Source organism: Spirosoma sp. SC4-14 (assembly GCF_037201965.1).
GTDB lineage: Bacteria > Bacteroidota > Bacteroidia > Cytophagales > Spirosomataceae > Spirosoma.
The window spans coordinates 2,960,343-3,018,013 of record NZ_CP147518.1 but is presented as its reverse complement, the minus strand read 5'-3'; the positions used below and the strand labels follow the sequence as shown (position 1 = coordinate 3,018,013).

Below are 57,671 nucleotides of genomic sequence, written 5' to 3'. Positions count from 1 at the left end.
CGGGGTTATCGACATCTAAAAAAAGGACCAGTTCACCACTCACGCCATGCGTCTTAGTAATATGGCCTACCTGATAACAGTCGTCTTTTGTCATATATAACGCGGCTGGCAAACCGCCCTTTCCCTATCAATGCGGCTTTATTACCGCGTTATTTACAAAAAGAGCCTGTTCATTGCTGAGCAGGCTCTTTAGTAACAGATTTCCTTAAAAAACTATTCCGCAGCCGGCGTTTCTTCGGCCGATGCTTCTGCTGCGGGAGCTTCTTCCACAGGTGCTTCAGCAACCTCCGTTGCGGCAACCTCCGTTGCGGCAACATCCGTTGCGGGCTCTTCTACTTTGTTTTTCTTGGAGATCGCTTCGGCACGTGCTTCGTTTACTTTCTTCTCAGCTTCTAACCGAGCCGCACGAAGCTGCTCTTTAGTCTGAGTTTTTGTATCGGTAGCCGATGCTTTACGATTTTCTTTATCTTCTTTCCAGGTTGCGTATTTCTCGTCAGCCTGTTCCTGCGTGATCGCGCCTTTATTAACGCCAACCTGCAGATGTTTGCGGTACATGATGCCTTCGTGCGACAACACCGAACGAGCGGTATCGGTTGGCTGAGCACCTACCAGGAGCCAATGTACGGCCCGTTCCGACTTTAATACGACCGTCGAAGGGTCAGTGTTTGGGTTATACGAACCGATTTTTTCGATGAATCGGCCATCACGGGGCGATGTAGATTCGGCCACGACGATGTCGTATATCGCCATTTTTTTGCGTCCACGACGCGATAAACGGATTTTAACAGCCATTTGTGCTTGTTGGTTTTGATGAGGGACACGTCCCTCGCGTAAAACGTGGCCGCAAAGGTACAAAAAACTGTTTATTTTTTCTAGTCTACGTATTAAATATTATTCTCAACAGAGCAATTAGGTCTACGGCTTTACCAAAGCCTCAAATCCGGCCAGCACATCGAATAACTCTTCGTCGATATTAGTCTGGCGTAAGCGATGATAGGTCTGGTTGAGTTGTTCCAACGATTCATTCAATTTTTTTTCGGCTCGCTCCATAGCCGCCAGCCGACTGGCATTCTCACTTGCCAGCGATTCGGCGCAGGCTTTGAAAATTGAAACAAACAGAAATTCGCCGATGAGCGCTTTTAACGTTGTAGTCTGATCGCCTAACACGCCGGGTAATTGTCGGGTCGGCCACTGATTTGTTTTTATTGACTGCCACCAGGCATTATCCAGCGGCAAAAGTTGCTGATGCACAGGCTCATAGGAAGCACCCGCGGTTGGCTGGTTATGAAACAGATAGAATCGCATGGGGTCCGTTTGCTCCCGATCGAGTTGGCTTTTAAAGAGAAGTTGCCCAACCAGGGGCGTGATCGCTCCTACCGAAAGCGGAACAGCAAACGAGGTTTCCGGTAACTTTCCTCGTGCCTGCAACTGCCGATAAAGCATTTCACCAACGGTCCAGATACGGACTTTTCCGGAGAAATCACCTATTGTCTCCAATACATGGTCGGCAATCGTTTCATTAAAACGACCTACTAAGCCCTGATCAGACCCAAACACAACCACCTCATTGACAATGGCTTTCATATGCATCGGGTTAGGCAGTTGCGGAGGATTGGCCTGCCGAAGACAGGCTGTCAGCCCCAAGGTTATGGCCCGATAATAGTCTGCTAATGCAGCCACAGATCGTTCATATTGACCGATATTGGACGCTGCCAGCGATTTCATGGCATGAACCACCGACGCCAGTGAACTGGCACCGTCGATCCGACGACGCAATCCTTCAATTGTTTCGCTCATGGCATCTGGGCATTTTCGGGTGTCGAATAAAACGTTGTCAGCGTGGTTTGGGCGAGCGTAAGCAACGTTTTCCGATCATTGACAGACAAAGGCTCAGCCCCAAGCAGGCGTTGTTGCAGTCCATCCGGTAGCTGCTCCGCAGCTTGCCGAAGGTGCTGTTCGGCCTGACGCATGGCAGACAAAGGCACCTGATCGAACAGTTTTTCTGACAAACTAAGCAGAATCAGAATTTGGGCCGGAACCGAAACAGGCTCAAACTCGGCCTGATTGAAACAGGATCGTATTCGTTTGCCATGGTCGATAATCCGGCGGGTTGGCTCGTCGAGTCGGGTACCAAATCGCGAAAACGACTCCAGTTCCTCAAACTGTGCATAAGCCAGTTTGAGCGATCCGGCAACGGCTCGATAGGATACTCGCTGCGCCTTTCCGCCCACCCGCGACACCGACATTCCGACATCGACTGCGGGCAAAACCCCCATTTCAAAGCGTTTTGGTGACAGATAAATCTGACCATCGGTAATGGAAATCAGGTTTGTTGGAATGTAAGCGGCCAGATTCTGCGCTTCCGTTTCGATGATAGGCAGGGCCGTAAGCGATCCTCCGCCCCGTTCTGCACATAAATGCGTAGAGCGTTCCAGCAGTCGGGCGTGTAGGTAAAAAATATCGCCCGGAAAAGCCTCCCGGCCCGGCGGCCGACGCAATAACAGTGATATTTCGCGGTAGGCGCGGGCGTGGTGCGTCAGATCGTCATACACGATCAGTACATCGTGCCCCTGTTCCATAAAATACTCAGCAATGCTGGTGGCGGCATAAGGAGCAATGTAGGTCAGTCCGGGCGAGTCGTTGCCTTCGCTGATCACCACGGTCGTATAATCCATTGCTCCTTTCTCGCGGAGGCTGGCCAGGGTTTTGGCTACAGACGATGTCCGCTGGCCAATGGCACAATATACACAACGAACGCCCTGCCCCCGCTGATTCAGAATGGCATCGAGGGCAATAGCCGTTTTTCCCGTTTGCCGATCGCCGAGAATTAACTCGCGCTGGCCCCGCCCAACCGGAATCAACGAATCAATCACTTTAATGCCCGTTTGCAGCGGCTGGGTAACCGGTGCCCGATCCATTATGGGTGCCGATGGCCGTTCGACAGGCAGCCGCTCGGTTGTTGCAACCGGTCCCAGATTATCGAGCGGTTTACCCAGCGGATCAATAACGCGCCCCAGCAAAGCTTCGCCTACCGGAACATCTACGACACGCCCCGTACGCTGAACGGCATCACCAACCTGCAACTCCCAATAATTACCCAACAACACAACGCCAAGTTCGTCCGGATCGATATTGAACGCGATGCCATACAAGCCGGTCGAAAAGACCAGTAATTCATCAGCTCCTGCGCCAGGTAGCCCTTCTACAGTAGCAATTCCGGTTGTTACCATTGTAACCCGACCCACCTCTTGTGCGGTCAGTTCAGGCCTAAACTGACTACAGATTAGCTGAAGTCCGGCAAGCGCCTGGTCAATAGCCTCAGAAACGGGTGACTCAGTGGCTACTGGGCGCTGAGCCGGAACGACGTACGGATGCAGATTCATGAGTTGTTGGAATTTGTTCGGCCACCTGTTTTTCCATCGTTGTCAGGTAATCGTCGATGCTCCAGGCCACCTCTATACCGCTTGTGCGTAACGCAATGCCACTAATTAGTGTCGAATCGGTTTTGAACTGAACCGGCGCCGATAGTGATAGTCTCTCCTGAATGGCCTCCCGAATAGCCTTTTGCTGAACAATTGGCAGTTCGAAGGCACTTAAGACGCTTAGGGTTTCCGATGCTGCGTTTAGCTTCGCAACCGTTTTGTCGGGTAATGCCCGCATTCGTCGGATAAATTCGGTTGCCATTTGCGCGTCAAGATCGGCCGATGCCAGATCTGTCAGGGCTTTGCGGGCAATGGAAAATACTTCCTCCTGAACACGGCGACTTAGCTGCTGGCCAAGTTGCTGCTGATCGGCCCGAAGCGCCCGATACCATCCTACACGGGCCGAATCGAGTTCCTTACGGGCATCGACCAGCATCTGCTGACGTTGGGCAGCTACTTCGGCCGTTACCCTCGCCCGTTCGGCATCCGACTCCCGGTCGAAAGCGGCTATCTTCTCCTTAAATTCGTTCTCTTCCTGCTGCGCCCTGGTTTCTTTCGCCATGGACTCCTGAATTCTGGTTTTAATCTGCTGTTCACGTTTATCGACAGCCTGTAGAATCGGGCCATACAGAAAACGTTTCAGCAACCAGACCAGAATGAAAAAATTGACCGCTTGCGCCAGCACGGTAAACCAGTCGATTGGCATAACTTATTTCCTCCCAATTAGCTCGATAAAGTGATTCCAGAATGGGTTGGCAAATAGAAGAATCATGGAAACGACAAACGAATAAATAGCCGTCGATTCAATCATCGCCAAGCCAACAAACAGCGTGCGCGTAATTGTTGACGACGCATCGGGCTGTTGCGCCAATGAACTCAATGCATTCGTAACCGATCGACCTTCGGCCAAAGCGGGAGCAATACAACCAATGCTTGTTGTGAAACCGGCCATCACAATGGAGGCAAGGGCAATGAGTGTTATAGAATCCATATAATTAATCGTTACTTGTCTTATCAGATAGGTTTTCGTCAGTATCTTTTGTAGCCGCAGCAATGTATACGGTCGCCAGCACGGCAAAAATGTACGCCTGCACTACCCCCGTCAGTAATCCCAGCGCCGTCATGATTATCGGAAAAAAAAGGGGTGTAATAGCCAGTAAAATACCCAGAATCATTCCGCCACTCATGATGTTGCCGAACAGACGCACGGCCAGGGCCAGGGTTCGGGAAAGTTCACCCAGCATATTGAACGGCAGCATCAGGGGTGTGGGCTCCAGATAGGTTTTCAGGTAGCCCGGTATGCCCTGACGGGCAATACCGAAAACAGGAACCGCCACAAAGACCGCCAGTGCCAGTGCTACTGTTGTCGACAACGAGCCAGTTGGCGGATCGTAGGCCGGAAAAATGGTACAGAGATTGGATACGGCAATAAACAGAAACAAAGTACCCAGAAAAGGCAGGTAGCGTTTGGGGTTGCTTAAGCCCACATCTCCAATCTGATCGCGAATACCAAGCACCACGATTTCGAGCATGGCCTGCCAGCGCGAAATCCGTTGCCCAACCTTCAATCGACGGGTAATCAGCGCCGAGCCCGCCACCATAACCAGCATCAATAGCCAGGTAGTAACAATGGTTTCGTTAAGCTTAACAAAGCCGTATTGCCAGAATACGGTAAAGTCGGGGCTAAGGCTCATGGAGCCACCTCACTTTCCCGAATCAGGTTCCGATTATCCCATCGGCGGGTAAGCTGAGTTACCAGCAACCGAGCCAGCATAAATCCGCCCAGGCAACTCAGCACATTCTCCCAATGTCCGGCAGCAAGCCAGTAGAACCCGGCAGCCGTCACACCAAGGCGAACGAGTAAACTGAGCGGAAACCAAAGCACAGGCTGGGTCGATGAAAGTCCTTTCCGTACGGTGAACCAAAGGCCTCCGTAAAAAACAAGTCCCAGCGCAACGCCACCCACCCCAACCAGCAGTAAGGTCAGAATCTCATTCATCTTTATGATTGTTTAGCCGATTTATTTCATCATTTTCTTTCGAAACCCAGTACCAGGCATTCAGGCACCCCATCAGTAATCCAGCCACCAAAAACGTTAGTGTCCAGGCATATTTTGCCGGGTAATGAACATCCAGCCACCGGCCAACAATAGCCCCAAGCAACGTAGGCACAACCACCGACCAGCCAATGATGCCAAATAAACCCAGCCCCGCCCAGATCCGATTGGCCGACTGCCCTTTAGCCCTGGCTTTCCGTTGCGCTTTCCCGTCGACTTCCTGCGCAAACGACGACTGCTTATCCGCGTTTTTCATAGCGTTCGATCAGGTACGACGAAACGTTTCAAACTGTCGAATAAAGCCGCTTTCCAGTTTCGACAAAACTTCATGAACACGTCTTTCCTGGTCGTTTCGCTGTAAAAGTTCGGTCTCTATAGCCCGACGCAACTGGCTCAGACTGGTACTCGCAATTGCCTGACGCACTGAGACCAGAACGGTCTGGCCGGTTTTCACCAGTATTCCTTCACCAATGGCCATATAGCATTCCTCTTCCGATTTCGTTTCATACGTCAGAATACCGGGTACTAAAGCCGCCACGCAATCCAATCGTGAAGGCCATAGGCCGTAGGCTCCCTGTGCCGTTTCAACAACCAGCCGTGTCGCATCCTGAATGTCGGCAAACGTCGTACCGGGCAACAGCACTTTCAGGTGTATCAGAGAAGTTGTCATGATGGCAACCGGCTGGTTTTAGAGGCTGCTATTTTTTCGGTAGCGTCATCGATTCTACCGATCATGTACAGCGCACTTTCGGGATAATCTTTCACTTCGTCACGCAAAATTCGCTCGCAGCCATCCAGCGCATCCGACAAGGATACTACCTTTCCGACCATGCCGCTAAACGATTCGGTGGTACAGAAAGGCTGTGTCAGGAAGCGCTGTAGCTGCCGGGCGCGTACTACTACGTTCCGATCTTCGGGCGAGAGTTGCTCCAGGCCCAGCATGGCAATAATATCTTCCAGTTCTTCATATTGGGCGAGCGTGTGGCGAATTTCCTGCGCCAGTTGATAGTGCCGCTCTCCAACAATACCGGGGGTAAGCATTTTGGAACTGGACCGTAAGGGGTCTACCGCCGGATAAAGCCCCGCACTGGCCTGTTTACGCGACAACACGATGGAAGCCGACAGGTGCGAGAACGTATGTACGGCCGCCGGATCGGTCAGGTCGTCGGCGGGAACATAAACCGCCTGAATGGAGGTAATGGCTCCAGTGTCGGTGTTGGCGATACGTTCCTGCAAACGCGACAACTCGGTCCCCAGCGTAGGCTGATAGCCCAGCCGGGATGGCATCTGCCCCATCAGCCCCGACACCTCCATACCGGCCTGAATAAACCGAAAGATGTTGTCGATCAATAACAATACATCCCGATGCTGATCGTCCCGAAAATATTCGGCCATCGTCAGGGCGGTGTGTCCAACCCGGTAGCGATTGCCGGGCGGTTCGTTCATTTGGCCGAGTATCATCGCCATATTCGGCAAAACTCCAGCCTCACTCATATCGCGATAGAGCTCCTCACCTTCACGGCAGCGCTCGCCAATACCACAAAAAATACTGATTCCCTGATGACGACCGACCATGTTATGGATCATTTCCGTCAGCAGGACGGTTTTTCCCACACCAGCCCCTCCAAATAGTCCCGCTTTTCCGCCCCGTTCCAGCGGAACCAATACGTCAATTACCTTGATCCCGGTCTCGAAAAGTTCCGTTTTTGTTGAGCGACGGTTCAAGGGCGGAGGCAGTTGATGAATCGATCGCCATTCGACTCCCGAAAGAGCCGGTAACCGATCAATAGGATGGCCAAATACATCGAACATACGACCTAAAACGCTGCTCCCAACGGGGGCCTGCAAAGGTGCCTTCGTCGATTTCACGGTTGCTCCACGAGCCAGTCCCGGAGTTGGGGTTAAGGCAATGCCACGCACCCGGTTTGCATCAAGCTGCGACTGAACTTCTATCAGGATTTCGTTTGTAGTTCCAGCCTGCAACAGGGTATAAACCGGTGGCAGTTGCCGGTCAAATTCAACATCTACCACGCTCCCCCGTACGGCAACTACTTTCCCTAAGTCCATTGTGTCGATACCGTTTTGATCTGCCATAACGTAGTCTGGTTTATGGGTTTACGTCGGTGTATCTCCATATTATTTCCTGGCCACCAGCCTGATACATGCTGGCTTTGGCCGATTGGCCCTTAGCAGGACCCTTATAAACGGCGAAAACCCGTTTATCGTAATTTGATTAGTAGGCAATTCAGGATGTAGCCAGTGTGGCGTTCAGTCCAGATTGCAGTAGGCTGGAATTGATGACGGAATTGAGTTGAACAAAAGTAGGCGTAACCTGAACGGTTCATCCTGACCAGCGTCATATGAATTCATGAGATATGTCTTTCGCCTTTTTCCGAGTAGTGATTAAGCAGGTTATACCGGGCAAACTACAGTAGTCATGAAATATCTGCTGAGCGTTTCAACAAACCAACTTTGAGCGTTTCAACAAAGCCGACCGGCTTTATAGCCACGACCTTTGTCAAAACAAAAATTCATAGAAATGGCAAAAGTTTGGTTTATTACCGGAAGTTCCCGTGGGTTAGGGCGAAGCCTAACCGAAGCAGTCCTGAGCAAAGGCGATCAGGTTGCCGCAACGGCCCGCAAACCCGAACAGTTAACCGATCTGGTCGAAAAATACCCCGATCAGATCCTTCCCCTTCAACTCGACGTAACCGACAATGGGCAGATACGGGCGGCCGTTGAGCAGACAATTCAACACTTTGGAAAAATCGATGTGCTGGTCAACAATGCAGGTTTTGGCATTACGGGAGCAGCCGAAGCGTTTACCGACGAACAAGTTCGGACTCAATTGGAGACAAATCTGTTCGCCCCTATCGAACTAACCCGTGCGGTTTTGCCCTACATGCGTAAACAACGGTCAGGGCGTATTTTGCAGATCAGTTCGGTCGGTGGCCGGGTCGGCAATGCCGGACTCACCATGTATCAGGCGGCCAAATTTGGGCTGGGTGGTTTTACGGAAGCGCTGGCAAAAGAAGTGGCTCCGTTGGGAATTTTTGTTACTTCTGTAGAACCCGGTGGTTTCCGAACCGACTGGGCGGGCGACTCCATGAGCTATGCCCCCGCTTTAGAAGGCTACGAAACGACCGTCGACCAGCGTGCCGAATTTTTCAAGGGAGGCAACTTTGTACCGGTAGGTGATCCGGCAAAAGCAGCGAAGGTGATGGTCGATCTGGCCTACCACCCCGAACCACCCGTTCATCTGGTTCTGGGTAGCGAAGCCGTTGGTTTTCTGCAACATGCCGATGCGCTCCGGAAAGCGGAACTGGAAAAATGGCTCCCTGTAAGCCTCTCCACCGACCACGACGAAGCTACCAGTTTCTTTGAAACCGAGCTGGGCAAATCGTTTCTAAAAGCATAAGCAAATTTTATCTCTGGCAGCCGTTCGTTAGGCAAACCTGATTGGTTTGCCTAACGAACGGTTATACAGTTATTTCGTCTGACTTTTGTCTGTGACCCAAAGCCAGTTTGTTACAATACCTTTATATTTGGAATGTTATGGTTGTTCGGGAAGAAAAAAAACTACCGCAAATTGCCTACTCCTGCTATTACACCCGCAGCCGGGAAGGCGAACAGTTTGTACCGGAACATATTTTCAGCTACCAGATTTCGGGAACACTTCTCATAAACGATGGGCATAAAGCCTATACGCTTCGAGAGGGTGACTTCCGGTTCAGCCGCCGAAACCAGTTAATTAAATTCGTGAAGATCCCCCCCCAACATGGGGAGTTCAAGTCGTTGTCGGTATATCTTGACCAGGATACGCTCCGGTCAATCAGCCTGGAATACGGCTATAAATCAGCGCAACACGTCGATGGCGATTCGATACTCACTCTCACGCCAAACGCGCTTTATCAAAACTACATTACTTCACTGCAACCCTACCAGCAACTGGAGCAGGCTGGCAACGAGCCGTTGCTGGCGCTAAAACGTCGGGAAGCCGTTTTACTTCTGCTTCAGTGTAACCCTGAACTGAGCGATATTCTTTTCGATTTCACCGATCCAGGAAAACTAGATCTGGAAGCTTTTATGAATAAGAACTTTCATTTCAATGTCGAACTGAAACGCTTTGCCTATCTGACGGGCCGAAGTCTGGCAACATTCAAACGTGATTTTGAGAAGATTTTTCACAGCTCGCCAAGTCGCTGGCTTTTGCATCGGCGGCTCCAGGAAGCTTATTACCTGATTAAGGAAAAAGGTCGTTCGCCCTCCGATGTTTACCTCGAATTAGGCTTCGAAGACCTGTCGCATTTCTCGTTTGCCTTCAAAAAAGAATATGGCGTTGCCCCATCGCGTATTTAACAATCTGAAAAACCCCTATTCAACCCAGACCTATAAGCCGGGTTCTGTCCTCTCGTCGGCGACGAAATGGCTTATCATTTATCTGGGATGCCGATCACCCGACACCTCGTTCGACCTACCCGCATCGGTGTTGGCCCTTGCGGGCCGCTGGCGACGAGCAGCCGCACGTCCGATGCTTATTTGGTCTTTCAGCCCCTAAGGGTTACCGTGCCCCACTGGTCGCCCACTGGGCGGTAGGCTCTTACCCCACCGGTTCGCCCTTACCGTGGTTAGTGTAGAGTGAAAAATGAAGAATAAATTACGGACTAGTTATTCTTTATTTTTCACTCTACACTAACCACGGCGGTATGTTTTCTGTTGCCCTGTCTGTCAAACGGCCGTTCCCAGCCGGTTGCCTTCCCGTTAGGAAGTAGGGTGCTCTATGCTGCCCGGACTTTCCTCGCCTAATTGCTCAGACGCGATAAGCCAGCCTGGGTTGTCTAGGGAGTACAAAGATAGGGCATACGGTGGGTTTCTCAAGAATATTGTCACTCTTCGTAATAGAAAAAGCCCGGTCATCAAGCAGATGGCTACGACCGGGCTTTTTACCTACTAACCTAGCTAATTTGTTTTCGGATTGGTAGTTGGTGCGCTACCGCTAAGAGGAGGGTTATATGCAATCTCGTTGTCGGGAACATCCCAATAGTCGAGATACCCATAGGTGATGGTAGCATTGGTACTGACCACACCCGTACGGCTAAGGGCAACGGCATTCTTACGGCCCGTTTCGAGCAAACCCCAGCGACGCATATCGTAGAACGATAAAGCACGGAACAATAACCCAACGCGACGCTCGCTGCGAAGTTCTTCTTTTGCCTGAGCAAGCGTTAGATTGGTTCCGGCAACTGCCGCCAGACCAGCGCCCTGAGCCTTACGAACTTCGTCGATTAAGGCCAGCCCCTCTTCAATTTTACCGGTATTGATCAATGCTTCGGCTTTCATCAACTGGTTTTCTTCATACGAACTGGCCATGTAGAGTTCGTAGCCACCCGCATTCGTATTCGAATAGGTGATAACTGATGCCAATCCTTCCGACCCGGCAGCACCCCGGTTTATTAAAGTCCAGCGCGTAAAGAAGGCATTGCCCCGCGATGTTTCACCAATGTAGGGCGAGCTTCGTTTCGCGAAATTGTTCGACAGCCGCAAATCGCCCGGTTTGAAGTCCTGAATCAACCGTTCAGAAATTTTATAGGTATTGCTGGCGCCCGTTGTTTTCCCCGAAACCGTACCCGTTGTTGGCGACAGGAAATCGCCGGTAGTATTCGAACGGCCCGTAAAAACGAGATCTGAAGCCTGCACACCATTGGTAGTCAGGGTCAGAATATCGGCCCATTGTGCAGCCGTCATATCGCTGGTACGTGTATTGACCAGGATATTGCGGGCTTTCATGGTGTTGATGCTACGCTGCCACATGGCTGGCGACAACACACCACCTTTACCAACCCGGTTAAAGCTCGGAATCAGCCCCTGCATGGTTGCCGTATAATCGGCATTTACCGTTAAACCGCTCAGAATCTGTGCTGCTGCATCAAGGTTTTTGTTTGCTTCGGTAATCATAGTTTCTTTCGAGACATAATTACCGTTTGTGCCGTTCAGGGTTTCGCCATTAGCCTTATCATTGATGATACCGGCATAATACATGGAACCAATCCGCGAATAGGCATAGCCTTTCCACCAGTAAGACCAGGCTTTCAGAACACCTTTTTTCGTTTCGGCATCGCCCGTAAACGTCACTCCATCAACGTTGGTCAGAATGGTGTTGGCAGCATTGTTCAGGTTATACATATACGCCCATTCGTAGTAGGTCGAGTTCTGATAACCTGTCGAGTTCACATTGGCCGTAATACGCAGAAAATCAATCTGTTTACTTGGCGAATTCGGATTGGCCACTACGGTACCATCATCGAGCGTCACCTGATTTGGGCAACCGATCTGGTTGATGAAAACGTTGGCAATGTCGGTCCCAATTACGTCGCCCATCAGTTCGTGGTTGCCAATGGCCCCCGACCAGAAATAGCCCGGAACGCCATCGTAGTACTTCACATCTTTGAAGCCCGTGACGTAAAAACCTTCGCCAAAGGAAATCAATCCAGATTCGGTTTTCAGGGCTGGCGACGAAGGCTGGTTAGGGTTCTGAACATCCAACTGATCTTTGCAGGATGCCATAAACCCGGAAAAAGCCAGTGCTAAGGCAAGTATTTTTAACTTATTCATGAGTCAGTTTTTTTGAAGATGGGCTACTTAAAATCCAATGTTCAGCGTAGCCTGATACGACTTAAAGTTTGGCATCGTGCTGTGGTCGGTTCCTCTATCCCAGGCCGAGTTGGACGTGCCAGAACTAATTTCCGGATCGAAGCCCGTATACTTGGTTAGTGTCCAGATATTCCGTCCAGAAAGCACAAGCTGGAGTTTTTTGGTAGCCGGAATTTTGAACAGTCGCGCAAAATCAACACCCAGCGAAATGTTTCTCAGGCGCAGAAACGACGCATCTTCGTAGAAATAATCTTTGGTACCATTGGCTGTGCGCTGTGCATATACTCCACGGTAGAAAGCGGTCCAGGCACCGGTTTGGCCATCAATTGTGAATGGATTGGCGTAGTCGCTGTGGATACCATCGCGGTACATCCACTCTTTGGTCTGGTTGTAGAGGTGGTTTCCCTCAACCCAGTCGAACTGAAAGCCAAAGGTCAGGAAGTTCTTGTAGGTAAAGTCGTTGATGAACGACATGTTGAATTTCGGGTTTGGATCACCGAAACTATACTTGTCGGCCGTGAAGTACGGCTGTTTCGTTGCCTTGTTCACAACAAAGCCATTGCTGGCCAGCGTATAGTTTTCCTGGTCGGCCTGAGCGATAAAGTAGTTGCCATTGGGGTCTTTCGCATCAACGGCATGAATGGTTTTGTAGCCATACAACTGACCGATTTTTTCACCGGCCTTCAAGACATAGTTGGTGCTACCAGCATTCGATGTTACCACGATGGGCGCATCGCCCCGAACCGAAATAATTTTGGAGCTTTGTTTACCGAAGTTCACCGTAGTGTTCCATTTCAGGTCTGAACCATTGTAAACGGTCGAATTCAACGACATCTGAAGCCCATTAGAACCCAGGGTAAAGGCGTTGTCTGTTAGTTTACCCAGACCAACCGAAGGAGCTACATCGACCTGATAGATAGCATCTTTGGTTTTCCGATCCCAGTAGGTAGCCGACAGGGCAATTCCGTTCAACCAGTTCGTACCTTTCAGCAGACTGAACACCATATCGGTCCCGATTTCGAGTTCTTCCGATACTTCTACCCCCAGGGCTGGGTTGCTCTGCTGATTTGCGTAGTAGAAAGCGGTGGTGTTCCCAACGGTGGTTGGTGTAATGGTTACGTAGCGATCAAACGGCTGCGGCTGAATACCCGCCTGACCATAAGCCGCCCGTAATTTCAGTTCAGGCAGAATGTCGTTGATTGGGCTTTTTTGCCAGAAGTTCAGCCCCGACAACCGGACATAGGCATCGCCACGGGGAAACGTAAATGGTTTCGAACCCTGCCCAAACGCCGACGAAAAATCGCTTCGGAAACCTCCCGAAATACCAACCCAATCGCCGTATTCTAAACGCTGGTTAATCAAATAACCATAGGTAACAAATGGCTCTTTGTAGTCCCGATAAACCCGCCACGAAGAGCCGTTTGTCGCATTGTAGGGCGAAAAAGCCGATGGCAAGCCCAGGGCAACCGACGTATACTCTTTAACCGTAGTATTCCGATAATCGAAAGAAGCCTGTGTAACCGTTTTGATGGGCAGTTTGGAACCGAAATCTTCTTTAAAATCGAACGTTGCCGTTGCCGTTGCCAGGAAGTTCTGAAACATTTTACTGTTCGCATACTTATCCAGTTCGCCCTGGTTGTTGGTATTATAGTTCGAAATGTACGTGGCCGTCCCTAAACTCTGCCAGTATTTGATATTCTGATTGTTAGACTGGTTCAGGTACTCCAGATCACGGTTTTGGGTCTGAAAGTTCAGCCCATATTTCGCATCCAGATCAACGAACTTCGGAAACTTGTAATTGAGGTTAACATTCTGAATAATATCGACCTTGTTGTCATTATTGTTGGTATACGCCTGCCGATACGATGGGTTCGATGCATTGATCCCAATCGTTTGGTTCATGTTGTACGGAATAGAACCATCGGTTGTTGTCAGCGAGAAATCGGCCAGCGGATACGCATTCAACATGCTGAACAGAATAGTCCGGTCGCTGGTTTTCAGGGTGCTTTTGGTATAAGCTAACTGTGTGATCGAACGCAGCGTAAGTCCTTTGGCCAGTTGTGTACCAATGTTGGCTGTGAGGTTGCTACGGTCCCAATATCCGTTGTTGATGATGTTACTTTCCTGGTGGCTGTTCGAGACCGACAGGCTAAAGTCGGATTTCTGGCTACCGCCCGAAATGGCAATGCTATTATTGAACGTGTTGGCTGGTTTGAAAAAATAAGCGAAGTGATCGTGATACTGCAGGTTGGCGTCGTAGGCCTTGCTGTTGGTAGCCGTCGGATCTGTCGAGTTATACTGTACGTTCTCCGAATAAATTCCGGAGTCGGTCAGATACGTAATGGGCTTCCCCGATGAACCAATGATATTATTGCTGGCATCGGTAGCAAACGCGTGGTATTTAGCTTTGCTCAATCCGCCAACGTTCAGGTATGTGTTATTGGAAAGGCTGGACGAAATGTCGATGTTCAACTGCCCGTTTTTACCTTTCTTGGTAAATAACTGAATAACGCCATTGGCACCCTGCGCCCCGTAAATGGTAGCGGCAGCCGCCCCCTGCACAACCTCGATCCGCTCAATAGAATTCAAATCGATGGTTTGCAGGCTGGTAGCCCCCATCTGAATTCCATCGATCAGAATCATCGGCTGCGTTCCGCGATTGATGGTGTTGATACCGCGCAGCAGAATGTTTACGTCAGCACCGGGCGTTCCGCTCCGGCTGGTAATCTGCGCGCCCGGAATTTTCCCGATCAATGCCTGATCGACGGATGCCGAGGGGGTTTGTGGCAAATCTTTCGAACTAACCGATTCTACTGAAATAGCGATCTTCCGCTTATCGGTAGCGACCCCAACCCCCGTTACAACTACTTCAGACAATTGCTTCGTATCTGTCGACATTGTGACATTAACGACAGAATTAGCGCCGATTTCTACCTCTTTCGTCAGCATCCCGATAAAAGAAAATACGAGTGTTCCTTTTGCCGGAACAGCCAGCGAATAGCCACCATCACCATTGGTGACCGACCCAGTTGTTGTTCCCTTCACAACAACCGATACGCCCGGTATTGAAGTGCCATCTTCAGCAGATGTCACTTTACCGGTAATTGTTCGTCCCTGAGCCCAGGTGTAAGCCCAGGTTGAGCACACCAACAGGAGGCTCAACAGTAAATTTTTCCTCATAAAACTGATTTAGCAGATTAGGTTATAATACTTAAGGCAGTATCCTACAAATGTATGTTCGCACTTTTTTAATTCAAAGCACCTTATTAAAAAAATTATAATTTTATTACTTTTTAATTTCGAAGTGCAATACAAAATATAATCTCTAAATATTATCTATTTTTAGGTTTTTATAGATTATAATAGTTTTTTATTGAAATTATATATCATATTCTCTGCCATTAAACTTGTATACTAAAATACATATTATTCATACTAAATTAAAAATTCTATACAAAAAGTACAATTAATGCAATTTTAATGATTGAGAAATGTTTCATTAAAAAATAAGTATATATACTCAAATAATACCCAAAACACATGATAAATAAAAGAATAAATGTTATTTTATTTATTTACCAAAACTTAAAAGCATCCTCTACTGCATAAACCAAAATTAAATTCTACTTTCTTGCTTATTCAAGATAGTTCCTTCTATGTCTTTCAGCAATTTATAGCCAAACAAAACAACCCTGATGAGTCAATGGGCAAAAGCTGGCATGAACAATCCACACCTGGCCGAAAACCCTATCAGCATTATCCTAAATAGCCGGAGACAAAAACAAAAGCCCCTCCTCAATAGCATAGCCTTGAGGAGGGGCAGAAGTAAGCGTCAGATGCCTGCTCTTAGTGCAAACCGTCGACTTTGATGTCGACACGGCCACGCGCATTGACAACGGCCAGCAAAGCAGTTGGAGTCAGGTAAACCTGATCGGGTTTGATTTCGTCGATGTGGCCATTGACAACGACGCCTTTAGCCAGTTGATTGTTTTTAAGCTTATCCTGAAGCAGTTTGTGCATATCGGCAATTTGCGAGCCAACCGGAATTGTCAGTTGCTTCTCCAGCGTACGGGCAAATGTACCTTTCAGCAACCAACTGGCCGACCGTTGGAGAATGTTTTTTGTATCCAGATCATAGACCAGATCTTTCAGCGAAACGGTTTGGCTCTGTGCGTCATAATATGGGCGTCCACGCAAATAAATATCGCCATTGATGGTTCCTTTCAAGCCAGCCTTAATAATAAGGGTTTCATTCTGACCATACATTTCCATGCTGGTGATGGTGATGTTATACCGGTCATTACTAAACGAAAAACTCTTGCCCACAAACTCTTCGCTGGCAATTCGGGCGGCTTCCTGATAGCTCGCTTCACTTAGCAAGCCAATCTGAAAATCATCCTTCACCTGCGACACGACCGTCAGATCGGGTAGTGAAACAACAGGACGAACATCGGGCTTCACCCCCGTTGTGGTGAGTGTATAGCCTTCAATACCAATTGTTGCCCGAATAAAACGCCCTTCGAAACGAAGCGGAGTAATTAGAACCCGTTTGGGAACAACCTGTAAATAGGTGCGGTATTTTTCAGAAATCAGATATGGCTCCCGCAGTGTATTCCAGGCTTTCAGCACGGGGGTTCGCAGATCGACGTTCCGGCGTATCTGCTGATCCAGGGCTTTGGTGATAGTACCCAGATTTTTGTCGATCAACCGCCCAACAATATTCGTGATGGGAATATTGACCCCAATCACACTAACCGTTGGCCGCCGAACCCAGCCATAGCCATCGGCCTGGGTTTGCGTATGCGCCGACCAGTCGGTATCGAGGTCGAATTTTGTTTTGAAACGCAGGTCGATTTCAAATTCGGTTTCTTTATACTGCGTAAAACCCAGTACCGATACGCCCGCTTTAGCCCAGATTCGGAGCGGAACCGTAAAATGAAACAGGCTGTCCTGTGCATTGACAAGAATAGTGCCCCGCTTCCAGACTTTGGTCATGAATTGATCCCGATTGTTGTCGTCGAGACTAGTATCTTCATAGATCAGGCCATTAACCTGCGTGTTAATCTGCCGTTCGACATCGGCCAGCGCTATCGAGACAGGAACATGTACGGTGGAGAGAAAACGTTCGTTACGAACTTCCATTTCGGTGGTAGAATAAGCGGCTTTAGGTGCTTTGGGGTTAAGTTGATTGTGGGGTGACTGACAACTCAGATTGCCAGCCAGGAGCCAGACAACAGCCAGACAAACCACGACAAGACGGCGCATAACAGGTAGTTGATTGAACAGCTAAGTTACATCAATTGGTTGCTTTTTATAGCGCTCCGTGAGTAGATTGCCCCAAAAACTACTGTTTTACATCGTTGCTCCTAAACCCGGCCCCACCGGCCATCGTTAGAAATTATGACACAGTTCAAGAAGATCAATTTGCCCGAATCGGCTATTCCTGAGCAATGGTACAACATTGTGGCCGACATGCCCAACAAGCCACTTCCACCGCTTCATCCGGGCACGCACGAACCCATCGGCCCCGACATGCTGGCTCCACTGTTTCCGATGGAGTTGATCAAGCAGGAAGTGACCACCGACACCTGGGTCGATATTCCAGACGAAGTACGGGAGATTTACAAAATCTGGCGGCCAACTCCCCTCATCCGGGCATCGCGTCTGGAAAAACTGCTCGACACACCCGCCAAAATCTACTATAAATACGAAGGCGTTAGTCCGGCGGGTTCGCATAAACCGAATACGGCCGTGCCACAGGCTTTTTATAACAAACAGGCGGGTGTGAAACGGATTACGACCGAAACCGGGGCCGGTCAATGGGGAAGCGCGCTTAGCTTTGCCTGCCAGTTGTTCGGTATCGACTGTGAGGTTTATATGGTTCGTGCCAGTTATGACGGCAAGCCTTATCGAAAAATCATGATGAATACCTGGGGGGCCAGCGTATATCCATCGCCATCGGAACGTACGGCCGCCGGTCGGCAGATTCTGGCCCAGGACCCCAACTCGCCCGGTAGTCTCGGCATTGCCATTTCGGAAGCGGTAGAGCTGGCCATGCAGGATGAGCACACGAAATATGCGCTTGGCTCGGTACTCAATCATGTGCTGATGCATCAGACGGTGATTGGACTGGAAGCCATCAAGCAACTAGAACTGGCCGACGACTTCCCGGATATTGTGGTGGCACCGTTTGGAGGAGGCTCCAACTTTGCAGGCATCTCGTTTCCGTTTCTACGCTATAACCTGACTGAAGGCAAGCAGATTCGCTGCATTGCAGCCGAACCAGCCTCGTGTCCGAAACTCACGCGCGGGGTGTTCCGCTACGACCTGGGCGATACGGTTGGGATGACGCCCTTGATTCCGATGTATACGCTCGGCCATAATTTCATTCCGGCACCGATTCATGCCGGAGGGTTGCGGTATCATGGAGCTGGCGCTATTGTGAGTCAATTGCTAAACGATGGACTCATTGAAGCCCAGGCATTTAAACAACTCGAATGTTTCGATGCGGGTATTCAGTTTGCCCGGACCGAAGGCATTATTCCGGCCCCCGAAGCCACTCATGCCATTGCAACGGTTATCCGCGAAGCCAAACAGGCCAAAGAAGAAGGCAAAGCCAAAACCATTTTGTTTAACCTGTGCGGCCACGGCCACTTCGACATGAGCGCCTACGAACAGTATCTGAGCGGCAAACTGGTAGAGCACGAGGTCACCTCCGAAGAAATTCAGGCATCGCTCGCCGAACTCGACACGCCGTTGATTGCCTAGAAAAGCTGCTTCAATGGTCAGGTTTGATAACGTTATCAAACCTGACCATTCCTGTTACTATCACCCATCAACAGCATAGTCTGTAGTTAGAAACGGGCTCAGTCGTATGTTTAAGAAAGCTGATTTGTTTACCAGTTAATAGATTAACTACCTAAATCATCCCCTCTCCCTATACCCAAGGTTTGGTTAGATCAGCAATGTACCCGTATATTCGACGGCTGATACTAGTTGACCAATGAAAGTAAAAAAAGCTGTTATTACCGCAGCCGCTCGCGGAGAACGTTTGTACCCGGTAGCCGATACGATCCAGAAAGGCATGCTTCCGGTTATTGATATAGACGGATTATACAAGCCTGTAATTCAGGCCATTGCCGAAGAAGCTTTTCTGAGCGGCATCGAGGAAATTTGCGTTGTTTGTGCCCCCGGCGATGGCGAACGCTATACGAGCGCCTTCACCTCCCTGCGCGACAATCTTGTCAAATCCTTTAAAAGCGTCGACTGGGCCCGCGAGGAAGCCGACAAAATAGACCATCTTATCAGCCGGATTCACTTTACGGAGCAACAGGAACCCCTGGGCTATGGTCATGCGGTTTATTGTGCCAAAGATTTTGTCAACAACGAACCATTTCTGCTGCTGCTGGGCGATTATTTATATGTTTCGAATATTACCAGCAAACGTTGTGCTGCTCAACTGATCGAACTGGCAACCCAGGAAGAGTGTTCGGTATCGGCCGTAAACCCAACTATCGAACACCAGATCGGGCGATACGGAACCCTCACCGGCAAACACGTCCCGAACATGACGGGGGTTTATCAGATCGACAAAATTATCGAAAAACCATCACTTAGCATTGCCGAACTCGAACTGCAAACCCCTGGTCTGCGGGTTGGCTATTACCTCTGCTTCTTTGGTATGCATGTGTTTACACCTACGGTTTTCGAGATACTGGAGAAACAGATTGCCCAGGGAAACAGCAATATTCTGTTAACGCCTACGCTACAGGAACTAGCCGAAAACGAGAAATATCTGGCACTGGAGGTAAAAGGAAATCGCTACGATCTGAGTGCGCGTAATGGGCTACTTCGGGCTCAAATAGCACTAGGACTGGCGGGCGTAGCCCACGACGAAACGCTAACATCAATGGTAGAGCTTCTGGCCGAAGCCAACACAAGAAAAACAGTGAAATAATAAATGATTGACTTGTTGACTTACGAATCATAATTCAGTCATTCAATCATTCAACAATTCAATCATTACCTTCCATCTAAGAAGCGAATATGAATGTTTTCGTAGAAACAATTACTTCTGCTGATCCTGCTGTCCGTAACCGATCCTTTTTTGAATTAAGCAGAAAGCTCTCTGCCACTAACCTGCTGAAATCGCTCCGCGAACTGGACGAATTCAGAAAGTCTACCACTAATTTATACGATAAAGTACGAGCCATTCTTTTCTTATATGCCGGTTTTCGGTTTTTTCTGATGGATGCCAGAGAAACACCGGCAATTGGCAAAATTCCCTATACCGGTTTCGAAGATTTGCTATCCCGCCGATTTGAACAGGCCATTGCTACATTCCTGCACGAACTCGACAAACAGGGACCGAATGCTATGCTGTTTAGCGCTCTGGCCGACAGTTACCATCATCTGTCGTTTCAGATTCTGGCCGACCAGGTTCGCAAAAGCGTTCGGTCGAGTAAAGGCAATCAGTGGATGTTTCGCGTTGGCCATCAGGACGAACACCCGATTCGGATTCACCCAAAACTCCTCCAACGCGCCGATAGTTCGCTCTTTTACCCGATTCTTCACGAGCAGACATCTGTGCGTATGGATCTGACCCACAGCGGCTGGTCGGATATTTTCTTTCTCGGCATGGATTATCCCGAAGGGGCCCGCGTAATCAATATCTCGATAGATCTGGGAGTTTTTGGGCGCGACAAAGATATCCGCCCACCCCTGCATTGTTATGTGCGGGTTATTTCGGAGCCGGTTCTTCGGCTGACCAGCGTTGATTTAAATACCACAAAAGACGTTCATGATCTGGCCGATCTGTTCAATTTCGGAAACGATTACCTGAGCCTGATTAAAGCCGGGGTTATTGCATCGGGACTGATTCCGCCATCGTTTGAGGGAACAAACCAGTCGCTGGCCGATATTCTGAGTCGTGTGGTTGCACCAGGTATGGGTATCGAACTCGTTACGAAAGTAAATGATATTCCGAAAGGTTCCCGCTTTGCCGTGTCGACCAACCTGCTGGGCTCGATCATCAGCCTGCTGATGCGGGCTACGGGCCAAACGCGCAATCTGGAAGGTGGCCTTGAAGAGAGCGAACGACGGCTGGTAGCTTCACGGGCTATTCTGGGCGAATGGATTGGTGGTTCGGGCGGTGGCTGGCAGGACTCGGGCGGTGTCTGGCCAGGCATCAAAGCCATTCAGGGTACATTTGCGCAGGAAGGCGACCCGGAATATGGCATCAGCCGGGGCACACTGCTACCGCGTCACCGCGTATTGCAGGGCGAGGCCGTACACCCCGACATTCAGGAGAAAATCATGAACTCGCTGGTGCTGATGCACGGTGGCATGGCGTCCAATGTGGGCCCAATTCTGGAAATGGTATCCGAAAAATACCTGCTCCGGGGCGAAAAAGAATGGGCCGCCCGGCAACAGACAAACCAGATTTTTGATAACATTCTGGCCGCTATCAAAGAAGGTGATATTAAGAAATTAGGCGCCAATACTGCCCGAAACTGGGAAGGGCCTATCAAAACTATCATCCCCTGGGCCTCTACCTATTTCACCGAGCAGATCATTGCCAAAGCCAAAAAACAGTTTGGCGACGACTACTATGGCTTTCTGATGCTGGGCGGCATGTCGGGTGGCGGTATGGGCATGTTTGTGAATCCGGCTCAATACGAAGATTACAAAATGCAGGTGCTGGACATTCTGCGAAAAACCAAGAATGAACTGTCCGACTCGCTGCCCTTTGCCATGGAGCCGGTCGTATACAACTGGAGCATCAACCCAAAAGGTACCTGGGCTAGTCTGCACAAAGGAAATGAAGCCCTGATGCCCGAGCAATATTATGGCATTCATGTATCGGAGCTGGTACGGAAAGAGCCGGGGTCAATTCCATACATCCGCCGGGCCGAAATCGACTATTTCACAACCTACTGCGAACAGAACAATCTGGCGTATCCGCTCCTGCGCACCATTGTCAGCAATCTGTTTAAAGTGTCGGACCCAACGTCGCAGAGCAACCGAAGCGTTGAGAACGAAAAAGCGGACCGGATCAAGAAGGAAAACGGATTCGACTATATTCAGCACGAAGAAATTCGGGAAGAATTGCAAAAAGGCCGAATTGGTCTGGCACGTAACCGCCTGCTGGCCGAAACAACCATCGAAGATGTAAAGCCAGAAGACATTGCTCAGCTAGAGGCCCTATCGTCTTATGCGCAGGTTGGTGAAGAAGCCATCCGGGCGGGCAAAGTTGGCGTACTGAGTCTGGGAGCCGGAGTGGGTAGCCGCTGGACCAAAGGGGCCGGGGTTATTAAAACCATCAACCCTTTCGTGGAGATAGACGGTGTTCATCGGAGTTTTCTGGAGATTCACATGGCCAAAACCCGGAAACTGTCTCAGACGTATAACGTGCTGATTCCGCACCTGGTGGCAACGAGTTACCTGACGCACGGACCTATTCAGAAAAAACTGGAGCAGACAGGGAATTTCGGTTATCAGGGCTCAACCTATCTGTCGCCGGGGCGGTCTATTGGGCAACGTTTTGTGCCGATGGAGCGCGATTTGCGGTTCATGTGGGAAGAAATGCCGCAGGAAACTCTCGATGAAAATAAGCAGAAAGTTCGGGATGCAGTTCGTCAGTCGATGATTGGCTGGGCCAAATCGAAAGGCGAAGGCACCGATTACGTCGATAACATTGCGGCCCAACGGTTTTCTCCACTTGGACACTGGTACGAAGTATCGAACATGCTGCGCAACGGCACACTGGCAAAACTGCTGGCCAAGCACCCTGAGGTTGAAACACTCATGCTGCACAACATCGATACGCTCGGTGCCGACGTTGATCCGGCTGCTCTGGGCTATCATCTGACATCGGGTAACATGCTTACCTTTGAGGTTGTGCCCCGTCGGATTGAGGACCGTGGGGGTGGGCTGGCGCGTGTCAACGGCCATATCCGCCTGCTGGAAGGCTTAGCGCAACCCCGCGAAGAAGATGAGTTGAACCTGAGCTATTACAACACCAATACCACCTGGATTCAGGTCGATTCGCTGCTCCAGCTTTTTGGCCTCACCCGCAACGATCTGCAAAAAGGAGATGAAGCGCAATTGGCCAAAGCCGTACGAAGCGTTGCGCATCGGATTCCTACTTACGTAACCATCAAGGATGTTAAATATCGTTGGGGTCACGGCCAGGAAGACATTTACCCGGTTGCGCAGATTGAAAAGCTATGGAGCGATATGTCGGCCCTGGCCGACGTGCAATGTGGGTATATTGACGTACCTCGATTCCGGGGGCAGCAAATGAAAGACCCCGCTCAGCTCGATTCGTGGGTAACCGATGGTAGCAAAGATCATATAATATCGCTGTGCAGTTTCGTCGGTTAATTGAATGTTGGATGTTATTTACCTTCGGCCTTATTCGTTAATAGAGATGTAAGCTACTGGGCTTAACCGGGGTTTTATTGTCCACAGAGGCCCAGAGTCCACAGAGAATACCTGCAACTGACTAAAACTCCGTGGACTCTGTGCCTCTGTAGACAATGACTAATGACGCCGAATGACTATCGACCACTATCAATCGTCGTGAATGGGCAATTGTATTGTTACGGTTGTTCCTTTCCCCATTGTCGACTGAATGGTCAACTCACCCCGATGATGTTCAATAATCCGTTTGGCCAGCGTTAGTCCCAGGCCAAACCCGCGAGCGCTCCCCACGTTTCCGGCTCGCATCATTGGAATAAATACATTGTCCAGATCGTCGGCCGGTATACCAATTCCCCAGTCTTTTACCTGAATTTCGATTCTTCCCGGCACATAATCCAGTTTCAGATCAATGGGTTTACCATTCGCATACTTACAGGCATTATCGGCCACATTACCAACTGCTGTTTGCAACAGATTCGGGATACCCCGCACCTGCCCTTCGGTACTGTTGGCAATAAAGGCATCGGAAAACTGAACGTGAATCACCTGTCCGGGATAAGCCTGCTCCAGCATTTGCACAGTGTCCATCACCAGATCGGCCACATTAACCTCTTCCCAGAGAGCCCCCGAATCGATTCCTTCAATTTCGGCCAGTTTGAGTAAGGCATTAGCCAGATCGATAGCCGTGTTGAGTCTCGTCAGAGCAATACCTACGCTGATCCGAACGCCCGGCAGCATGTTTTCATAGGCCATCGCTGTTTCCAGATGCCCTTTCACCACAGCCAGTGGGGTTCGGAGTTCGTGCGATGCATAGTTAACAAACTGGTGCTGACTTTTGGCCAGTTCCTGCAACCTGCCTAATAGTGAATTAAACGAGCCCGCAATCCGATTTGCTTCATTAGGCCGTTTGCCCATTCGAAGTCGAAAGGCGAAATCATCAATGGGAGCCTGGTCAATTTGCGTAATCAGCCGGTCGAATGGTCGCATGGCCCGATCGGAAAGCCACAGCCCGCTTAGCGCAATTACCAGCAACGCCAGCACATTACCCACAACCAGACTGAGTACCAGCGACCGCCCAGCCTGATGACCATGTAAATCATAGGCTGTTACGATAGCAACATAGGTTTTACTATCCTGAACAAACGCCAGAGCAACACCTTCTTTCTGGCTCGTCCAGGACGGAGTTCGATACCTGAATTTGATCAGGTGTTCCTGCCTGACTTTTTCCAGAAATTTCGGAGTAGGAACATAATCGTTTTCTTCAGCCGACGAATAAATAATAGTGTCGTCCTGATCGAACAGAGCCTCATACTGCTCAGTCAGCGTAATGATGATAGTGCCCCGAAAGGTTGGCCGGTCGGTCAGAAACGTTTTCGTTGCTTCGGCCCGCCGTTCGAGCCGACTCATAAACAGCGTGTATCGGTAACTACTGTAGGTCGTATAGATAAACAGCGAAAACAACGCAAACAACGTGACCACAACAACCGTAAAGGCAATGGTTATCCGCTGGCGAATGGTCATGATTCGTACCGAAGTTGATAGCCCATACCAATCACTGTATGCAACAATTTCGGCTCAAAATCCTTGTCGATTTTTCGACGCAGGTAGTTAATGTAAACGTCTACAATATTGGTATTGGTGTCGAAGTTCAACTCCCAAACTTGCTGAAGGATGTCGATCCGGTTAACGATCCGTCCGGCATTCCGCATCAGGTATTCGAGCAGCGCATACTCACGAGCAGTTAGCGCGATCAGCTTTCCGGCCCGAGTAACCAACCGGGCATCGACATCCAGTTCCAGATCGGCCATTTTAAGTTTTGTTGAGCGCACATCAACCGATATGGGCCGTCGGGCAAGGGCTTTCAGACGAAGCACCAGTTCCTGAAATTCAAACGGTTTGGCCAGATAATCGTCGGCACCCGCACCAAAACCAACTACTTTGTGCGATAAGCTCCCCAAAGCCGTCAGCAATAGAACCGGCACCCCAGGCCGCGTTTTTTTGATGTGTTCGCATAATTCATACCCATTGATGCTGGGCAGATTCACATCAAGCACTACCACATCAAATGCTCGTTCGTCGATGGTAAGTTTACCGATAAAGCCATCGTAAACTACCGTCACCTGCATACCTTCAGCTTGTAGTCCTTTTTGAATAAAGTCAGTTAGATTAGCGTCATCCTCAACTAATAAAACAGTCATAATGTAAGTCGATAGTCCTTCTTACAACAAGTCGAAAGCGGCCATAGGTGCGACCAGATACGAATTATAATCAACTATTAATCTGGTAATAGCCCTCATAAAACTCCACCAAAAAAGCAGACTATACCTTTTTTCGAGTCTAACGCAGCCTTTGATTTTGTCTTACGCTCGTTATATTTGTTTAACCATAACGAAGTTAGACCTTTCTGGGCTATCTCGTTTCTGATTTCCATTGCGAGTTCATGAAAAAACTGGTTCTTTTCTTTTTACTTTGGCCTGTTGGCCTTCGGGCCCAAACAATCCGGGTGGCGGTTGCCGCCAATGCCCAGTTTGTTATGGAAAAACTTCGAATGGAGTTCCAGAAAAAAACGGGTATCACCGTAGAGTCGATTGTCAGCTCATCGGGCAAACTCACTACGCAGATTCAGCAGGGTGCTCCTTACGATGTGTTTTTATCGGCCGATATGAATTACCCGGAAACGCTTTTCAGGCAAAAGCTGACTCAACAGGCTCCCCTTGTTTATGCTTACGGCACGCTTGTTCTCTGGACAATGGGCAACCTGCCTCTGTCGGCAGATCTGAAAATGCTGCAAAATCCGGCCGTACGGCATATTGCCATAGCCAATCCAGCCAAAGCGCCTTATGGCGAAGCGGCTGAGAGTGTACTCAAACAAGCCCGATTGCCCCAATCCATCCGTACCAAAATCGTCTATGGCGAAAGCATTGCTCAGGTCAATCAGTATATTTTATCAAGATCGGCAGAAGTCGGCTTTACGGCAAAATCGGTTGTGCTGGATTCGAGTCTGAAAGAGCGCGGCCACTGGCTTGAGTTACCATCTAAAAGCTACTCGCCCATTGCCCAGGGTGTTGTTGTACTAAAACGAACCAGCGAAAGCAAGGCGGCTCAGGAATTTGTTCAGTTTTTGCGCGGCCCGAATGCCCGCCGTATTTTGCAACAGTTCGGCTATCGTGTACCCTAAGGGTTTACGGTTTATGCTTGCTCCGCTTATCAGCATACACCCTTCTTAGGCAGCGCAACCGTAAACCGTAAACCATAAACCGCCCCCTCTCCTATGCCCATTGACTGGGAACCGATCTGGCTTACGTTGCGACTGGCCAGTATTACTACAGGAATTTTATTGCTGCTCGGCATACCGCTGGCTGGCTGGCTGGCCCTTAGCCAGTTCCAGCTTAAACCGGTGGTCGAAACGCTGATTAGCCTTCCGCTCGTACTCCCGCCATCGGTAGTTGGTTTTTATTTATTGCTCGCCTTCAGCCCAACAAGCTGGCTGGGAGCCTGGCTGTTGCACACAATTAATGTTCAGTTGGTTTTTTCGTTCGAAGGCCTGGTAATTGCTTCGCTGCTCTATAGCCTGCCTTTTATGGTTCATCCGATTCAGGCCGGACTCGAAAACTTACCCGCTTCCTGGCGCGAAGTGGCGTACACCCTCGGCCAATCGCCAACCCGCACGCTCTGGCGTGTTTTGCTTCCGAACTGTAAACCGGCTCTGCTGACCGGAATTGTGCTGTCGTTTGCGCATACCATCGGCGAATTTGGCCTGGTGCTCATGATTGGCGGAAACCTGCCCGGTCAAACCCGCGTTGCCTCTATTGCTATTTACGATGAAGTGGAGTTATTACATTTTGAGTCGGCACATACCTACGCGGCCCTGTTGCTGGGAATCTCCTTCCTGGTTCTGCTTTTGGTTTATGGCATTAACAAACGCGTTACCGTATGATTCGACTGGATGTGACTATGCCACGATTATTTTCGGAAGGCGTAACAGAGCTTCAGGTTCAGTTTACCCTCCCAACCGGAAGCCTGACTGCGCTGGTAGGGCCGTCGGGCTCGGGAAAGACAACGCTGCTGCGGTTGCTGGCCGGGCTCGAAACGCCCAAACGTGGTCAGATTGAGGTTAATGACAGCCTATGGCTCGACACCGACAGGCGCATTAATCTTGCTCCGCAACAACGGTCAATCGGGTATGTTTTTCAGGATACGGCCCTCTTCCCAAATATGACCGTACTGGAAAATATTCAGTTTGTAACCCCTCCGCATAGTGAACGACTGCTCGATCAACTTATTCAGGAAACCGGGCTTGAACCCTTCATCCGGCAGAAACCAGCCGCCTTGTCGGGAGGCCAGCGCCAGCGCGTTGCGTTGGCCCGCGCCCTGATCCGACGCCCGGCACTGCTGCTACTCGACGAACCCTTTGCTGCCCTCGACCCAGTAGCCAGTCAGCAGCTTCGGCAGTTAGTATTAAAGCTTCATAACCATTGGGGAACAACAACTTTGTTGGTGAGCCATTACGAAACGGATGTGCGGGTACTGGCCGATCGGGTTATTCGGCTTACCCAGGGTCGAATTCAAAGCGACCAGCCCGTGCTGAAAACCCTCACCGGCAGCCCTCAATCGGAACAGATCCGGTCCATTTCTTTCGATAATACTCAACAGGAATGGGTCGTTGAAACCGATACGCTGTCGTTACGCTCAACAAACCCGGCCTGGAGCCAGCTTAAGGTGAACGACTTTATCCAGCTCACATTTTAACTTACGACCGGTTCAGGATTAACGCTACTCCCGCGACATGGCGATCACGATTGCGCCGATAGCCATCAGGGCAGCTCCGGCCAGTACTTGCCAGTTCACTTTTTCTTTTAGAAATACAACAGCCAATAGAATAGAAAATACCAGCGACACCTTATCGAGCGAGGCAACCCGAGCGGCATCGCCTAACTTGAGTGCCCGAAACGATAGTAGCGACGACAGGCAGGTAACAATGCCCGCCACGATCAGATAGATCCAGACTCGTCGCTCGATGCGGGCTACCTCCGGCAAATTCCCCTGGCCGATCACCACCCCCCAGGACACGATTAGAATCAACACCGACTGGATGGCAAACGCCAGACTCGAATCGACATTTTTGATACCCGCTTTAGAGAGCGTAACCACAATGGCCGTTGCCACTGCGGCAAGTATTGAAAATAGTATCCACATAGGTTAATGCAAACGAAGTGTCGTTATGCATCAACCGAATGTGATACCAGAAGGTTATGAAGATCGACATCCCAACCTTTGACAATTTTTATAACCAGCCTGTTGACTAAACCTGATTCATAGCCTGTAACAAAATAAAGTGCCACCAAACTGGTCAGTTTGGCGGCACTTTATTGAAGAAAGTCTGATTTGCGGCCCTTTACTGTCCTGGCCCCTTCAGGTATTTGTCCAGAAATTCCCGGATGGCTTTATAGGCTGTTATTTCATTCTCTTTTTTCACAAAACCGTGCCCCTCATCCGGAAACGTTACGTATTCGACCGGCACACCGTTCTTCTTTACATTCGCCACAATTTCGTCCGACTCCACCTTCAGAACCCGCGGATCATTGGCTCCCTGAATAACAATAAGTGGCTTTTTGATTCGGTCGGTATGAAACAACGGCGACTTGTTGTAGAGCGCAACAGAATCTGTTTTCGGATGACCGATTTCTTTATAAAGAGCTTCGCGCTGGGGGCCCCACCATTCGGGCATACTGTTCAGCGTACGAATCCAGTTGGCCACGCCAAAAATGTCGACCCCAACGGCAAAGGCGTCGGGCGTAAAAGCCAATGCAGCCAGTGTCATGTAGCCGCCATATGAACCACCCATTATCCCGATCCTGGCGGGATCAACATAGCCGGTTCCGGTCAGAAATTTCTTCGATTCCACACAGTCTTTCAGGTCGGCATCGCCATGTTTACGGTCATCGGCGGCATAAAACGTTTTGCCATATCCCGAGCTTCCCCGGTTATTTACGGCCAGCACCACATAGCCATTATTGACCAGATATTGCACCAACGGCGAATAGGTCAGGCGTGTTTGGCCGCCCGGCCCACCGTGAATTTGTAGTATGGCGGGTAGTTTATCGCCTGCTTTTACCGTGGTCGGTTTATAGAGCAACGCCGGAATTTCCATTCCATCGAACGACCTGAACCGGATCACTTCGCCCGCCACCAGATCGTCGGGGTTGATTTCAGGATTCAGGCCCCGAACCAAGGGAGTTGCCTTAGCCGTTTTTAACTCATACGAATACAGTGTAGCCGGTGAGTTGGAGCTATTCACAAAGAAAATCATACGATCTTCTTTATCTGCAATGGTGACCCCTGTTACATCGCCACCGGGCAAAGCAGGAAGCGTAAGAGGCTGACCAGTACGGGTATCGATAATTTTCAACTCGGTTCGGGCATCGTTGTTGACCGACAACACCCGATAGCGCCCTCGATACGATGGATAATCGCCCGAAATATCCCAGTTCGCTTTGTCGAGCAACTCCCATTGGCCTGTGGCCAGATCATAGGTTTTTATATAGGTAAACTCATTGCCTTCGTTGGTAGAGATCAGCAGCTTTTTGCCATCAGGAGTAAAGCTTTCCGGCCCATTTTTCACGTCGCCTTCGTGCCTGGTCAGCAGTTTGGCTTCTTTTGTTTGGGTATCGTACAGATAAACGTCGCTATTTGTAGTTGTTGAGGGTTTCGACAGGGCAATGTAGCGTTTATTAGGCGACACATCACCGGGGAAAAAGCCACCCGGATTTTCAAAAACCAGTCTGGGTTTTAGTGTAGCAAGCTCCATCTCATATAAATCGAATGCGGCCCGGTTGCGCTGATTCGACTGATAGAAAAAGCTTTTTCGATCGTGGCTCAACCCAGAAAACTGAAATTTTGCCTTTTCGGCGGGTGTCAGATCAGAAACGGCACCGTCTTTTTCCCGCAGATAGATGTGATTCAGCTCATTACCTCCCTGATCGCTACTGTACAGAATGCGTCCATCGGGTAAGTAACCAATGGTAAAAATGGCATCGGTTTTCGAAAAAGTGAGTTGCTTAGGTTTCCCATTTCCGTCGAACGGCATTTCGTAGAGGTTGAAAACGCCATCCTGGTTGCTACTAAAGAGCACGGTCTGCTCGTTGGGCGAAATGTCGGCCCCACCGAACCGAACGGTTTTCATAAATTGCTCGATGGTGTATTTGCGGTCGGCCGTTTTGCGAGGCCCCGGACCAGCCAGTAGACTAGTGGCAAGCAGCGATAAACTAATTGCCAGCATCAGTAGCCGGGTTTGTTGTTGTTTCATCGTCAGGAGAGTTTGCTGGTAAAATGTATCATACAAAAAGCTACTTTATTGATTAACAGTCAGGTAAAGCTAGCATTAAACAGCAAAATTCGAAATAACTGTCTATCTTTTGCCTCAATGGCAGCAATCCAGCAAAAACGGTATTCATCATTGTTCATAAAAATGGATCGAACGAAAAATTACCATCACAACCCGATTAATCTTGTCATTGGTTTATTAGCCATTACAATGTATTTGCCAATGTTCAATGACTGATAACTACTGGCTTTTAATTGGTATTTTCTGGATTTATTCGGGAGTTTATTCGGCCTAGCAGGCAATACACAAAATCTTCAATAAATTGAAGGTGCGAATCCCCAAACGCATCAACTAACTATCTTTCTGCTTTCTTAACTACAACTTTCTCATGAAACATTGTTGTACGGTACTGTTTTGTTTAAGTATCAGCACCGGAGTTTTTGCCCAACGGTCCTATTATGGCACCGAAGAAAAATGGCCTGAGCAAGACACAGCCAGTAAATTTTATACCGTAAAAGGCGAGCGACACGGCATCAGCTATTTTAAAAAGCACAAGTTTAAAGACGTCCAGTACACGCCCGGCGCAACGCTTAAATTCGATACCTATCATACCCCCGAGGTGATGTATTACTGGTGCCGCAAATGGGCCGAGCAATACCCCAATCTGGTCGATTTATATGAAGTAGCCAGGAGTTACGAAGGGCGCCCGATTCTGCAAATGACCCTGACCAATAAAAAAACGGGAAAACACACCGACAAGCCTGCTGCTTACTTCGAAGGCGGTCGACACAGCGGTGAAGTGACCAGTAGCGAAGCCGTTCTGTGGCTGGCCAAACACCTGCTCGACAACTACGGCAAAGATGCAGCCATAACCCAACTGCTCGATAGCAAAACGATTTACCTACGGCCCGAAAACAACCCCGACGGTGCCACCATGTATCTCTTTACGGCCCAACGAAACCGTAGTTCTATCCGTCCGACCGACAACGACCGCGATGGTTTATTCGATGAAGATTCAGAAGACGATCTCGACGGCGACGGTGTTATTTACCAGATTCGGAAGAAAGCGGTTACCAAAGAAGAACTGGAAAAAGCAGATTATGTCGTCGATCCAAAAGATAAGTCAGGCCGCTTGATGAAGCGGGTTCATGCCGGGCAGGGAACGCATCTGGTTTATACCGAAGGTATTGATAATGACGGTGATGGCAAATTCAATGAAGACGGTATCGGTGGTCTGGACAATCACCGGAACTATCCCGAAAACTGGCGGCCCGATCAGGGTGGCGATTTTACGGGTCGCGGTTATACGCAAAATGGAGCCAGCCAGTTTCCGCTCAGCGAACCCGAAACCCGCGCTACCTTTGTGTGGCTGATGGGTCATCCGAACATCACGGTCGTTAATTCGATGGATACCAGTGTGCCGATGCACCTGCGCCCACCCTCCACATCGGCCAGTGCCGAAAGTATGTTTCCGGCCGACGAAGCCATCTATAAGCATATGGATAGCCTGGGGCTTTCCATTACGGGTTATCCGTGGGCGGGTGATGTGTATGAAGTCTATAATACCCGGCGCAAAACCAACCGTTTGACAGGCGACCCGTCGAAACCAGAACCCCTGTTTGGGCATGGTCCTGATTTTGGCTATTTCCAATACGGCGCGGTCTGGTATGGCGATGAACTCTGGAACAACGGAGCCATGAAAGATTATGATGGCGATGGCGACCGCGACGAATACGATGCGCTGATGTGGGACGATGAAGCCAATGGAAAACGTGGTTTCAAACCCTGGACCAAAATGACACATCCGCAGTTAGGCGAGGTAGAGATTGGGGGCTTCAATCCTAAGTTTTTCTCGCAAAACGGACCCGCCTGGATTTTAGATAACTGGATTTCGAAACAGTCGCAGTTTAATCTGGCGATGGCTAAAGAATTACCCCAGATCGAACTGACCGATGTGACGGTAACACCGCTGGCGAATAATGAATATGAGATAAAAGCAACCTGGACCAATTCGGGCCAGCTACCGGTAGCGCTCGAACAGGCCAAACGCGTTAAAATGGTTCAGGAAGATCGACTCGTGTTAGACATTGACAAAGCATTACTGAAAGGCGATAAGGATGCCAAAGTAGTGATTACCCAGCCTGCCTTATTCGACAAAACTATCTATACAGGCTATACGAACATCGGTGAGAAAAAAGAGGCTGCCTTCCACGTAAAACTCAATCAGCCGGGCAGTGTTAAAGCCAAACTGAAGTTACTGTCGACCCGTGGTGGTTATAAAGAAAAGGAGATTACGATCGGTAAGTAGTTGATTCATACTATTTTTTTCAATTCAATAGGGAGGCCGTAGAGTCTCCCTATTGAATTTCTGTTTCCATTCTTACTGGCTTATTGTCTGTTTTATCAGAAGTTATAATGCTGCTGGCCTGAATGGCAGAAAGGAATTCCAGCCTCCATGCAACCGAACACAGGCGTTGTTCATCTAGTGGTTAACCGAATCCATTTAAACAACCATTGCTATGAACCGCTTCGTCGTAGTTGCCTGTATGGTATACGTTTTCAGTTCCTGTTCTTTTACCAAAGAATGGCAGGGAACCTCAACAGCACACGTCACAAAAGCCGACTTTAAAGATATGACCGGAAAGCAGGTATTTACGCTTCACGTCCCCAACAACGATACCTATCTGGCCTATGCGTTTAAAGAGCTCAGCGGTGATCTGGAAGCCACCATCAAATCGCCCTCCGATTATGTGTATTACAAAAAAATTGACCGATCAGACGCCAGCACCATTCATTTAGTCAATCAGAAAGGGGCACACTATGAAGTGTCGATTAAGGGCAAACATGCTTCTGGAACGTTCGATGTACGATTTACCTCCATTGCTCGGTAAGTTCATCGTTTTCGGGCAATAGCTGGCTAGTTATCCAGCAGGAATCTCTCCCGGAGGCTATAGCTACCGGGAGAGATTCCTGTCATAACGCCCTCATCCAGTAGACCATCGCCTTGGATGTTGCAATCGTTTCGCCAATATCCGGCCAGTCGAGTGTACTGCGTAGCGACTCCTGTTTAGTATACCCCCGCTTTTGCCAGAACACATCGTTTGGTCGATAGTTGGAGGGTTGAGCCGGATGGTTCGGCCCACGGTCGACAGCACAAAAGCAGGTTGTGGCGAATGTTCCGAAACTACGGGCGTGAGCTTCCCGCTCATCGAAGAAACGATGACCCAGCCCTTGCCCACGAAAGGCAGGCAACAAAATACTTTCACCAAAATAAAAGATGCGGCTAACGTCATACTGAGCCTGTTCGAATGGTCGGCGAATGTCGGCGGTTTCATCGCTTAGAGGAATAGCAGTGGTAGCACCTACCATCCTATTTCCATCGTAAACGGCAAACAGGAACGACCGTTCCGACAGCATGTAGGTCTGAAGATATTCTTTCTCGTAGTCGACTGATCCCTCATAGAGGTAAGGAAAATCGCGAAATACGGCAATTCGCAACTGAGCCAGCCCGTCGAATACCGACTCTAGCTCGGGTCCTTTTCGGGTAATAAACGACAACGATCGCATTCGGCTACTCAGAAACCAGTTTAATCCAGAGAGGCAGGTTATAGTAAGTAGTTACCCGCGTAATTTTTCCGGCTTTCACGTCCAGAAATGCCGCTGCCGGTAACCGATACGGCTGATTGTGCGCTTCGGGCAAACCCGGTTCGCTCTGTTTATAAATTCCGTTGACCATAAACTCAACCGCCACCCGCGAGTCGGTTGGCTCGGTCAGGAATACCATATCGGTCAGGGTTTCTTCGTAGGCCGTATCCATTATTTTCATAAACTCGGCAAATTTTTCCAGCCCGATCCGCACCTCACCCTGGTTTGGTTCATGACGGATGGTAGCGTCCAGCAACGCCATCATACCATTCCAGTTTTTCTGATTGAAACAAGCGTAGTATTCTTTAACAATATCCAGAGCAGTCATGTAACAAAAAGTAAAAGGATTGAAAGCGGCAAAGATACAGAGCGATTCCCATGCGGATTTGCCTATTGCAGCAATAGAATTGTATTTTCGTAGCTAAAAGCTGGCTACTTACTCGTTTATAGCACTTGAGCAGAAGAAAAAATATACCAGTTTTTGGATTAACGCCATCCGCCAAAGCTGGTTTACACGTCCGGTCTATTACCCATCAGTCGGTGAACGAACCACCCGAACATGCTATTGATATTGCTCATCGCGATAACTCCTACATGCTCTTTGTTCTGAAAAATGGTAGCGGACGGGTGCTCATTGACTTTGAGGAATATCAATTTTCGGGGCCTGCTTTCTGCCTCATTCGTCCCGAACAGGTCCATAGCGTACTGGATTATCTGTATCCCGAAGGCTGGCTGGTTTCGTTCGATCCGGGTTTACTGGCACCTGAACTGGTTCCGCTCATTCAGGTTGTGAATCTTATCTCGGTGCCGGCTTTCAGAGCCGAAGAGTTGGCTACTATCCATAGTCTGGCTGGTTTACTCTGCACCTTTTTCGAGTCGGAATATTCCCGGCCATTTACTCAACAAACTTTGCTAAACTCGCTGGTAAGTGCTATTTGTGATCTCTATCAGGCGGTTAGGCAAACATCGGAACACGCCGAAAACCGGCCCGACGAAATAGTTGCGGCCTTCCGAAAGTTAGTCGAAACCCGGTATATCGACTGGAAACGTCCGACCCAGTATGCCGAAGCGCTTCATCTGTCGCTTAATCACTTAACCGATACAGTCAAACAGAAAACAGGCTTTCCGGTTTCTTACTGGATTCAGCATCAGACAATGCTCGAAGCCAGGCGCCTTCTGTTTCATACACAAAGCCCAATTAAAGACATTGCCTATCAGTTAGGGTTTCCCGATCAGCATTATTTTTCCCGCTTATTTCGAAAAGCTACCGGACAAACTCCTCTGTCCTTTCGCCAGTCATTCCACGATTTATCCACCAGAACCCTGCTTTAAACCATTTTTTCAGCTAAGTTCTCCACGTTTCTTTGCGTCGTATTAAACCATTCAATACGATGACTTTTATTGATACCATTGCCAAACGGCTTTTGCATAAAGCGACGCTGACAGCAAAACGACAGATTGCCGATCATACGTTTCACCTGACGATTCAGGGCGATGATCTGGCTAATCTGAACTATATTCCCGGTGAACATTTACGAATACTGGTAGGCGCCGATAAGTCGACCTCCATGCAGGACAAAGTGCGCACCTATTCGGTCTGGCAATATACCCCCGACAGGGCAACTATCGATCTGGCGGTGTGTACGCACGCTACGGGCATTGGCAGCAGTTGGGTTCAGACGGTTAATCCGGGCGAAACCGTTTATTTCAGCGGCCCCAAAGGGAAATTTACTGTCGACGATAGTGGCGACTATTACCTGTTTGTTGGCGATCCGTCTGCCCTTGCCCATTTATATGAAATCAGACGAAATCTTACCGGCGACAAAAAAGTGTTCGGCCTGATTTATGCCGACCGTATAACTGATTTTTTCGCCGACCTCGATGGCGGCACTCCTTTCCAATTTCAGGTATTGCCTCGAAATCCGGGCGAAACGGTCATTGAGCAACTGCACTCGCTCATCCGGCAAAGTCAGGGAAAAGGTACTTTATACGTAGGTGGCGACAGTCGGCTTTGCGTGACCCTCAGTCATTATTTTCGTTATTCACTAAACTGGTCAGGCCGACAGATCAAAACAAAACCATTCTGGAACCCACTGAAAACAGGGCTGGAGTAATTAGCAGGATTTTTTTCAGCAGATACGAATGACAACTATTAACGATGAATCAGGATGTTAGCTCAATTACGAATCGATCAGACTAACGAAACAACTCGCTTCGAGTTACAAACCAGTGGCATCTCTCAGCATTTGCCTGTACAACCTACATCAGGAATTCACTGGCAACTGGCCGCTACCAATTTAACAACCGGCAAACTCATGGATTTACTGATGTGCCTGGATGAATTAGGCTTCAGTGTTGTCGAGACGAATAGTTAAAAATAACAATATACTCTTTACACACTAACATTATAGCAATTTATCATCGACAAGTAGAATTTTAATTAACTAGCAGAGGATAATTTGAAATAAAATAGCTTCTTTATAGATACTAACGAAGCTCTTCATTCTCAACAGACAATTCTTCGTACAACCCTCTATGAAAAAGCATTTCCTCCTTCCTCTGCTAGCAGTTGTTCTTTGCTTTAGCAGCAACCGAACGTTTGCTCAGGCATTTACTTTCGAAGCGGTTAAAGGCTATCCCTTCCCAACAGAACTAACCAGTTCGGCGCAGGGCTCACGCATTGCCTGGGCGTTCAACGAGCAGGGAAAACGGAATGTGTATGTAGCACAGGGCCCCGATTTCACCCCTCGCAAACTCACCAGCTACAACGACGATACAGGTCAGGAACTAACCAGTCTGTCGATTTCCGATGATGGACAATGGGTTGTTTACGTACGCGGTGGCGATCATGGTTCCAACTGGGACGATGACGTTCCGGTCAATACGACGGCTTCTCCCATACCGCCCAAGGTGCAGATCTGGGGCATTCCGTTTGCCGGTGGTGAGCCCAAACTGCTTGCCGATGGCGACGAACCTGTTATCTCCCCCAAAAGCGACAGAGTTGCCTTTATCAAAGGTGGCCAAATCTGGGCAGTTCCTATTAACGGTTCATCGGCCGCAAAAGCACTCTTCAATGCACGTGGCACCAACGGCTCAATCGAATGGTCGCCCGACGGCTCGAAACTGGCCTTTGTCTGCGACCGTAAAGATCATGCGTTTGTGGGCGTTTTTACCAATGAGACAACCCCAATTACCTGGATTGCCCCTTCGTTCTCACGCGATCGATCGCCAAAATGGTCGCCCGATGGAAAAAAAATCGTTTTTGCCCGCACACAAGGTGCGGGTGGTGCGCCCGACTCTGTACTAGCTCGAAAACACCAGCCATGGTCGATCTGGACAGCAGACGCCACCTCGGGCAGCGCTACGCAGCTCTGGAAAGCGCCAAAGACCCTGGCAGGCTCAGTACCTACAACCCACGGCGGTTTCAACCTGCACTGGGCGGCTAACGACCGGATCGTTTATCTGTCGTATCAGGATGGCTGGCCACATCTGTATTCTGTTCCGGCAACGGGTGGTTCTCCTTTGTTACTGACTTCGGCTCCGTTTATGGCCGAACATATTACCTTAAGTCACGACCGCAAATGGCTTGTATTCAGCGGCAATACGGGTCCGGATAAGCTCGACATCGACCGGCGCCATGTTGTCCGCGTACCAGTCGATAAAGCAGCAATGGAAGTACTCACTCCCGGCAACGGACTGGAATGGATGCCGGTCGTAACGGGCGACGGCTCAGCAGTAGCCATGATCAGTGCCACCGCCCAACGGCCTCCATTGCCAACGGTCATGGCTTTTTCGAAAGGAACACCTAAAGTACTCGGGCAGAATCTGATTCCGGGCAATTTCCCACAAAATCAGCTCATAACACCTAAGCAGGTTACGTTTAAATCGCCAGACGGCATGACGGTTCACGGGCAGCTCTTTGAACCAACAGCAGGAGCGGCCAAAAAGCCCGCTCTCATCTACGTACATGGAGGGCCTCCACGGCAGATGCTGCTGGGGTGGAATTATTCTGACTATTATGCTAATGCCTATGCCCTAAACCAATACCTGGCCAGCCAGGGTTTTGTGGTGCTGTCGGTAAACTATCGGCTGGGTATTGGCTATGGTTACGATTTTCATCAACCAGCCAACGGTGGCGCAACCGGCGCATCAGAATATCAGGATGTTCGGGCGGCAGCAGTATGGCTCACAGAACAACCCCAGGTCGATGCGGCTAAAATTGGTATTTATGGGGGTTCGTATGGTGGCTACCTAACCGCACTGGCTCTGGCCCGCGACTCAAAACTCTTTGCAGCTGGCGTCGATATTCATGGTGTCCACGACTGGAGTCAGCAACGGTACGGCATTGGTCCATCGGACCGGGTCGAAAAAATCCCGGATGCCGAACAAGCCGCCAAAGTTGTCTACGAATCGTCGCCCATCTCGTCGGTTAGCACCTGGACCTCGCCTGTTCTGATCATTCATGGCGACGACGACCGCAATGTCCGATTTAGCCAAAGTACGGATCTGGTTCGTCGGCTGGATGCCCAGGGAGTACCGATGGAAACCCTCGTTATTCCCGACGACACCCACCACTGGATGAAACACACGAATGCGCTGAAAATGGGAAATGCCACCGCCGATTTCTTCACCCGCAAGCTCATGAAGCCGAGGCAGTAAAGCGGGCAATTGCGGGGAGAGCGGGGTTGCTTCGCGCGGGGGTGGCGGGGAATTGCAGGGATGGGTTATTCAGCTACAATCCCCGCCACCCCCGCGCGAAGCAACCCCGCCCTATTTCACACAGCGAAAGCCCAGGTTGTTGCTGCCGCTGCTAACTTCGCCTTTGCCCCGGCTCCCGGCTTTATAGCGAATACAATACTGATCGCTGCACAGAAACGATCCGCCCCGCTGCACTCGTTTAACCGCGCCTGGTTCATCGGGGTCATAACTATCTTCGGGGCCCTTAGGGTTGTTTTTTGGCGAATTGACATAATAATCGGGCCGGTAAAAATCCTGACACCATTCCCAAACATTCCCTTCCATATCGTATAGGCCGAACGAATTAGCCGGAAACGACATCACTGGCGCGGCCCCGGCATAACCATCTTCCTGCGTATTTTTGTCAGGAAAATGCCCCTGATGAATATTTGCAACCCATTTCCCTTTGGGTTTCAGATCATTGCCCCAATAGTAGGTCTGATTGTTGCCCCCCCCGCGAGCCGCAAACTCCCACTCCGCTTCGGTTGGTAGTCGTTTGCCCGCCCATTTCGCATAGGCAAGCGCATCGTCGTAGCTAACATGGACAACGGGCTCGTTTTCATGTCCTTTAAGACTACTTGATGGGCCATCGGGATGCTGCCAGCTTGCACCCGGAACGTATTTCCACCATTGCAATGGGTTTTCGAGTGATACCTCCGTTGAGGTGGGCGTAAACACTGCCGATCCTGGCACCAGTTGATCGGCGGGCACATTCGGATAATCGGCTGGATTCAGCGGACGCTCGGCAACGGTTTTATAGCCCGTAGCCTTCACAAATTCGGCAAACTGCGCATTGGTAACTTCATGCTCATCCATCCAGAACCCTTTCACGGACACAGGATGAACAGGCCTCGAATCGACAAACTCGTCGCTACCCATGTCAAATGTTCCTCCCGGAATCCAGACCATCCCATCTTTTTTTTCACCGGGTTTATGAACAGACACTTGCTCTGTTTCCGTAGTTATATCAGGCTCGTTTTCCTGCGATGCGGCTTTTTGATTGGATGAGTTACAGGCAAGTACAGCATAGGCAAGCGCCAGACTTACGATTGGCTTTAGGATTAGATTAACGGGCATATAGGTAAAAAGCAGGCAATGACAAAGTTACCAAAACCATTGCCCAAAAACCACCATTCTACTCATGATACCCACTACCATAACCACCACAAAGCAGTCTTATTTAGCACTTTCCAGTTATTTCGTTTTTATTATTTGGCAAATAAGAAATATACTAAAATTAAATTCTGTCCGAAGTCGATACAGTAATTATATTTAACAAAATTTCATCAATCAATTCTTAACCTGTATCGAGTATGGCCTTCTCTACCAAAAGCCAGTTAGTCAGGCAGGTACACTCTTTGGTTGCGGTTGGGCTTACGCTGATCGGTGTTTCGGCTCAGGCTCAGCAATCGCCCACATCGGAAGTGTACGACCAGAAAATTAAAGAATACACAACCGACAAACGGTTTCTACCTGCTTCGGTGCTGAACCTCCCCGACGATCCAACAATCCCGTCTCCCCTCAAACATTTTGGCCAGATCATTGGCACACCCGGTATCATTCATCGTACTCCCGAAATTTATGGCTATTACCAGAAACTGACGCAGACTTCGCCCAACATCACCATGCAGCAGGTGAGTACCAGCGAAGAAGGTCGCCCAATCAATCTGGTTGCCATTGGCAGTGACGATGCCATGAAACGGCTCGACCATTACAAAAAACAGTTGGCACTGCTGGCCGACCCCCGCAAAATGGCCAATCAGGAGCTGGAAAAAGTTCTGGGCGACACTAAACTGGTTTATTACCTCAACGGGGGTCTGCATTCGCCCGAGATGGGATCGCCGGAAATGCTGATGGAACTGGCCTACCGACTGGTCACCAGCCAATCGCCCGAAATCAAGACTATCCGCGACAATATCATCGTACTGATCAACCCCGTTTCGGAACCCGACGGCTGGGACAAACAGGTCGACTGGTATAATCGCTATACCAAAAGCCGGAAAGAATACGACGACGGCTTCCCGAAATCGCCACCGTACTGGGGCAAATATGCCTATCACGACAACAACCGCGATGGCTTGCAGGTATCGCAGGCGCTGACCAAAGCGCTTTACAAAATCTTCTACGACTGGCACCCTACGGTTAGTCTCGATCTGCATGAATCGGTACCGCTGCTGTATATCTCGACCGGAACGGGGCCATACAACGAAACCATTGACCCGATTACCATTGGCGAATGGCAGATTATGGCCAACCACGACATTACGTCGCTGGCCGCACAGGGCATTCCGGGTGTATTTACCTGGGCCTTCTACGATGGCTGGTATCCGGGGTATGCGCTCTGGATTTCGAACAACCACAATGCAACCGGCCGCTTCTACGAAACTTTCGGCAATGCGGGCGCCAACACTTACCTGCGCGACCTGGCGAACCAGAAATACGCGGGCGACGATGTTACGTCGAAAGAATGGTATCGGCCCGATCCGGCTACAGAAAAAGTGTACTGGTCGTACCGAAACGGCATTAACTATATGCAGGCCGGTGTGCTGGCCTCGCTGTCGTATGGTGCTACCAACAGCCGGATGTTGCTGAAAAACTTTTATCAGAAAGGGCTGAACAATATCCGAAAAGGAACCGAAGAAACACCCCGCGCCTTTGTGATCCCGAAAAATCAGCGCGACCCGGCTATGGCCGCCTACCTCGTCAATCAGCTTCGGGCTCAGGCCATTGAGGTTCATAAAGCCGAATCGGGTAAGAATCAGGGCGATTATGTGGTGTTGCTGAATCAGCCATACCGCAACCTCGCCGTTTCGCTGCTGACCAAACAGAACTATCCGAAAGAAGCCAAATTTCCGCCCTACGACGACATTGCCTGGACACTCGGCTATTTATACGGTGTAGACGTAAAAGCGGAAGACAGCGTAAAATATGCTGCGGGTGATCTGAAGCTGATCAGCGACGATGTGAACTATACCGGAACCATCGATGGCGAGGGCACAAGCTACGTGCTGAACTACAAGGCACAGACCAACGTATTGCCCGCTATGATCTGGCTGAAAGGCCAGAATAAGCAGGCGAAGGTGGCGGTGCTGGATAGCAAAACGACCATCAGCGGTATTAAAGACACACTGGCAGTTGGTACCGTTGTCTTCAAAGGAATCACAGCCGATCAGTCGAAGAAACTGGCCTCACAATTTGGACTTGATTTGCAGGGAACAAAAGACGCTATCAGTACGTCAACAAGCCAGCACGAAATCAGCCTGCCCCGCGTGGCCATCTACCACAGTTGGTATAACACGCAGGACGAAGGCTGGGCACGCTACACCTTCGAGCAGCGCGGCATTCCCTATACGTCGATCAACAAAGACCACCTGAAAGCGGGTGAGCTACGAAAAAAATTCGATGTGATTCTGATTCCTCGTATGCGTGGCGATGTCACGAATTTCATCCACGAAATCGATTCGCGTTTTGGGCCACTACCCTATACCAAAACGGCGGAATTTCCATCGCACGGCTTTCCCGATGCGACAACCGACATTACTGGTGGCCCTGGCTTTGACGGAATCGAACAACTGAAAAAATTTGTTGAATCGGGTGGTGTACTCGTTACACTCGACAACTCATCGCTGATGGTAGCCGAAGCCGGCATTACCCGCGATCTGGCTCAGGCCAATGCGCCTACCCTTTTCCATCCGGGTTCTATTGTGACGGCGAAAAATCGTAATTCTAATAGCCCCATCATGTACGGTTTTCCAGAAACCTTCCCCATTTTCCGAGGCATTGCCCCACTACTGCAAACCAAAAAAGCCAACCGCGATATGATGGTGATGCAGTATGGAACCAAACCGCTCAAAGATGAAGAGGAATATAAGGGAGCCATCATGGGAATGCCCGAAAAAAAACCAGTGAAGGAAGCTCCCAAGGCAGCCTCTCCCAAAAAAGAAGACCCTTATGTGTTATCGGGGATGGTTCGTAATGAGCAAACGATCATTGGACACGGAGCCGTTTTCAATGTTCCGGTTGGTTCGGGGCGGGTCGTTGCGTTTACCTTCGATCCACTACACCGCTATCTGAACCACCATGACGCGCCCCTGCTCTGGAACGTACTCATCAACTGGAACCACCTCGACACGCCAGCCTCCGTTGCCGCAACTGCCGAAGCGAAAGCAACGCAGGGCGCGAAAGCAAGTGGTGCGAATTGAGTTTTTTGGTTGTCGCATTAGACCTAAAAGGTTTTGAAAACCTTTTAGGTCTGTTAGCCTCTCATGCATCCGCGCTACAATCGCGAACGAGCTTAGGGACCTGCGGCACTCACAAAATAAACGGGCGCTGTTTCCTAAAAACAGCGCCCGTTTATTTTGTGAATGGCTCATCGGTATTTGTCTGAAACAGTCCTGGCTGTTTCTCTGCCCCCTTTATTCGGCTTCCTGCATGATAAAACTCGCGTTTGGGTCAGCCTGGACCACAAACGTCTTGGTGATTGTCTGATTGCCGGTGGTCAATTTCAGTTGGTAAGTACCGGTGCTTAAGCCCGAAAAATCAAACTGTTGATGTAACCCTTTCTGTAGAGCAACTGTTTCGTTGAACAGTTTTTGTCCTTTCGTATCCACAATGGCCAGTTCGCCTTTCGACTGTGTCGGCTGAACAAATAGCTTGATTTTATGATCGGCTGTCATAACCACACGGTTTTGAGAAACTGTATTTTTCTCAGGAGTAGAGGTTGCAAACGAAGCGGTTCCGGCTACCAGACCCAGCATCAAAAAAAGTACTTTTTTCATGGCTTGATTTGTATTAGTTGTTTGTTTGATTCCTTTTAAATCGCCTTTTCCTTTGTCTGTCAGCGATTTGATGAAACAAAGTTGCCACCTGGATGTGGGGATAGAAAATAAAAAGCGACGAGTGCCACGAAAAGCCTGACAAACGCAGGCTTTAGCCGGACGAATCAAACAGCACTAAGCTATCATAACCGAATTATACTATTTCAGGATAGACCTTTGAATACGCTCCATAATCACCCACGCTCGTCCGCGATTGTAGCGTGGGCTTAATTTGAATTGTAAAATGACCTTTTACAGATCTGAGAGCAAACTAAACGCTCTACTGCCTGAACTGCGTCAGGATATAGTCGTAAAAAACCGCAACGTTCACATCAGTAGCCATTTTCAGTGTATAGCCCGTATCGTCCAGATAGGTTTGCCCGGCATTGGGCGGGCGCGTGCTCACGCGTGCTTTTACCATCTCGGTTTTGAACTGATCAGGAATAGCCAAATAACTTGTGGCCAGAATGTCCCACATGAAATAGGTGTAATAATAGCCCGGTATCGTATCGAGGGTTAACGCCCAGAACTGCCCCGTCAGGTTCGACAAGGGGTAGTCGATCTGCGACGCCAGCGCCGACAGAAACGGTTTCGTAACAGGTACATGGTTTGTCACATCCAGCGGAATAAGTGTCAGTGGTAGTTCATATTCCATCAGCTTTTGCGAACTGATCGGGTCCCAGAACACATTCCATTCGGCGCTGCCATCGTGCTGAAACGTCTGCACATTACCACTCACCCGAAACGCGCCCGCCATCCAGACAACCTCTTCGATTTTCGCTGTCAGTTCCGGTGCTTTTTCCATGGCCAGCACCAGATTGGAACATGGTCCCGTCATCAGCACCGTCACCTTGCCCGGTGCCGACGACAGCCGGTCGATAATCAGGTCGGGGGCCGATAGATACCCATACGGATCAGGTGATTTCGGCAGGTTGATGAGCATTGGCAGCGCATTGATAATTTCGGGTCGGGCACGCCACTCGCTCGGGAATGCATTGATGCCATAATAATCGCCCCGTCCCAAAGGAACAGACTCGTTACCCATCAATTGCAATAGCTTATAGGCCGATTCGAGGGCAGGTTCGATATAGCAGTCGGCAGGCGTTACGGTAACCCCAATCAATTCGGCATCGGACATTGTCAGAACGAGCAACTGCGACAATAAATCGTCTATTGCTCCGTCATGATCCATCAAAATCTGTTTAGGCATACGCAATGTTTGGTGTACGGTATTCGATTTACGGTTTACCGTTGGAACCTTGTTTGAGTAGACTTCTATTTTCCGGGAATGGTGTTTTTGTAAAGCGCCCAGTTCGAAATCAGTTTTTCAACGACTACATTTCCTACACTATAGGCCGCTTCGAGCGCCGGGATATAGGCGGTATAGCGCTCACCCACTTCTTTGCCGCCATTTGTCAGATTCTCCGCGGCTGTCAGACCAGACGGTTGCATGGTATAGTTACTGGCCGTACGCAGCACCATGTATCGATTAAAATCAACCTTTTTCGCATTGGCAAGCCATTGCAGCGACTGCCCCGTTCCGGTGTCTTCCATAGCCGATGTCACAAAGTTGCCCTTGCCCTGCGTCCAGTAGCTAACCCAGTCGTTTGCCCAGTCGTTCAGGTATTTACCGTGCCAGAAGGTCATGGCGGCAATGTGATCGCCCATCATCACCCGGGGCGGTTTTTGTGCTTCAGGATAATCCCGATAGGCCGAACGCATCTTCTGAAGCATATCGGAATCGGCCAGTTTCTGATCTTTGGTTAAGCGATATGCCCAGTTTACAAGATCGGGGTTCAGGTGCATAGCCACCGTAAAGTCATTGTCCTGAACAGGTTGCTCATAAGGTTTTGCCCGACGCAGTGGCAGATAGCCCGTCGACCAGTCTTTCGGCATTTCGCGCGGATCGATTTCGTGCGCCAGATCCCCATCGACCAGCCATTCGGCCCAGGCCGCCGACCCTGCACTGCCATCCTGCGGATCGATACCGGCAATACCCGCCACGAGCCAGTAGGCATGAGACAGGTCAAAACGAGGGTCCATCCCCAGGGCCATAATCGAAGCGGCCGACCGGGCGGTTCCCATGCCGGTACAAATTCCCAGTATCTGCTTTTCGGGGTTATAGCGAAGATTCCGGTATCCCTGCGGAAACGAAATTATTTGCGTCAGTGGGAGCCGTTCGACCCAGTACTGAAATTCACCGGGTCGGTCGCCTGTGTCGTTGCCAATTTCAAACATGGTTACGACAACAACCCGAACAGGAATAGGCGAAGCAGGTACACGCTGGCTATAGCCATGAATGCTCACCAGCAAGAACAGACACTGTAAAAATCGATTCATAATGAGGAAATTAATGCATATCAGGCGCTACAGCTACCCATAAAGCGCCCGGAAGATACGCACAGATCGGCAATTGGTCATTAGTCATTCGAAAACCTGCTTTTGGTCAAATGACCAATAACAAATAACTACACAGCTTTTTATAAAAAGTTGGAGAACACCGATTATAGTTTTTTTATCTGTGAAAATCCGTTCAATCGGTGTCATCCGTGTTCTAATTTTAGTCAAACGTATTCTTACGGTTTTAGAAGAAAACGCTACAAATGACTAATTGACAGATTAATGCAAATCGGGTCGTTCGAACTGGTTGTTCACCAGCCCAAACGACCCGACCTCAGTACGTCTATACAGTGGTTTTGTCTAGCTTCTCAGCACTTCTTCAGATACTACCACGGAGTACTTGTTCCATCAAGCAACCACATTTTCGACCAGGCACTATTTTTATCATCAGACTGCGAATACTGCGATATAACCAGGTTGGCAATTGCCTTATTGGCGTTATCGGTATTATACCGCTGCTCTTCAATGGAATAATAGAACCGCACCGGCAACACCGACCGTTTGGCATAGGGACCCGCTTTTAATTCGGGGAAACCCGTCCGACGCCAATCGAACCAGGCTTCGGTGGCGGCAGTCCAGCCAGCAATCCATTTTTGAGTGATCACCTGCTTAACGGTTCCATCGAACACAACTCCTTTATTTGCAATGTAGGTATCGTACTGACTGCTTACACCCCAGGTTGTAAGTGATGCTTTAATGCCTGCATAATAATTGGTTTTGGCATCGCCAGCCGCCCAGCCTTTCAGTGCCGCTTCGGCCAGAATAAAATTAACTTCGGCCGCCGATGCCAGCCGCGCTTTCAGCAACGGCGCTTTACTGGTAGAAGGCTGCATATACATCTCGTTCAGATACGACACGTGCGGGTTATAGGATGCCTGCCCCACAATAGGGTTGGCATTATAGGTCGATGGCGACTGAATACCCGCCGGAAGTCCTACGTAATTCGGGTTGGTATTGACCGGCGCAATTTGCTGCGTTTGCAGCAGAGCCGGTGCGGCTGTCCCAAAATACCGAACCCCGTTAACGACCTGATCGGTGGTTGGCGGCAAGGTTGGGTCAATCACAATTGGGATCTCTACTTTCTTGGCCCATACTGCCAGCCGGGGGTCGTTCAGGCTTTGCAATGCCCCTACCAGCGTCTGACAGGGTTTTACCCGACGGTAGTTCTGACCACTCGCATCGAAATAAGTATTGGTTGGCCAGTCATCGACACCCGACGTTACGCCCGGATAGCTCATCGTAGCATCATCGGCCTGATCCGTAATCAGCGGATAGGTATCGGGGTTGCTTACAATTTTTTCGATACCGGCTTTGGCCACATCAGGCTTTTTCGACGATAGCCGCATGTAATAGCGCAGCAGCAGCGTGTTGGCAAATTTGCGCCATTTGGCCGGATCGCCACCATAATACACATCAACAGTGCTGGACACCGTTTCCAGCGAATTTTTATTTTTCGACAACAACGTGTTTGCCGTTTCCAGATCAGCCATAATAGCCGTATAGATACTTTCCTGACTATCGTAGGCTGGCGAAATGGCTGCTACTGTTCCTTCTTCGCCCCGGTTTGCCCAGGTATAAGGAGCATCGCCCCATAAATCGGCAACCAGGCCAAAAATCATCGACTTCATAATCAACGAAATCGCCTGGTGAAATTCATACCCAAGCGCCACCGACCGGTCGTAGAGCAGTTTGTTGTTGCGTTGAATCCCGTAGAAATCACCCGATGATGAACCCGACGAGGTCCACGAATTACTCTGCCCCCAGTCATAATAATCACGACCCGAGTTAAACGCATCGCCCTGCGTGTGTTGCACAATCCCCGAAACATCGCCAAACCCGAGGTTCAGATAGGATTTAGCCGCTTCGGTAAGCACCGTTGGCAAAATAAGGTCGGGGTTAACGTTTTGTGGTACAACCCCGTTAGAGTTGACATTTAACTCCGTTATATCCTTACAGGAGGAAAAGAACAGAGTCAATAACAGCATAAAGGAGGCTGTGTATTTACCAATCCTGGTTTTCATGATTCGTTATCCTTTAAAGGTTTTTAGAATGTCACGTTTAGTTTAAAGCCCATTGGAATAACCCATGGTGTGACATTGTATCGTTCAACGCCCTGCATAAACGTACCTGTTGTGCCAGGGGTAGTTGTTGGCTGGAAGGCCATTTCGGGATCGATATTGATTTTGGCCGCTGTCCATAGAATAATGTTCCGGCTATAGACGCCCACCGATGCGTTCTGCACCTTTAATCCTTTCAGGAACGAGCGGGGAATATCGTACGACAGCGAGATTTCGCGGAGTTTCACGAATGATGCGTCGAAGAGGGCGGCTTTATTAAACGACCATGCATAGCCATCGTTGTAGCCGAAGAATACGGTGTTGGGACCACCCAGATTTTCGGTATAGCCAGTGATGTTTCCGCTCGCATCGTACTGAGCCATCACCCCCGGAACGAAATTACCGTTGCTGGTTCCATTGTCGCCCGCCCAGCTAAATCCACCCGAAGCCGCCGTTGGGCCACCCACCTGCGGGAACGAATTGCCATGCGGAATAATATACTGATCGGCATTGGCTTTCAGCCAGCTTGCCAGTTCATCGCCCGTGCGTCCGCCCGGATTGATGATGCTCTCCACATAGCGCTTGGAGTGAAAGTCCGACTCGTAGTATCGATAGGTTTGCGACAGGAAGCTCCCACCGGCCCGCCAGTCGAAATTCATGTTCAGCGAAAATCCTTTATAGGAGATTGTTGTTTGCGTACCGAGCATAAATTTCGGATTGTAGTTCCCGATTTTGTTTCGGGCGCTGGTGGCTCCTACAGAATTCCACTGCCCATCCGAGGTCAGAATTGGATAGCCATAGTAGGGCGACGACTTGTCGGTAACGGTCACGAGTTGTGCGTCGTACATATCGCCCACGGTTTCACCTACATAGGTCCAGGCTCCGCCCTTACCGGCGGTCCAGAACGTGAATTTATCGATACCCGGCGCCAACTCCTTAATAATGGTCCGGTTGCGTGAGAAATTAAAGGTAATGTCCCAGCGAAGTCCGTTTTTGTCGATTGGCGTTCCACCAAGCGAAAGTTCAATCCCTCTTGAAACCAGCAGACCAGCATTGATATTTTTGGTAGAAAACCCGGAAGCGCCGTCGATGGTGCTGGGCAAAATCTGGTTTTTATTCTCCTGCATGTAGTACGTACCCGTAAACCGCAGTTTGTTCTGGAACATATTCAGATCGACACCGCCTTCATAGGAGGTCGAGATTTCGGGCTTCAGCGTTGGCAGCAGAATCTGGTTCGATTTAGCCAGCCGGATGAGATTTCCACCCCAGGCACCGGCATTGGTCAGGGTGTTGTAGAGGCTATAGGGAGCGGCATCGTTACCAACCTGAGCAACACCTCCTCTTAGTTTAAACAAACTCACCTGCTGCCCCATCGGAATCAGTTCGTTCATCAGCACACTCAACGATGCCGACGGATAAAAGTAACTGTTGTTGCCTTTAGGTAGCGTACTCGACCAGTCGTTTCGGGCCGTAATGTCCAGATAGATTTTGTCTTTATAGCCAATGTTAGCCAGCGCGTATAAGCTCTTGATACCCCGCTGCAAATAATAGCTCGAATAGTTCAGATTGGTCGGTGCCACGTTCGACAGCGTAAACAGGTTCGGAATAATAAGTCCCGATCCGGATTTGCTCCCGGCCGACACGTTATTATTGGTCGAATAGCGATCGTTACCACCCAGCGAGAAAGTCATGTTAAATGCCTTGATCTCTTTCTTATAGGTAGCCAGAAAGCTGATGTTGCGCTCCATCTGGTTAATATCGTTGATCCCGTAGGCCCCACCGTGGATTTCTTTCGTATAACTGTTCGTGATTTTGGTTTCCCGCTTTTCGTTATACATATCCATCGCATACATACCCATCAGGCTCAGTTCGGGTGTGATCTGCCAATCGGCTTTCAGGTTACCGAAAACCCGGTTACGAACAAAGGCGTTCTTCACTTCATAGGCCATAAACCAGGGGTTGTTGTAATTACCCTTCGACACCGAAAGCTGCTGAAGCCCTTCCTGACCTGGCACCCAGTAATTCCGCAAATCCCGAATATCGTTGTTGGGGCCAACATCATAAGCCGCTTCGAGTGGGTTGGTTCCGTTACCGCTGGCAGGCCGATTGTTCGACTTTTGCTGCGACAGATCAATCGAGGTACTGATTCTCAGTTTATTACTTGCCTTAACGGCCGAGTTAACCGCAATGGAATTTTTAAACAAATCGGAATTGGGGATAATCCCGTGGCTATTCATATTGCCATACGACAACCGGTAATCGATCTTATCGGAGCTATTGGCAATTGAAATTCCATTGTTTGTCGTAATGCCCGTCTGAACAAAGTTCTTCACGTTGTTGGGGTGCGATACTAACGGCAACGGAACCCGGTTGCCGTTCGCATCCGTTGGGCTGTTCCACTGAATGGCCTTATAGCCTTTATCCAGTTCCGGACCAGCCCATTGCGATTGCGATTCATCGATGGTGTATGGAGTGCCCGACTGGTCGACAATGACCCCCTGGGCATTGGGTTGATAGGGAAGGTTTCCTACGGCATATTTGGTTTCCATAGGAAGAAATTTATAGGGCTTATCGAAAACCGTATTCGAGGTGATGTTCACCGTCATTTTTTTGTTTTTCGATCCGCTCTTGGTCGTAATCAGCACAACACCATTACCGGCCCGCGTTCCGTATAGAGCAGCCGCACTGGGTCCTTTCAGGATCGACACGCTTTCTACATCTTCGGGGTTAATATCCGAAATGGCATTGCCATAATCGACCGTATTGCCATTACCGGCCACCTGCGATACGTTGCTCATGGAGTTTGCTACCGGTACTCCATCGACGACAAACAGCGGCTGGTTGTCTGTACTAAGCGACTTAGCCCCCCGAATCACCATACTGACCGACGTACCGGCTCCGCCCGTCTGGCTGATTTGCACACCCGATACTTTACCCGCCATGGAGCTCAGAACGTTCTCCTGCACCACATGGGTCATGTCTTTTCCGGCCACAGTACCGACCGAATAACCCAGCGAACGTTCTTCGCGCTTGATTCCCAGCGCCGTTACAACTACTTCCTGCAACACCTCGTTGCTTTCAGTCAGCGTAACATTAATAACGTTCCGGTTTCCAACGGTTTCTTCGTGTGGCGTATGCCCAACGAATGAGTAGACCAGAACCGCTTTATCGCTGCTGACGGTTATGGAATACTGTCCCGACTTATCCGTAACGGTTCCGGTCTGTGATCCTTTCAGGAGTACGTTAGCTCCCGCAATAGGCTGCCCGTCGGAAGCTAAAGTAACTGTACCCGTTATCGTTCGGGTTTGCCTGGACGATTGAGCCAGCGTTGGGATCATGCACCCGCCTACCAGCAGAACAACTGCCAGTGCGTGCTTAAGTATCCCGGTGAAGGTAGAAAAGAGACTCATACTTTTTCTCAAAGATGGTTCGTACAACTAGTTGATTGACAACAGGGTAGTAATTCATCCAACGCTCAGGCAATTCCCCTGGCCCGCTCAAAACCGTTGGGCATCAACCCTTATCCGAACTCGCATTGGGTTGCGGTTTTTCGGAGATATCATCGGAAGACGGGTCCTGCCTCTGCTGCTTGATCAGTTCCTGAAAATAGGCCTCCAGTATGTCGGAGTAGGTCTGCGCGCTATCTTCGTCTTCCAATCCAGCCAGAAAGTCACCCAGCTCTTCAATCGATAATTTGTTTCGGATTAATTGCTCCAGTAAGTAAGTAGCGTAATGCCCTGACATTACATAAGTGTTTGGACGCTAACTGCATTATTTACTAGCAGATTAGAGCAAAAGGCTACCTGACAGGATGATTAAATTTCGCTTAATTATTGTTACCAATAAAATAGTACTATTCCTAGTTATAGACAGCCGACACGGTCACAAAAAACCGTCTTTTCGTTTGCTAAGCCATTTTCATTCGACTTATGAACTTTCTTTAATTGGATTTTAATGTCGCTAACCAGGCAGTAAAACAGACGACTACAAGCCCATACGGCCTGTTCTACAAATCGGTGAACAATCTATTTTCTTTCCTTCCCGGAGGGTTCCTGTCGAACGCATTCGATCTATAGCGAGCGATCAGTCCAGAGTGTATAGCCTCAACAACTGGCCGGGTTCTAACATTTGTGTCGTATCTTAGCCGTATCGGCAAAAAGGTGTCAATGGTCCCTTGTCATTGACCAACACTAAACCTACGTTTATGAAAATCGTTACCTCAGTAGTGGCTCTGTTGCTTGTTATTTCCAGCTCGTTTGCCCAAACACCGTCGTCGGTGGAAAACGAAAAATTTGTATTTCTTGGCAATGGCGTAACAGTTGGTATGATTGTTAAATCGGTTCTGAAAGCCGATAAGCAGCGGCTCAAACTAACCGATCAGCAGCTTCCCAAAGCCAAACAAATCATTACCGACGCTACGGTTAAATACAATGAGGGCGTCAAGAAAATGAAACCCAAAGGGCTTGATAAGAATAAATTACGGGCACTGGCTATAGTTGTCGAAACCGAAAAAGTGCACGCCTACAAAGCCATTCTGACACCCGAACAATATGCCATTCTGGTCGCTCAACACAAAAAAACGTATCCGGAAAGTAATGTCTAAAAGGCTGTTTAAGTTAGTCCTTGAGCGTAGTATGCACTACACTCGGGCGTCAACCGGTTTCTGACCGGTAAATATAATTCGTTTAACGCCGGTCGGAGACCGGAATGCACTCGAATGTAGTATTCACTACGTTCAACGATGCATCTGTGAGTTTGTGGTCTTATGAAAAATACACCCGTCACCATCAAGGATATCGCCCGGTCGTTAAATATCTCTATTTCGACCGTTTCGCGGGCGCTGCGGGGAATGCCAGAAATCCATCCCGACACGCGTAAAGCCGTGATGCGGCTGGCCGAAGAACTGGATTACCAGCCCAATCAATTAGCTAAAAATCTGGCCAAAAGCCGAACCAAAACCATCGGGGTCATTGTCCCCAATTTGAGCTACTATTATTTCTCGGCCATGCTCAACAGCATTGAGGAATCGGCGTTGCAGGCTGGGTATAGTGTGCTGGTGTGTCAGACCAACGAATCCTATCTGCGCGAGATCACCAACATTCAGAATCTGATACGAAGCCAGGTGGAAGGGTTTATTATTTCGCTCTCCCGTGATACCGACAACTATGAGCATGTGGAACGACTGGCGCGTAAGCATATTCCGCTTGTGCTGTTCGACCGCTATGCCGAAAGCATCGATGCCTCGAAAGTTATTGTCGACAATCAGGCCGCTGCGTTCAAAGCAACCGAACACCTGATCGAGAACGGTTGTCGCCGGATTGGTTTTCTGGCTGGGCCACCGCAACTGTTGCTCAGCAATCAGCGCATTGCGGGCTACCGGGAGGCTCTGGCCAAACACGGGCTCAGCGTTGGCGACCAATATGTAGCCCATTGCGACTATACGCAGGAAAACACCATCATGCAGGCACTCACCTTGATGAGTCTGCCCCAGCCCCCCGACGGTGTTGTGATGATCAGCGACCGGGTTGCTTACCCGGCCATGTATGCCATGAGCCAGAAAGGGTTACGTATCCCCGACGATGTGGCTATTGTCAGTTTTAACAACGAACCCGTATCGGCTTTTTTCTCACCAGCGCTGAGCAGCGTTAGTCAACCGATTCAGGAAATGGGCTCCGAAACTGTTCGGCTACTGCTCAAACAACTGGATGCCGCCGACGATATGCCTGTCGCCAAAGAAACCAAAGTCATGGAAACGCAACTCATTGTACGAGCCTCTTCGCTTCGGTCGTCGGTTCGGTAACAAATTGAAAGTCGCGTACCTTTGTAGCCGGGCTTCTAAATAATTCGGAGTCGACATGATTTCATGACCATCTGGTATCTTACCGATTTGGTTGGTACAGGCGTTTTTGCCATTTCGGGCGCACTGTCGGCGCTCAACAAGAAAATGTACCACGACCTTTTCGGTATCTTCTTTATCGGCTTTCTGACCGCCATTGGTGGCGGCACCCTCCGCGACATTATTATGGGTGCTCATCCCATTGCCTGGATTCGCGACCCTAATTACCTGATCGTTATCATTGTCAGCGTCGGGATTGCAGTGCTTTGTCGAAAATGGTGGCTGGGTGCTCTACGTCGTCCTCTGCTGCTTTTCGATACCATCGGTATTGGCATCTACACCATCCTGGGGATGCAGAAAGCCCTCAACGCGGGCGTCAACAACTGGGCGGCCATGCTGCTGGGCATTATTTCGGCACTCTTCGGCGGTGTTATCCGCGACACGCTGGTGAACGATCTGCCGTTGATTTTCGACCGTCAGCTCTACGCCACGCCCTGCCTGATCGGTGCTATCTTGTACCTGACAGGCATCACACTCCATCTGGAACCCAACCTTAACTTCCTGCTCTCGGCCGGAGCCATTACCTTCGTCCGCCTGATGGCCATCCGCAACGGCTGGGTTCTCCCCCGAATTGATTAAGGCTGGACATTAGTTATTGGTCATTGGTAAATTGTCATTGGTGGAAAAAAAACAGTTGCTTACCCGCAACCAATCACTAATGACACCGAAGGCAAATGACCAACAGCCAAAGCCACATCAGGGAATAAAATAGCCCAGATTATGCTTGATTTCTTTGAGAACGAACGTACTGTTCAGTACGCCAATGTTCTCGATCTGCGAGAGTTTATATTTCACAAAATCGTGGTATTCGCTCAGGCTACCGACATGGATTTTCAGCAGAAAATCGACCTGGCCAGCCATATGGTAGCATTCCTGTACCTCTTCCAGCTTTTGCACTTCCTCTTCAAACTTGTCGATAAACGCCTTGTCGTGGTAACGCATCGACACCTGGCAAAACGTAGTGATCGGTTGCCCCAATAACCCTTTGTCCAGAACTGCCACATATTGTTTAATATAGCCAAGGCCTTCCAGCCGTTTTATACGCTCATAAACGGGCGAGAGTGTTAACCCAAGTTGCGCAGCCAGTTCCTTCGTTGTCAGCTTGGCATCCTTCTGCAAAAGCCGTAATAATCTCTTGTCAACGTCGTCCAGTGATTCCATACCGAAAATTTTCCTACAAATACTACCCTGAATTAGTCTACTTCAGAAAATTTATCCATCTAATGAGTTATTACCAACAATATTCACTGATTTATTTAAAATAGCACTACGTATTAACGGCAAAATTAACTTTGTACCGTAATAACAATTACACTTCAACAACTCTATTTTACGTGTTTCCTGTTTCAATTCAGAGCTTGTCTGAAGCCGTATCAGCGTCGCAACGCGTCATCTGTGGTTTCTGACAGGCTCTGTTTCAATCAACGTATTATGAAGCGCGAAACGATTCTGGTAATTGGCGCCAACGGACAGATTGGCACCGCTCTGCTTCCTCAACTACAACAGCAATTTGGCGTCAACCACGTTGTAGCTACCGACCTGCGCCAGCCTCAATCTGACCAGGGCCTTTTTGAACTGCTCGACGCCACCCGTCCCGACGCCCTGACCGACGTTGTTCGACGTCATCGCATCACGCAGATTTATCACCTGGCGGCCGTTTTGTCGGCCAAAGGCGAAAGTGATCCGCTCTGGGCCTGGAATCTGAACATGCAAACAGTACTGAACGTGCTGGAAGTGGCCCGGCTGCATAAGGTTCGGAAGGTATTTATCCCAAGCTCCATAGCCGCTTTTGGTGAGCACGCGCCCAAGTACGAAACGCCCCAAACGGCCCTGCTCGATCCGGCAACTGTATATGGCATTAGTAAAGTAGCCACCGAAAACTGGTCGCTCTATTACCACAAACGCTACGGGCTCGATGTTCGCTCACTCCGGTATCCGGGCGTTATCAGCTACCAGTCGATGCCGGGCGGTGGCACCACCGACTATGCCGTGTCTATTTTCCATGAAGCAGTTCAGGGACATGATTTCGACTGTTTTCTGGCCGATGATACGCTGCTGCCCATGATTTATATGGACGACGCCTTACGGGCAACCCTCGAACTGATGGACGCTCCCGAAGCGCAAATCAGCATCCGCACGTCGTATAACCTGGCCGGTATGAGCTTTACACCGGCCCAACTGACGGCTGCCATTCAGGTATATTTCCCCAACTTCGTGACCCATTACAAACCCGATTTTCGGCAAGCCATTGCCGAATCCTGGCCTAAATCTATCGACGATTCGGTAGCCCGGCACGACTGGGGCTGGAAACCTGCCTTCGACCTGCCCCGGATGACAAAAGAAATGATTACCAACCTGACGGCGATTTACCAACCGCTTGTCTCAACGCTTTAACTACTATGTACGGAACGATCAAAGAACAACTTCAGCAGGAGCTGGACAGCATCCAAGAAGCCGGTCTGTATAAGTCCGAACGCATTATTGTATCACCCCAGTCGTCGGTGATTGCCATCCACGGCGGTCGCGAGGTACTGAACTTTTGCGCCAATAACTACCTCGGTCTGTCCTCGCACCCAGATGTAGTTGCGGCCGCTCATGATACCCTGGATACCCACGGGTTCGGGATGTCGTCGGTGCGATTTATCTGTGGCACGCAGGATATTCATAAAGAACTGGAACGCCGGACCGCCGAATTTGTTGGTGCCGAAGACTGTATTCTGTATGCAGCCGCTTTCGATGCCAACGGTGGTGTGTTCGAACCCTTACTCGGCGAACAGGATGCAATTATTTCCGACGAACTGAATCATGCATCCATCATCGATGGTATTCGGCTGAGCAAAGCAAAACGGTTTCGGTATAAACACAACGATATGGCCGATCTGGAAACCCAGCTTCAGGCAGCTTCGTCGGCACGTCGGGTTCTGGTAGTTACGGATGGCGTTTTCTCGATGGATGGCACCATTGCCCAACTCGACAAAATCTGCGATCTGGCCGATCAATATGGTGCGATGGTGATGGTCGATGAATGCCACGCCAGCGGTTTTATGGGCAAAACGGGTCGCGGCACCCCCGAATACCGGAACGTGCTGGGTCGTATCGATATCATTACCGGCACCTACGGCAAAGCGCTCGGTGGCGCTTCGGGTGGCTTTACGGCAGCCCGAAAAGAGATTGTCGAATTGTTGCGGCAACGCTCACGCCCGTACCTGTTTTCGAACACATTAGCGCCTGCTATCGTTGGC

The 57,671-nt window shown here is 49.6% G+C and carries 48 protein-coding genes and 1 other RNA gene (2 of these 49 cut by a window edge); 20 read left to right on the top strand and 29 right to left on the bottom strand.

Annotation, left to right across the window (positions count from 1 at the left end; all coding sequences use genetic code 11):
- The 11 genes from rimM to atpD form a co-directional block, all read right to left on the bottom strand.
- Nucleotides 1-94, bottom strand: the 5' end (the start) of a protein-coding gene (gene rimM, locus WBJ53_RS12125; RefSeq protein ID WP_338876384.1) for a ribosome maturation factor RimM. Its footprint begins 497 nt before the window's first position; 94 of the gene's 591 nt are visible here — the first part of the coding sequence; it begins with the start codon at nucleotides 92-94; its stop codon lies off the left edge, out of view.
- 119 nt (nucleotides 95-213) lie between these two features.
- The gene (locus tag WBJ53_RS12120; protein WP_338876383.1) at nucleotides 214-792 is read right to left on the bottom strand and encodes a 30S ribosomal protein S16; all 579 of its coding nucleotides are present in this window, start codon (nucleotides 790-792) and stop codon (nucleotides 214-216) included.
- Nucleotides 793-915: 123 nt separating this feature from the next.
- On the bottom strand, nucleotides 916-1,797 hold the full coding sequence (locus tag WBJ53_RS12115; protein WP_338876382.1) for a F0F1 ATP synthase subunit gamma: 882 nt from the start codon (nucleotides 1,795-1,797) through the stop codon (nucleotides 916-918).
- The gene (locus tag WBJ53_RS12110; RefSeq protein ID WP_338876381.1) at nucleotides 1,794-3,383 is read right to left on the bottom strand and encodes an alternate F1F0 ATPase, F1 subunit alpha; all 1,590 of its coding nucleotides are present in this window, start codon (nucleotides 3,381-3,383) and stop codon (nucleotides 1,794-1,796) included. The genes WBJ53_RS12115 and WBJ53_RS12110 overlap by 4 nt, the downstream gene beginning before the upstream one ends.
- A complete protein-coding gene (locus WBJ53_RS12105; protein ID WP_338876380.1) occupies nucleotides 3,334-4,128 on the bottom strand; it encodes a F0F1 ATP synthase subunit B in 795 nt (264 codons plus the stop codon). Before WBJ53_RS12105 ends, WBJ53_RS12110 begins: the two co-directional genes overlap by 50 nt.
- 3 nt (nucleotides 4,129-4,131) lie before the next feature.
- Nucleotides 4,132-4,413: a F0F1 ATP synthase subunit C gene (locus WBJ53_RS12100; RefSeq protein WP_338876379.1), complete on the bottom strand. Its 282-nt coding sequence runs from the start codon at nucleotides 4,411-4,413 to the stop codon at nucleotides 4,132-4,134.
- 4 nt (nucleotides 4,414-4,417) lie between these two features.
- On the bottom strand, nucleotides 4,418-5,116 hold the full coding sequence (locus WBJ53_RS12095) for a F0F1 ATP synthase subunit A (RefSeq protein ID WP_338876378.1): 699 nt from the start codon (nucleotides 5,114-5,116) through the stop codon (nucleotides 4,418-4,420).
- Nucleotides 5,113-5,421 (bottom strand): ATP synthase subunit I, encoded by a 309-nt coding sequence (locus tag WBJ53_RS12090; RefSeq protein WP_338876377.1) that lies wholly within the window; start codon nucleotides 5,419-5,421, stop codon nucleotides 5,113-5,115. The genes WBJ53_RS12095 and WBJ53_RS12090 overlap by 4 nt, the downstream gene beginning before the upstream one ends.
- Entirely contained in the window at nucleotides 5,414-5,734 is a 321-nt protein-coding gene (locus tag WBJ53_RS12085) for an AtpZ/AtpI family protein (protein WP_338876376.1), read from the bottom strand. Before WBJ53_RS12085 ends, WBJ53_RS12090 begins: the two co-directional genes overlap by 8 nt.
- 9 nt (nucleotides 5,735-5,743) lie before the next feature.
- Nucleotides 5,744-6,148 carry a F0F1 ATP synthase subunit epsilon gene (locus WBJ53_RS12080; RefSeq protein WP_338876375.1) on the bottom strand — a complete coding sequence of 135 codons (405 nt, stop codon included), beginning with the start codon at nucleotides 6,146-6,148 and terminating at the stop codon, nucleotides 5,744-5,746.
- The gene (atpD, locus tag WBJ53_RS12075; RefSeq protein WP_338876374.1) at nucleotides 6,145-7,572 is read right to left on the bottom strand and encodes a F0F1 ATP synthase subunit beta; all 1,428 of its coding nucleotides are present in this window, start codon (nucleotides 7,570-7,572) and stop codon (nucleotides 6,145-6,147) included. Before atpD ends, WBJ53_RS12080 begins: the two co-directional genes overlap by 4 nt.
- A 445-nt stretch (nucleotides 7,573-8,017) precedes the next feature.
- Between atpD and WBJ53_RS12070 the strand changes: the two genes are divergently transcribed.
- Together WBJ53_RS12070 and WBJ53_RS12065 are read left to right on the top strand one after the other, a co-directional pair.
- The gene (locus WBJ53_RS12070; protein ID WP_338876373.1) at nucleotides 8,018-8,896 is read left to right on the top strand and encodes an oxidoreductase; all 879 of its coding nucleotides are present in this window, start codon (nucleotides 8,018-8,020) and stop codon (nucleotides 8,894-8,896) included.
- A 137-nt stretch (nucleotides 8,897-9,033) separates the two neighbouring features.
- Nucleotides 9,034-9,837, top strand: a complete 804-nt coding sequence (locus WBJ53_RS12065) for an AraC family transcriptional regulator (protein ID WP_338876372.1) — start codon at nucleotides 9,034-9,036, stop codon at nucleotides 9,835-9,837.
- Between the two features lie 17 nt (nucleotides 9,838-9,854).
- On the opposite strand, the gene rnpB is transcribed toward WBJ53_RS12065, so the two are convergent.
- The 4 genes from rnpB to WBJ53_RS12045 all read right to left on the bottom strand — a co-directional run bounded on the left by rnpB (nucleotide 9,855) and on the right by WBJ53_RS12045 (nucleotide 17,394).
- Nucleotides 9,855-10,314, bottom strand: an RNA gene (gene rnpB, locus WBJ53_RS12060) — RNase P RNA component class A.
- Between the two features lie 123 nt (nucleotides 10,315-10,437).
- On the bottom strand, nucleotides 10,438-12,090 hold the full coding sequence (locus WBJ53_RS12055) for a RagB/SusD family nutrient uptake outer membrane protein (protein WP_338876371.1): 1,653 nt from the start codon (nucleotides 12,088-12,090) through the stop codon (nucleotides 10,438-10,440).
- 27 nt (nucleotides 12,091-12,117) lie between these two features.
- Entirely contained in the window at nucleotides 12,118-15,309 is a 3,192-nt protein-coding gene (locus WBJ53_RS12050; RefSeq protein ID WP_338876370.1) for a SusC/RagA family TonB-linked outer membrane protein, read from the bottom strand.
- Nucleotides 15,310-15,975: 666 nt separating this feature from the next.
- The gene (locus WBJ53_RS12045) at nucleotides 15,976-17,394 is read right to left on the bottom strand and encodes a DUF4403 family protein (RefSeq protein WP_338876369.1); all 1,419 of its coding nucleotides are present in this window, start codon (nucleotides 17,392-17,394) and stop codon (nucleotides 15,976-15,978) included.
- A gap of 135 nt (nucleotides 17,395-17,529) precedes the next feature.
- On the opposite strand from WBJ53_RS12045, the gene WBJ53_RS12040 reads away from it, so the two are divergent.
- From WBJ53_RS12040 to WBJ53_RS12030, 3 genes are all read left to right on the top strand, one after another.
- Nucleotides 17,530-18,897 (top strand): TrpB-like pyridoxal phosphate-dependent enzyme, encoded by a 1,368-nt coding sequence (locus tag WBJ53_RS12040; RefSeq protein WP_338876368.1) that lies wholly within the window; start codon nucleotides 17,530-17,532, stop codon nucleotides 18,895-18,897.
- A gap of 235 nt (nucleotides 18,898-19,132) precedes the next feature.
- Nucleotides 19,133-20,086, top strand: a complete 954-nt coding sequence (locus tag WBJ53_RS12035) for a sugar phosphate nucleotidyltransferase (RefSeq protein WP_338876367.1) — start codon at nucleotides 19,133-19,135, stop codon at nucleotides 20,084-20,086.
- 89 nt (nucleotides 20,087-20,175) lie between these two features.
- Entirely contained in the window at nucleotides 20,176-23,514 is a 3,339-nt protein-coding gene (locus tag WBJ53_RS12030; protein ID WP_338876366.1) for a UTP--glucose-1-phosphate uridylyltransferase, read from the top strand.
- A 189-nt stretch (nucleotides 23,515-23,703) separates the two neighbouring features.
- On the opposite strand, the gene WBJ53_RS12025 is transcribed toward WBJ53_RS12030, so the two are convergent.
- Together WBJ53_RS12025 and WBJ53_RS12020 are read right to left on the bottom strand one after the other, a co-directional pair.
- Nucleotides 23,704-25,074, bottom strand: coding sequence for a HAMP domain-containing sensor histidine kinase (locus tag WBJ53_RS12025; protein WP_338876365.1), 1,371 nt, complete (start codon nucleotides 25,072-25,074; stop codon nucleotides 23,704-23,706).
- Nucleotides 25,071-25,751, bottom strand: coding sequence for a response regulator transcription factor (locus WBJ53_RS12020; RefSeq protein WP_338876364.1), 681 nt, complete (start codon nucleotides 25,749-25,751; stop codon nucleotides 25,071-25,073). The genes WBJ53_RS12025 and WBJ53_RS12020 overlap by 4 nt, the downstream gene beginning before the upstream one ends.
- 242 nt (nucleotides 25,752-25,993) lie before the next feature.
- Between WBJ53_RS12020 and modA the strand changes: the two genes are divergently transcribed.
- The 3 genes from modA (at nucleotide 25,994) to WBJ53_RS12005 (ending at nucleotide 28,302) form a co-directional block, all read left to right on the top strand.
- Nucleotides 25,994-26,731: a molybdate ABC transporter substrate-binding protein gene (modA, locus tag WBJ53_RS12015; protein ID WP_338876363.1), complete on the top strand. Its 738-nt coding sequence runs from the start codon at nucleotides 25,994-25,996 to the stop codon at nucleotides 26,729-26,731.
- Between the two features lie 93 nt (nucleotides 26,732-26,824).
- Nucleotides 26,825-27,490 carry a molybdate ABC transporter permease subunit gene (gene modB / locus WBJ53_RS12010; protein WP_338876362.1) on the top strand — a complete coding sequence of 222 codons (666 nt, stop codon included), beginning with the start codon at nucleotides 26,825-26,827 and terminating at the stop codon, nucleotides 27,488-27,490.
- Nucleotides 27,487-28,302, top strand: coding sequence for an ATP-binding cassette domain-containing protein (locus WBJ53_RS12005; RefSeq protein ID WP_338876361.1), 816 nt, complete (start codon nucleotides 27,487-27,489; stop codon nucleotides 28,300-28,302). Before modB ends, WBJ53_RS12005 begins: the two co-directional genes overlap by 4 nt.
- 24 nt (nucleotides 28,303-28,326) lie before the next feature.
- On the opposite strand, the gene WBJ53_RS12000 is transcribed toward WBJ53_RS12005, so the two are convergent.
- Together WBJ53_RS12000 and WBJ53_RS11995 are read right to left on the bottom strand one after the other, a co-directional pair.
- Complete coding sequence (locus tag WBJ53_RS12000) at nucleotides 28,327-28,749, bottom strand: EamA family transporter (RefSeq protein ID WP_338876360.1); 423 nt, start codon at nucleotides 28,747-28,749, stop codon at nucleotides 28,327-28,329.
- Nucleotides 28,750-28,948: 199 nt separating this feature from the next.
- Entirely contained in the window at nucleotides 28,949-30,859 is a 1,911-nt protein-coding gene (locus tag WBJ53_RS11995) for a S9 family peptidase (protein ID WP_338876359.1), read from the bottom strand.
- A gap of 406 nt (nucleotides 30,860-31,265) precedes the next feature.
- Between WBJ53_RS11995 and WBJ53_RS11990 the strand changes: the two genes are divergently transcribed.
- Nucleotides 31,266-33,185 carry a M14 family metallopeptidase gene (locus WBJ53_RS11990; protein WP_338876358.1) on the top strand — a complete coding sequence of 640 codons (1,920 nt, stop codon included), beginning with the start codon at nucleotides 31,266-31,268 and terminating at the stop codon, nucleotides 33,183-33,185.
- Nucleotides 33,186-33,396: 211 nt separating this feature from the next.
- A complete protein-coding gene (locus WBJ53_RS11985; protein ID WP_338876357.1) occupies nucleotides 33,397-33,768 on the top strand; it encodes a hypothetical protein in 372 nt (123 codons plus the stop codon).
- An 82-nt stretch (nucleotides 33,769-33,850) separates the two neighbouring features.
- On the opposite strand, the gene WBJ53_RS11980 is transcribed toward WBJ53_RS11985, so the two are convergent.
- Both WBJ53_RS11980 and WBJ53_RS11975 read right to left on the bottom strand, forming a co-directional pair.
- On the bottom strand, nucleotides 33,851-34,444 hold the full coding sequence (locus tag WBJ53_RS11980) for a GNAT family N-acetyltransferase (protein ID WP_338876356.1): 594 nt from the start codon (nucleotides 34,442-34,444) through the stop codon (nucleotides 33,851-33,853).
- A 4-nt stretch (nucleotides 34,445-34,448) separates the two neighbouring features.
- Nucleotides 34,449-34,850: a nuclear transport factor 2 family protein gene (locus WBJ53_RS11975; protein ID WP_338876355.1), complete on the bottom strand. Its 402-nt coding sequence runs from the start codon at nucleotides 34,848-34,850 to the stop codon at nucleotides 34,449-34,451.
- A 125-nt stretch (nucleotides 34,851-34,975) separates the two neighbouring features.
- Between WBJ53_RS11975 and WBJ53_RS11970 the strand changes: the two genes are divergently transcribed.
- The 4 genes from WBJ53_RS11970 to WBJ53_RS11955 all read left to right on the top strand — a co-directional run bounded on the left by WBJ53_RS11970 (nucleotide 34,976) and on the right by WBJ53_RS11955 (nucleotide 39,181).
- Nucleotides 34,976-35,854 (top strand): AraC family transcriptional regulator, encoded by an 879-nt coding sequence (locus WBJ53_RS11970; protein WP_338876354.1) that lies wholly within the window; start codon nucleotides 34,976-34,978, stop codon nucleotides 35,852-35,854.
- A gap of 59 nt (nucleotides 35,855-35,913) precedes the next feature.
- A complete protein-coding gene (locus WBJ53_RS11965; RefSeq protein ID WP_338876353.1) occupies nucleotides 35,914-36,636 on the top strand; it encodes a siderophore-interacting protein in 723 nt (240 codons plus the stop codon).
- Nucleotides 36,637-36,690: 54 nt separating this feature from the next.
- Nucleotides 36,691-36,897 carry a hypothetical protein gene (locus WBJ53_RS11960; protein WP_338876352.1) on the top strand — a complete coding sequence of 69 codons (207 nt, stop codon included), beginning with the start codon at nucleotides 36,691-36,693 and terminating at the stop codon, nucleotides 36,895-36,897.
- A 160-nt stretch (nucleotides 36,898-37,057) separates the two neighbouring features.
- On the top strand, nucleotides 37,058-39,181 hold the full coding sequence (locus WBJ53_RS11955) for a prolyl oligopeptidase family serine peptidase (protein WP_338876351.1): 2,124 nt from the start codon (nucleotides 37,058-37,060) through the stop codon (nucleotides 39,179-39,181).
- Between the two features lie 111 nt (nucleotides 39,182-39,292).
- Here WBJ53_RS11955 and WBJ53_RS11950 read toward each other — a convergent pair whose 3' ends face one another.
- Entirely contained in the window at nucleotides 39,293-40,168 is an 876-nt protein-coding gene (locus tag WBJ53_RS11950) for a formylglycine-generating enzyme family protein (RefSeq protein ID WP_338877185.1), read from the bottom strand.
- Between the two features lie 404 nt (nucleotides 40,169-40,572).
- Here WBJ53_RS11950 and WBJ53_RS11945 point away from each other — a divergent pair, with 404 nt between their 5' ends.
- Nucleotides 40,573-43,461: a M14 family zinc carboxypeptidase gene (locus WBJ53_RS11945; RefSeq protein WP_338876350.1), complete on the top strand. Its 2,889-nt coding sequence runs from the start codon at nucleotides 40,573-40,575 to the stop codon at nucleotides 43,459-43,461.
- Nucleotides 43,462-43,674: 213 nt separating this feature from the next.
- On the opposite strand, the gene WBJ53_RS11940 is transcribed toward WBJ53_RS11945, so the two are convergent.
- The 6 genes from WBJ53_RS11940 to WBJ53_RS11915 all read right to left on the bottom strand — a co-directional run bounded on the left by WBJ53_RS11940 (nucleotide 43,675) and on the right by WBJ53_RS11915 (nucleotide 52,277).
- Nucleotides 43,675-44,037: a T9SS type A sorting domain-containing protein gene (locus tag WBJ53_RS11940; protein ID WP_338876349.1), complete on the bottom strand. Its 363-nt coding sequence runs from the start codon at nucleotides 44,035-44,037 to the stop codon at nucleotides 43,675-43,677.
- Nucleotides 44,038-44,356: 319 nt separating this feature from the next.
- The gene (locus tag WBJ53_RS11935) at nucleotides 44,357-45,286 is read right to left on the bottom strand and encodes a nucleoside hydrolase (RefSeq protein ID WP_338876348.1); all 930 of its coding nucleotides are present in this window, start codon (nucleotides 45,284-45,286) and stop codon (nucleotides 44,357-44,359) included.
- A gap of 65 nt (nucleotides 45,287-45,351) precedes the next feature.
- A complete protein-coding gene (locus WBJ53_RS11930) occupies nucleotides 45,352-46,416 on the bottom strand; it encodes a purine nucleoside permease (protein WP_338876347.1) in 1,065 nt (354 codons plus the stop codon).
- A gap of 386 nt (nucleotides 46,417-46,802) precedes the next feature.
- Nucleotides 46,803-48,497 carry a SusD/RagB family nutrient-binding outer membrane lipoprotein gene (locus WBJ53_RS11925; protein ID WP_338876346.1) on the bottom strand — a complete coding sequence of 565 codons (1,695 nt, stop codon included), beginning with the start codon at nucleotides 48,495-48,497 and terminating at the stop codon, nucleotides 46,803-46,805.
- Between the two features lie 23 nt (nucleotides 48,498-48,520).
- A complete protein-coding gene (locus WBJ53_RS11920) occupies nucleotides 48,521-51,943 on the bottom strand; it encodes a SusC/RagA family TonB-linked outer membrane protein (RefSeq protein ID WP_338876345.1) in 3,423 nt (1,140 codons plus the stop codon).
- 103 nt (nucleotides 51,944-52,046) lie between these two features.
- Nucleotides 52,047-52,277, bottom strand: a complete 231-nt coding sequence (locus tag WBJ53_RS11915) for a hypothetical protein (RefSeq protein WP_338876344.1) — start codon at nucleotides 52,275-52,277, stop codon at nucleotides 52,047-52,049.
- Between the two features lie 460 nt (nucleotides 52,278-52,737).
- Here WBJ53_RS11915 and WBJ53_RS11910 point away from each other — a divergent pair, with 460 nt between their 5' ends.
- From WBJ53_RS11910 to WBJ53_RS11900, 3 genes are all read left to right on the top strand, one after another.
- Nucleotides 52,738-53,136 (top strand): hypothetical protein, encoded by a 399-nt coding sequence (locus WBJ53_RS11910; protein WP_338876343.1) that lies wholly within the window; start codon nucleotides 52,738-52,740, stop codon nucleotides 53,134-53,136.
- Nucleotides 53,137-53,298: 162 nt separating this feature from the next.
- Complete coding sequence (locus tag WBJ53_RS11905; protein ID WP_338876342.1) at nucleotides 53,299-54,333, top strand: LacI family DNA-binding transcriptional regulator; 1,035 nt, start codon at nucleotides 53,299-53,301, stop codon at nucleotides 54,331-54,333.
- Between the two features lie 63 nt (nucleotides 54,334-54,396).
- Nucleotides 54,397-55,008, top strand: a complete 612-nt coding sequence (locus WBJ53_RS11900; RefSeq protein ID WP_338876341.1) for a trimeric intracellular cation channel family protein — start codon at nucleotides 54,397-54,399, stop codon at nucleotides 55,006-55,008.
- 117 nt (nucleotides 55,009-55,125) lie between these two features.
- On the opposite strand, the gene WBJ53_RS11895 is transcribed toward WBJ53_RS11900, so the two are convergent.
- Nucleotides 55,126-55,590, bottom strand: a complete 465-nt coding sequence (locus WBJ53_RS11895; RefSeq protein WP_338876340.1) for an Lrp/AsnC family transcriptional regulator — start codon at nucleotides 55,588-55,590, stop codon at nucleotides 55,126-55,128.
- Between the two features lie 270 nt (nucleotides 55,591-55,860).
- Here WBJ53_RS11895 and WBJ53_RS11890 point away from each other — a divergent pair, with 270 nt between their 5' ends.
- Nucleotides 55,861-56,823, top strand: coding sequence for an NAD-dependent epimerase/dehydratase family protein (locus WBJ53_RS11890; protein WP_338876339.1), 963 nt, complete (start codon nucleotides 55,861-55,863; stop codon nucleotides 56,821-56,823).
- Nucleotides 56,824-56,828: 5 nt separating this feature from the next.
- Nucleotides 56,829-57,671: the 5' portion of a glycine C-acetyltransferase gene (kbl, locus tag WBJ53_RS11885; protein ID WP_338876338.1), read on the top strand. The gene runs 369 nt beyond the window's last position; the window shows 843 of its 1,212 coding nt (coding positions 1-843); it begins with the start codon at nucleotides 56,829-56,831; its stop codon lies off the right edge, out of view.

Excerpts from the sequence above, each read along its gene's own strand:
- WBJ53_RS12040 (WP_338876368.1), top strand. The coding sequence starts at position 17,530 with ATGACACAGTTCAAGAAGATCAATTTGCCCGAATCGGCTATTCCTGAG.
- WBJ53_RS11905 (WP_338876342.1), top strand. The coding sequence starts at position 53,299 with ATGAAAAATACACCCGTCACCATCAAGGATATCGCCCGGTCGTTAAAT.
- WBJ53_RS11920 (WP_338876345.1), bottom strand. The coding sequence starts at position 51,943 with ATGAGTCTCTTTTCTACCTTCACCGGGATACTTAAGCACGCACTGGCA.
- WBJ53_RS11990 (WP_338876358.1), top strand. The coding sequence starts at position 31,266 with ATGAAACATTGTTGTACGGTACTGTTTTGTTTAAGTATCAGCACCGGA.
- WBJ53_RS11975 (WP_338876355.1), bottom strand. The coding sequence starts at position 34,850 with ATGACTGCTCTGGATATTGTTAAAGAATACTACGCTTGTTTCAATCAG.
- atpD (WP_338876374.1), bottom strand. The coding sequence starts at position 7,572 with ATGGCAGATCAAAACGGTATCGACACAATGGACTTAGGGAAAGTAGTT.
- WBJ53_RS11945 (WP_338876350.1), top strand. The coding sequence starts at position 40,573 with ATGGCCTTCTCTACCAAAAGCCAGTTAGTCAGGCAGGTACACTCTTTG.
- WBJ53_RS11910 (WP_338876343.1), top strand. The coding sequence starts at position 52,738 with ATGAAAATCGTTACCTCAGTAGTGGCTCTGTTGCTTGTTATTTCCAGC.
- WBJ53_RS11955 (WP_338876351.1), top strand. The coding sequence starts at position 37,058 with ATGAAAAAGCATTTCCTCCTTCCTCTGCTAGCAGTTGTTCTTTGCTTT.
- WBJ53_RS12120 (WP_338876383.1), bottom strand. The coding sequence starts at position 792 with ATGGCTGTTAAAATCCGTTTATCGCGTCGTGGACGCAAAAAAATGGCG.
- WBJ53_RS11950 (WP_338877185.1), bottom strand. The coding sequence starts at position 40,168 with ATGGTCTGGATTCCGGGAGGAACATTTGACATGGGTAGCGACGAGTTT.
- WBJ53_RS11915 (WP_338876344.1), bottom strand. The coding sequence starts at position 52,277 with ATGTCAGGGCATTACGCTACTTACTTACTGGAGCAATTAATCCGAAAC.
- WBJ53_RS12055 (WP_338876371.1), bottom strand. The coding sequence starts at position 12,090 with ATGAATAAGTTAAAAATACTTGCCTTAGCACTGGCTTTTTCCGGGTTT.
- WBJ53_RS11900 (WP_338876341.1), top strand. The coding sequence starts at position 54,397 with ATGACCATCTGGTATCTTACCGATTTGGTTGGTACAGGCGTTTTTGCC.
- modB (WP_338876362.1), top strand. The coding sequence starts at position 26,825 with ATGCCCATTGACTGGGAACCGATCTGGCTTACGTTGCGACTGGCCAGT.
- WBJ53_RS12100 (WP_338876379.1), bottom strand. The coding sequence starts at position 4,413 with ATGGATTCTATAACACTCATTGCCCTTGCCTCCATTGTGATGGCCGGT.
- WBJ53_RS12085 (WP_338876376.1), bottom strand. The coding sequence starts at position 5,734 with ATGAAAAACGCGGATAAGCAGTCGTCGTTTGCGCAGGAAGTCGACGGG.
- WBJ53_RS12050 (WP_338876370.1), bottom strand. The coding sequence starts at position 15,309 with ATGAGGAAAAATTTACTGTTGAGCCTCCTGTTGGTGTGCTCAACCTGG.
- WBJ53_RS12020 (WP_338876364.1), bottom strand. The coding sequence starts at position 25,751 with ATGACTGTTTTATTAGTTGAGGATGACGCTAATCTAACTGACTTTATT.
- WBJ53_RS12115 (WP_338876382.1), bottom strand. The coding sequence starts at position 1,797 with ATGAGCGAAACAATTGAAGGATTGCGTCGTCGGATCGACGGTGCCAGT.
- WBJ53_RS11960 (WP_338876352.1), top strand. The coding sequence starts at position 36,691 with ATGTTAGCTCAATTACGAATCGATCAGACTAACGAAACAACTCGCTTC.
- WBJ53_RS11925 (WP_338876346.1), bottom strand. The coding sequence starts at position 48,497 with ATGAAAACCAGGATTGGTAAATACACAGCCTCCTTTATGCTGTTATTG.
- WBJ53_RS12070 (WP_338876373.1), top strand. The coding sequence starts at position 8,018 with ATGGCAAAAGTTTGGTTTATTACCGGAAGTTCCCGTGGGTTAGGGCGA.
- WBJ53_RS12095 (WP_338876378.1), bottom strand. The coding sequence starts at position 5,116 with ATGAGCCTTAGCCCCGACTTTACCGTATTCTGGCAATACGGCTTTGTT.
- WBJ53_RS12090 (WP_338876377.1), bottom strand. The coding sequence starts at position 5,421 with ATGAATGAGATTCTGACCTTACTGCTGGTTGGGGTGGGTGGCGTTGCG.
- WBJ53_RS12035 (WP_338876367.1), top strand. The coding sequence starts at position 19,133 with ATGAAAGTAAAAAAAGCTGTTATTACCGCAGCCGCTCGCGGAGAACGT.
- WBJ53_RS11895 (WP_338876340.1), bottom strand. The coding sequence starts at position 55,590 with ATGGAATCACTGGACGACGTTGACAAGAGATTATTACGGCTTTTGCAG.
- WBJ53_RS12025 (WP_338876365.1), bottom strand. The coding sequence starts at position 25,074 with ATGACCATTCGCCAGCGGATAACCATTGCCTTTACGGTTGTTGTGGTC.
- WBJ53_RS11890 (WP_338876339.1), top strand. The coding sequence starts at position 55,861 with ATGAAGCGCGAAACGATTCTGGTAATTGGCGCCAACGGACAGATTGGC.
- WBJ53_RS12080 (WP_338876375.1), bottom strand. The coding sequence starts at position 6,148 with ATGACAACTTCTCTGATACACCTGAAAGTGCTGTTGCCCGGTACGACG.
- WBJ53_RS12030 (WP_338876366.1), top strand. The coding sequence starts at position 20,176 with ATGAATGTTTTCGTAGAAACAATTACTTCTGCTGATCCTGCTGTCCGT.
- WBJ53_RS12105 (WP_338876380.1), bottom strand. The coding sequence starts at position 4,128 with ATGCCAATCGACTGGTTTACCGTGCTGGCGCAAGCGGTCAATTTTTTC.
- WBJ53_RS11965 (WP_338876353.1), top strand. The coding sequence starts at position 35,914 with ATGACTTTTATTGATACCATTGCCAAACGGCTTTTGCATAAAGCGACG.
- WBJ53_RS12005 (WP_338876361.1), top strand. The coding sequence starts at position 27,487 with ATGATTCGACTGGATGTGACTATGCCACGATTATTTTCGGAAGGCGTA.
- WBJ53_RS12065 (WP_338876372.1), top strand. The coding sequence starts at position 9,034 with ATGGTTGTTCGGGAAGAAAAAAAACTACCGCAAATTGCCTACTCCTGC.
- WBJ53_RS11980 (WP_338876356.1), bottom strand. The coding sequence starts at position 34,444 with ATGCGATCGTTGTCGTTTATTACCCGAAAAGGACCCGAGCTAGAGTCG.
- WBJ53_RS12000 (WP_338876360.1), bottom strand. The coding sequence starts at position 28,749 with ATGTGGATACTATTTTCAATACTTGCCGCAGTGGCAACGGCCATTGTG.
- WBJ53_RS11985 (WP_338876357.1), top strand. The coding sequence starts at position 33,397 with ATGAACCGCTTCGTCGTAGTTGCCTGTATGGTATACGTTTTCAGTTCC.
- WBJ53_RS11995 (WP_338876359.1), bottom strand. The coding sequence starts at position 30,859 with ATGAAACAACAACAAACCCGGCTACTGATGCTGGCAATTAGTTTATCG.
- WBJ53_RS11940 (WP_338876349.1), bottom strand. The coding sequence starts at position 44,037 with ATGAAAAAAGTACTTTTTTTGATGCTGGGTCTGGTAGCCGGAACCGCT.
- WBJ53_RS11930 (WP_338876347.1), bottom strand. The coding sequence starts at position 46,416 with ATGAATCGATTTTTACAGTGTCTGTTCTTGCTGGTGAGCATTCATGGC.
- WBJ53_RS12110 (WP_338876381.1), bottom strand. The coding sequence starts at position 3,383 with ATGAATCTGCATCCGTACGTCGTTCCGGCTCAGCGCCCAGTAGCCACT.
- modA (WP_338876363.1), top strand. The coding sequence starts at position 25,994 with ATGAAAAAACTGGTTCTTTTCTTTTTACTTTGGCCTGTTGGCCTTCGG.
- WBJ53_RS11935 (WP_338876348.1), bottom strand. The coding sequence starts at position 45,286 with ATGCCTAAACAGATTTTGATGGATCATGACGGAGCAATAGACGATTTA.
- WBJ53_RS12045 (WP_338876369.1), bottom strand. The coding sequence starts at position 17,394 with ATGCGCCGTCTTGTCGTGGTTTGTCTGGCTGTTGTCTGGCTCCTGGCT.